This is a genomic window from Variovorax sp. N23, from assembly GCF_025486315.1.
Lineage (GTDB): Bacteria > Pseudomonadota > Gammaproteobacteria > Burkholderiales > Burkholderiaceae_C > Variovorax.
Map to the genome: position 1 here is coordinate 226,154 of NZ_JAOOPY010000007.1, position 55,666 is coordinate 281,819.

Genomic DNA, 55,666 nt, shown 5'->3' on the forward strand with positions numbered 1-55,666 from the left:
CCATCTGGTCGGTGAAGCCGCCCGGCGTGTAGGGCACGACGATGCGGATCGGGCGGGTCGGCCAGGCGTTCTGCGCCAGACTCGGCAGGGCGAGCGATGCGGCGGCGGCCGCGGTGGACAGATGAAAGCGGCGGCGGGTCAGCGTTGAAGAAGGCACGAACGATGTCTCCGTTTGGGGAGCATTCATTCTGGAAGCCGGGCGCCCGCCCATGGCTCGGGGTTTGCCCCGCCTGGGGCCGATCCCGATCGACCCGATCAGGGCGACGGCGCGATCGCCTCGGCGTATTCGTACAGCAGGCCCAGCAACTCCTCGCCGCGCTCGTCGGCCGTCTCGGCCGCGGTGTCGATCTCGGCGAAGAACTGGTCGACGTTGCGGGCACCGCCCTCGCCTTCCAGCAGGCGCGCCGCGCGGTGCGCCTCCCAGCGCTCGGCCTCGTCGGGCGTGAGCGTGTCGCCGAAGTTGCGGGCGCGGTAGCGGAAGAGGATCTCTTCCAGCCGCGGGTCGTCGAAACCGGTGCGCGACAACGCCAGTTCGGCCGGCGACAGGCCGCGCAACTGGTTCAGCCGCCGCCGGTCGGCATTGCCGACGAAGCCGCCGTAGAGGTCTTCGTCGACATCGGGCGCCGCCTCCTTCGGGCGCTCGTACACCTGCGACCAGATCGCGCTCATGTCCGGCAGGCCCTGGGCGATGGCCGCGTGGCGCATGGCAGTGTCGAGGTCGACGTTCCAGCGCGCGGCCATCGCGGGGGCCAGCGTCTTGAGGTTGCCCACCACCATCGGCGACTTGTTCAGGTGGATGCCCTTGATCGGCAGCCGCACCACGCCCTCGGGCAGATCGGCCGTGCGCGTGAAGAGGCGCTGACGCAGCGTGGGCACGTCGATGTCGCGCAGCTCGCTCGGGTCGTGCGCCAGGTCCCAGGCCAGCAGCTCGTTCTTGTTGGTCGGGTGGCTGGCCAGCGGCCACATCACGGCGAGGCAGCCGCGCTCGGCCGGGAACATGCCCGACACATGGAGGAAGGGCCTGGCCGTCTCGCGCGTGGCCGGCAGGCCGAGTTCGCTCGCGACGCGGTCCTTGCGGTGCAGGCCGAAGGCGAAGTCGAACAGCCGCGGCTGCGCGTCGCGGATGAGCCGGGCCAGCGCGATGGTGGCGCGCACGTCCGACAGCGCATCGTGCGCGGCTTCGTGCAGCAGCCCGTTGGCACGCGCCAGGTCGCCGAGCTTGAAGCTGGGCTTGCCGTCTTCCTTCGTCGGCCACTGGATGCCGTCCGGGCGCAGCGCATAGGTCAACCGCACCACGTCGAGCAGGTCCCACCGGCCGCAGTCGTTCTGCCACTCGCGCGCGTACGGGTCGATCAGGTTGCGCCAGAACAGGAAGCGCGTCACCTCGTCGTCGAAGCGGATCGTGTTGTAGCCGACGCCGATGGTGCCGGGCTGCGCGAAGGCGCGCTCGACCTCGGCGGCGAACTGGTGTTCCGGCACGCCGCGTTCCAGCGCGAGCTGCGGCGTGATGCCGGTGATCAGGCAAGCCTCGGGGCTCGGCAGGTAGTCGTTTGCCGGCTGGCAGTAGAGCATCAGCGGCTCGCCCACCTCGTTGAGATCGGCGTCGGTGCGGATGGCGGCGAACTGCGACGGCCGGTCGCGGCGCGGCACGGCGCCGAAGGTTTCGTAGTCGTGCCAGAGGAAGGTGTGGGCGGACATGGTCGCGTCAGAGCAAGGGTGAGGAAAGCCGGGCCAGTGCGTCGCCCAGGCGGCGTGGAAAACTCTGCGGCCGGTTCAGGCGCACGGCGGCGGCGCTGTGCAGGTCGTCTTCAAACTGGGCGGCCAGCGGGCGCGCCAGCGCCGGGCCGTACACCACCGCCATCACCTCGAAGTTGAGGCGGAAGCTGCGGTTGTCGAAGTTGGCGGTGCCGATCATCGCGCAGTGGTCGTCGACCACCAGGGTCTTGGAATGCAGCATGCGCGCCTTGTATTCCCAGACCTTCACGCCGGCGCCGATGAGCTCGTCATAGTACGAGCGCGCGGCGGCGCTCACGATCGCCGAGTCGCTGCGCCGCGGCACCAGCAGCCGCACATCGACACCGCGCAGCGCCGCGCTGGTGAGCGCCATCAGCGCCGGCTCGCCGGGCACGAAATACGGGGTGGTCAGCCAGGCGCGTTCGTTGGCCGAATGGATCGCCTCCACATGCATGCGGTGGATCGCTTCGAGCGGGCTGTCGGGGCCGCTGGTGACGATCTGTGCCGCGATCTCACCGGCGTCCATGCGCGGCAGCATGTCGTCGAGCGACTCGTCGACCATGCGCCGGGCGCTCTCGCCGGTGGCGTAGCTCCAGTCCTCGAGGAAGGTGGTCTGCAGCCAGCGCACCGCGCTGCCTTCGAGCCGCAGGTGCACGTCGTGGTAGGCGTCGGGCCGGGTGCGGCGGTCTTCCTCGTCGGTGATGTTCACGCCGCCGGTGAAGCCGATGCGCCCGTCGACGACGACGATCTTGCGGTGGCTGCGATAGTTGGTCACCGGCCGCAGACGACGGCCGATCTTGGTGTCGTGGAACAGCGCGACGTGGATGCCGGCCGCATGCATCGGCGCCATGAATCGGCGGCCGATGCGCTTGGAGCCGAGCGCGTCGAGCAGCAGGCGCACCGCGACGCCCTGCCGCGCGCGCTCGATCAGCAGGTCGCGCAGGGCGGTGCCGATCCGGTCGGGCTCGAAGATGTAGTACTCGAGGTGCACATGGTGCCGCGCGCTTTGAACTGCATCGAAGATGGCGTCGAAGGTGCGCGCACCGCCGGACAGCAGCTCGATGCCGGTCGCGCTCGACACCGGAATGCCACAGGCCGCCGTGCCCAGCGCCGCCAGATGGCGCAGGGCCGGCGGCGCGTTCTCCCCGGCCTCGTGCAGCAACGCAAGATCGGCCGGCGCCTGCGCAATGGCGCGGTTGCGCAGGCGCTTGAGCCGCAGCTTCTTCAGGCGCTGCGGCCCCAGGAAGTAGTAGACGAGAAAACCGGCGAAGGGCAGCAGCGCGAGCGACAGGATCCAGCTCATCGTCGACACCGGCGCGCGCTTCTGCATCACGATCCAGACCGACAGCACGGCGATGTAGCCGCTCCAGGCCAGGGACAGGCCCGTTTTCCATTCTTGGCTGATTTCGGGAAGGATCAAGAGACAGGTGCCGCGATGAGTGGGGATGGCGCTGGCCCAAAGAAAAAGGCCGGCAGCACGATGCTACCGGCCTTTGAAGGCGGCACGGCCACGTGGGTCACATGGCCGTGCGAAAGTCGGTCAGCCTGCGGCAGCCTCCTCGGCTTCCGGCTTGGCCTTGCCTTCCTTCTTCGGCAGTGGCTGGATGTCGAGCTGCACTTCGTCCTTGTCGTCGAGGTCGACGGTGAGGCGGCCGCCGTCCTGCAGACGACCGAAGAGCAGTTCGTCGGCCAGTGCACGACGGATCGTGTCCTGAATCAGGCGCTGCATCGGCCGCGCACCCATCAACGGGTCGAAGCCCTTCTTCGCCAGGTGCTTGCGCAGAGCGTCGGTGAAGGTCACGTCGACCTTCTTCTCGGCCAGCTGCGTTTCCAGCTGCAGCAGGAACTTGTCGACCACCCGCAGGATGATCGATTCGTCCAGCGCCTTGAAGCTGACGGTCGCGTCCAGGCGGTTGCGGAACTCCGGCGTGAACAGGCGCTTGATGTCGGCCATCTCGTCACCCGATTCGCGCGGGTTGGTGAAGCCGATGGTCGCCTTGTTCATGGTCTCGGCACCCGCGTTCGTCGTCATGATGATGATGACGTTGCGGAAGTCGGCCTTGCGCCCGTTGTTGTCCGTCAGCGTGCCATGGTCCATGACCTGCAGCAGTACGTTGAAGATGTCCGGGTGCGCCTTCTCGATCTCGTCGAGCAGCAGCACGCAATGCGGCTTCTTCGTGACGGCCTCGGTCAGCAGGCCGCCCTGGTCGAAACCGACGTAGCCCGGAGGCGCGCCGATCAGGCGGCTCACGGCGTGGCGTTCCATGTACTCCGACATGTCGAAGCGGATCAGTTCGATGCCCATGATATAGGCGAGCTGCTTGGCCGCTTCGGTCTTGCCGACGCCGGTGGGGCCGCTGAACAGGAAGGAGCCGATCGGCTTGTCGCCCTTGCCCAGCCCCGAACGCGCCATCTTGACCGCCGAGGCGAGCACTTCGAGCGCTTTGTCCTGGCCGAAAACGACGCTCTTCAGGTCACGTTCCAGCGTCTGCAGCTTGCCGCGGTCGTCGTTCGACACGTTGGCCGGGGGAATACGCGCGATCTTCGCGACGATTTCCTCGACCTCGGCCTTGGTGATCGTCTTCTTGCGCTTGCTCGGCGCCAGGATGCGCTGGGCCGCACCGGCTTCATCGATCACGTCGATCGCCTTGTCGGGCAGGTGACGGTCGTTGATGTACTTGGCGCTCAGCTCGGCCGCAGCCTGCAAAGCCGCCACAGCGTACTTCACGCCATGGTGTTCCTCGAAGCGCGACTTCAGGCCCTTCAGGATGTCGACGGTTTCCTGCACCGTCGGCTCGACCACGTCGACCTTCTGGAAGCGACGCGACAGGGCCGCATCCTTCTCGAAGATGCCGCGGTATTCGGTGAAGGTGGTCGCGCCGATGCACTTGAGCTGGCCGCTCGAGAGCGCCGGCTTCAGCAGGTTCGATGCGTCCAGCGTGCCGCCCGAGGCTGCACCGGCGCCGATCAGCGTGTGGATCTCGTCGATGAAGAGCACGGCGTTGGGCCGGTCCTTCAGCGACTTGAGAACGCCCTTGAGGCGCTGCTCGAAGTCACCGCGGTACTTGGTGCCGGCCAGCAGTGCGCCCATGTCGAGCGAGTACACCTGGGCTTCCGCCAGGATCTCGGGCACATCGCCCTGCGTGATGCGCCAGGCCAGACCCTCGGCGATGGCGGTCTTGCCCACGCCGGCCTCGCCGACGAGCAGCGGGTTGTTCTTGCGCCGGCGGCAGAGGATCTGGATCACGCGCTCGACCTCGTACTCGCGGCCGATCAGCGGGTCGATCTTCCCGTCCTTGGCCATCTGGTTGAGATTCTGGGTGAACTGCTCCAGCGGCGACGCCTTTTCGTTCTTCTCGCCACCGCCCTCCTCGCCCTCGTTCGAGGACGATTCGGCGCTGCCTTTGGCGGCTTCCGGCGGATCGCTTTTCTTGATGCCGTGCGCGATGAAGTTCACCACGTCCAGCCGGGTCACGCCCTGCTGGTGGAGGTAGTACACCGCGTGCGAATCCTTCTCGCCGAAGATGGCGACCAGCACGTTGGCGCCGGTCACTTCCTTCTTGCCGTTGCCGGTGGACTGCACGTGCATGATGGCGCGCTGGATCACGCGCTGGAACCCGAGGGTCGGCTGGGTGTCGACATCGTCGGTCCCGGCCACCTGGGGGGTGTTGTCCTTGATGAAATTCGTCAACGACGCGCGAAGGTCATCGACGTTGGCCGAGCATGCGCGCAGAACCTCTGCGGCACTCGGGTTGTCCAGCAAAGCGAGCAGCAGGTGCTCCACCGTGATGAACTCGTGGCGCTGCTGCCTGGCCTCGACGAAGGCCATGTGCAAGCTGACTTCCAGTTCCTGGGCAATCATGTGATTTCCTTCTGCCTTGCTGTAAATAACTTCTCAGATGGGTCGGCGCGCGATTTATTCAACCGGTTCGCTGACGCATTGCAATGGGTGGCCGGCCTGGTGGGCCGCCTCCATCACCTGATTGACCTTGGTGGCGGCCATGTCGCGGGAATACACCCCGCAGATGCCACGGCCGTCGAGATGGATCTTCAACATGATCTGGGTCGCCGTTTCGCGATCCTTGTTGAAGAACTCCTGAATGACGACGATCACGAACTCCATCGGGGTGTAGTCGTCGTTGAGCATCACCACCTGAAACATCTGCGGGGGTGCGGTTTTCTGCGGGCGGCGCTCCAGGACGACCGAATCGCCATCGCCCCCCGCGGGCTTGTGGGCCGGCGGTGTGGCGGGTTTCGAGGGGTTTCGGGTTGCCATGAAATTCATTCTATCGAGCGAGCAAGCGCCATGCCGGCGCCAGATGATCTGGCGTCATGTTACGAAGAAAACAAGGGTTCCGAGAAGACGCTTTAGCCAAGTTTTACACGCAAGAAAAAGCCCCGGCACCTGGGAAGGGGCCGGGGCGTTGTGTTTTCGCAAACGGACGTGGGGTCCGTCCGCGATCCCTGCTCAGGGACCGACCGATGCGAGCGCCGCGTTCAGCGTGGCACTCGGCCGCATGACGGCCTCGCACTTCTTGGCGTCGACCAGGTAGTAGCCGCCGATGTCCGCCGGCTGGCCCTGTACGGCCGCGAGTTCCTCGACGATCTTCTTCTCGCCGCGGCCGAGGGCCTCGGCCAGCGGAGCGAACTTCGACTGGAGCGCCTTGTCGTCCGTCTGCGCGGCCAGTTCCTGCGCCCAGTACATCGCCAGATAGAACTGGCTGCCGCGGTTGTCCAGCTGGCCGGTCTTGGGCGACGGATTCTTGTTGTTGTCCAGCAGCTTGCCGGTGGCGGTGTCCAGCGTGCGCGCCAGGATCTTGGCCGGGGCATTGTTCGTCTTGAGGCCCAGGTCCTCCAGCGACACCGCCAGGGCCAGGAACTCGCCCAGCGAATCCCAGCGCAGGTGGTTTTCTTCCACCAGTTGCTTGACGTGCTTGGGCGCAGAGCCGCCCGCGCCCGTCTCGTACATGCCGCCGCCGGCCATCAGCGGCACGACCGACAGCATCTTGGCGCTGGTTCCCAGTTCCATGATGGGGAACAGGTCGGTCAGGTAGTCGCGCAGGATGTTGCCGGTGACCGAGATGGTGTCCAGGCCACGGATGACGCGCTCCAGCGTGTAACGCATGGCGCGCACCTGCGACATGATCTGGATGTCCAGGCCCTGGGTGTCGTAGTCCTTGAGGTAGGTCTGCACCTTCTTGATCAGTTCCGCTTCGTGCGGGCGGTACGGGTCGAGCCAGAACAGCGCCGGCATGCCGGAGTTGCGGGCACGGGTGACCGCCAGCTTGACCCAGTCGCGGATCGGCGCGTCCTTGACCTGGCACATGCGCCAGATGTCGCCGGCTTCCACGTCCTGCGACAGCAGCACCTCGCCGGTGGCGATGTCGACGATGTTCGCCACGCCGTCTTCGTTGATCTCGAAGGTCTTGTCGTGCGAGCCGTATTCCTCGGCCTGCTGCGCCATCAGGCCCACGTTCGGCACCGTGCCCATGGTCACGGGATCGAAGTTGCCGTTGGTCTTGCAGAAGTTGATGATCTCCTGGTAGATCCGGGCGAAGGTGCTTTCCGGGATGACCGCCTTGGTGTCCTTCGGCTTGCCGTCGGCGCCCCACATCTTGCCGCCGATGCGGATCATGGCCGGCATCGAGGCGTCGACGATCACGTCGTTGGGGGCATGCAGGTTCGTGATGCCCCTGGCCGAATCGACCATCGCCAGCTCGGGACGGTGCTCGTGGCAGGCATGCAGGTCACGGATGATCTCTTCCTTCTTGGTCGAAGGCAGCGACTCGATCTTCGTGTAGAGGTCGACCATGCCGTTGTTGACGTTCACGCCCAGTTCGTCGAACAGCTTGCCGTGCTTCTCGAAGGCCTCCTTGTAGAACACGCGCACGGCGTGGCCGAAGACGATGGGGTGCGACACCTTCATCATCGTGGCCTTCACGTGCAGCGAGAACATGACGCCCGTCTTGCGGGCGTCTTCCATCTGCTCTTCGTAGAAGGCCAGCAGGGCCTTCTTGCTCATGAACATGCTGTCGATGATCTCGCCAGCCAGCAGCGACACCTTCGGCTTGAGCACGGTGGTCTTGCCGCTCTTGCCGACCAGTTCCATCCTGACGTCGCGCGCCTTGTCCAGCGTCATCGACTTTTCGCCGTGATAGAAGTCGCCGTGCTTCATGTGCGCCACGTGCGTGCGCGAAGCCATGCTCCACTCGCCCATGCTGTGCGGGTTCTTGCGGGCGTATTCCTTGACGGCCTTGGGGGCGCGGCGGTCCGAATTGCCTTCGCGCAGCACCGGGTTCACGGCACTGCCCAGGCACTTCGAGTAGCGGGCGCGGATCGCCTTCTCCTCGTCGGTCTTGGGATCTTCCGGATAGTCGGGAATCTTGTAGCCGCGGGACTGCAGTTCCTTGATGGCGCTGATCAGCTGGTGCACCGACGCGCTGATGTTCGGCAGCTTGATGATGTTGGTGTCGGGCAGCAGCGTGAGCTTGCCGAGCTCGGCCAGGTTGTCGGGCACGCGCTGCTCGTCGGTCAGCGCCTCCGGAAACTGCGCCAGGATGCGGGCGGCCACCGAAATGTCGCTGGTCGTCACGTCGATGCCGGCCGGTGCCGTGAAGGTACGAATGATCGGCAGGAAGGCCTGCGTCGCCAGGAAAGGCGCTTCGTCGGTCAACGTGTAGATGATGGTTGGTTTGCTCATGCGGCCTGCATCCTTGATGTCATAGAGTCTGTGTGTCACCGGCGCCCGCCGGATCGTCGATTATTGTCGCCGCTCGCCGGCCCTTGCGCTGCAGGCGGGGCGACGCTCACATGTTCTCGATCATCACCCGCCCGAAACCCGAGCAGCTGACCTGCGTCGCGCCGTCCATCAGGCGCGCGAAATCGTAGGTGACCTTCTTGCTGAGGATCGATCGGCGAAGCGACCGGATGATCAGGTCTGCGGCCTCCTTCCAGCCGATGTGGCGCAGCATCATCTCGGCCGAGAGGATCTCCGACAGCGGATTGACGTAGTCCTTGCCGGCGTACTTCGGCGCCGTCCCGTGCGTGGCCTCGAACATCGCCACCGTGTCGCTCAGGTTGGCACCGGGCGCGATGCCGATGCCACCCACCTGTGCGGCCAGTGCGTCGGAGAGATAGTCGCCGTTCAGGTTGAGCGTGGCGACCACCGAGTATTCCGCGGGGCGCAACAGGATCTGCTGCATGAAGGCGTCGGCCACGCGGTCCTTGACCGTGATGGACTTGCCCGTGTGGGGGTTCTTGACCCGCATCCAGGGGCCGCCGTCGATCAACTCCCCGCCGAACTCCTTCGCCGCGAGGCCATAGCCCCAGTCACGGAAGGCGCCTTCTGTGAACTTCATGATGTTGCCCTTGTGCACGATCGTCACGGAGGGCTTGTCGTGGTCGATCGCATACTGGATCGCCTTGCGCATGAGGCGTTCCGTCCCCTCGCGCGACACCGGCTTGATGCCGATGCCGGACGTTTCGGGGAACCGGATCTTCTGGACGCCGAAGTCGTTCTGCAGGACGGCGATGAGCTTCTTGGCCTGCTCGCTGCCGGCAGCGAACTCGATGCCGGCATAGATATCCTCCGAGTTCTCTCGGAAGAGCACCATGTTCGTCTTGTGCGGCTCCTTCAGCGGGCTCGGAACACCGTCGAAATACTGGATCGGCCGGAGGCAGACGTACAGGTCGAGCGCCTGACGCAACGCCACGTTGAGCGAGCGGATGCCGCCCCCCACCGGCGTGGTCAGCGGGCCCTTGATCGAGACGACGTGGTCGCGCACCGCCTGCACGGTTTCGTCCGGCAGCCATACGTCGGGGCCGTAGAGCCGGGTCGACTTCTCGCCGGCGAAAACTTCCATCCAGTGGATTTTTCGGCTGCAGCCGTAGCTTTTGGCCACGGCTGCATCGACCACCCGCAGCATGACCGGCGTGATGTCGACGCCGATGCCGTCGCCCTCTATGAAGGGAATGATCGGCTGATCCGGCACACGGAGAGAATTGTCGGCGCTGACGGTGATCTTCTGGCCGGCGGATGGAACCTGAATGTGCTGGTAGCTCGACATGGGGCGGAGTTGCTCCGAGGTGACATTTGATGGTCGAAGCGACTTCAACCGCTGTTATTAGCCTTAGAATTTTAGACGCAAGCAATCATGTCGAAAGCCGTGTCAACCGCGGTCGATGCGGCTTCGTTGTTTGCTGACCTTCTGCTGGGCGGAAGGCGTAATCACTCAACTCCTCGAGGAATTTCTAAATGAACAAAGCTCTCGCAGTCCTGATCGCTGGTCTTTTTGCTGCAGGCGCCTACGCCCAGACCCCCACGGCTGAGAAAGCGCCTGTGACCAACACGACGCCCCAGGCACGCGCCGAAGCCAAGGTGGCGAACAAGCCTGCCGGTCAAGTGAAGGCAGGCGCCGGCGGCGATATCAACAAGGTGCCTGAAGGCGGTGCCATCGGCACCGACAAGGCCGCTGTCGCCGGCGAAAAGCGCGCTGAAACGCGTGATACCCGCCGTCGCAACAAGGACGGCTCGGTCAAGCGCAAGTCGACCCAGGGCGGCACGCCCAACTAATTGGGGCTGCACACAAAAAAAGCGTTCTTCGGAACGCTTTTTTTTGGCCTGCATCAAAGCTTTTTCCCAGCCGACAGCGTATCTCTCTCGAATTGGGTAGGCTTTCATCCCTCTTTTTCATTTTTGAATTCCTTCGCATCATGTTTTCGCGTGTCATTGCCCTGCTTTCCCTGTGCCTGCTGCCTTTTGCTGCGCTTTCCCAGGAAGCCCAGACGGATCTGCCCCGCGTCAAGTTGTCGGCGGGCATGTACCAGATCGACGCGCAGGTCGCGCAGACGCCCCTGCAGCAGCAGGTCGGCCTCATGTACCGCAAGGAGATGCCACAGGCCGAGGGGATGCTGTTCGTCTTCGAGCAGCCATCGACCCAGTGCTTCTGGATGAAGAACACGCTGCTGCCTCTGTCGGCCGCATTCGTCGCCGACGACGGCCGCATCGTCAACATCGTCGACATGCAGCCGCTCACGCTCGAATCGCACTGCTCGGCTGAGCCGGTGCGCTTCGTCCTGGAAATGAACCAGGGCTGGTTCGCCCGAAAGAACATCAAGAAGAACGCCAGGCTGGGCGGCGCCCCTTTCCAGCTCGGACGCTGAGCGGCCGGTGCACGGCATCAGGACGAAAGAAAGCCGGCACGAAGCCGGCTTTCTCTTGAGGGCGGAACCCGGACTTAAGCGAAGTTCTTCTGCGCGAAGCCCCAGTTGACCAGCTTGGCCAGGAAGGTCTCGACGAACTTCGGGCGCAGGTTGCGGTAGTCGATGTAGTACGCGTGCTCCCAGACGTCGACCGTGAGCAGCGCCTTGTCGGCGGTCGTGAGCGGCGTGCCGGCAGCGCCGGTGTTCACGATGTCGACGGTGCCATCGGCCTTCTTCACGAGCCAGGTCCAGCCGGAGCCGAAGTTGCCGACGGCCGACTTCACGAAGGCTTCCTTGAAGGCATCGTAGCTGCCCCACTTGGCATCGATCGCCTTGGCCAGTTCACCGGTCGGTGCACCGCCGCCCTGCGGCTTCATGCAGTTCCAGAAGAAGGTGTGGTTCCAGATCTGTGCGGAGTTGTTGTAGATGCCGCCACTGGACTTCTTGATGATGTCCTCGAGCGTCATGTTCTCGAACTCGGTGCCCTTCTGCAGGTTGTTCAGGTTCACGACGTAAGCATTGTGGTGCTTGCCGTAGTGGTACTCGAGCGTTTCCTTCGAGTACTCGGGCGCGAGGGCGTCGAGGGCGTAGGGGAGAGGAGGAAGGACGTGTTCCATGTTCTTGGCTCGTGGGTTGGTTGTGGAATGGAGGGATTCTAGAAAGTATTCAGATGCCCTGCGTCGGCGGTGGCGCCGTGTTGACGGCGGTGACGTTCAGATCGAGGCTGCCATCGGCCAGACGTGCCGTCAATGCATCCCCGGCCGTGATGTCCGAGCTGCTTGTCACGGCACGGCCCCGTGCGTCGAGCAGCCAGGCATAGCCGCGCTGAAGCACCTGGGCGGGGTCGAGAAGACGCAGTCGATCGCTCAACCGGTCGAGGTGTTCCCGATGCCGCCGCACCCCGCCCTGCCACAGCGCGGGCCAGCCTTGCTGCGTCATCCGTGCGTGCTGCGCGAGCCGCTGGTGTTGCGCCGCGACGGCATAGCGCAGGCGCTGCGCCTCCCGGCCCAGACGCAACTGCTGACGCAGCACCGCGGACGAGGGGCGACCGAGTCGCCCGGCTGCCAGATCCAGCCTTTGACCGAGCAGGTCGAGCCGCCCACCGACGGCGTCCTGCAGTCTGCCCTCGATCAAATCCAACGCCCCGAGCCAGACATCGCGCGGCGCGGACACGAGCTCCGCCGCCGCGGTCGGGGTCGGCGCGCGCAGGTCCGCGCAGAAGTCGGCGATGGTGAAGTCGGTCTCATGGCCGACCCCGCAGACCACAGGCACAGGACTTCGCGCGATGGTTCGCGCCAGGGTTTCGTCGTTGAAGGCCCAGAGGTCCTCGATCGAACCGCCGCCGCGCACCAGCAGGATCACGTCGACCGGTTGCGGTGACGTCCAGAGCGATTGCAAGGCCCGCACCAGTTCGGCCGGCGCGCCCGCGCCCTGCACCGCCGCCGGGGCCAGCACCACGGGAATGTGCGGCACCCGGCGGCGCAGGGCGGTCACCACGTCGTGCAGCGCCGCGGCACCCAGCGACGTGACCACGCCGACGGCACGCGGCATGGCGGGCAAGGACCGCTTTCGCGCGGGGTCGAACAGCCCCTCGGCCTCGAGCTTGGCCTTGCGCTGCAGGAACTGCTCGAACAGCGCCCCCTGCCCTGCACGCGCCAGGCTTTCGACCACCAGCTGCAGGTCACCACGCGGTTCGTAGACGGCCAGCCGGCCGCGCACCTCGACCTGATCGCCATCGCGCGGCGTGAAGTCCACCAGGCTGGCAGCGCGTCGGAACATGGCGCAGCGCAGTTGCCCGGATGCGTCCTTGAGCGCGAAGTAGCAGTGGCCGCTGGCCGCACGCGAGAAACCCGAGATCTCTCCCTGCACGGTGACCGGGTTGAAGCGCGCGTCCAACGCATCGGCCACTGCGTGACACAGCGCGCCGACCGCCCACACGCGCGGTATCGCGCCGCGCGACGCCTCGGCATCGATCACGACGCAGCGCTCTCGGCGGCAGGCACTCTTCCACAGTGCATCGCATGCACGGTGCCCTGCCCCACACGCGACTCAGCGAGGCGCAGCTTGTGGTGCAAGTTGTTGATTTCAATCGGGAAACTGCTGCTCAAAATTCGATCGTCCTAATGCAAGGCCCTGTTCATGCGGGTGCGCGGCAGTTGCCAACGCAGTTAATCACAAAGTTATCCACAGAAACTGTGCGCCATCGCCGACGGGGATGACGCTCGTTTTCTTTTGTTGCCGCGGGTGATAATCGCCGCGCATTTGCAATCCATGGGCCGGAGGATTTCTTGTTTTCCATCATAGTTGCTGCGGGCTGGCCGATCTGGCCGCTGCTCGCCTGTTCGGTGCTGGCCTTGGCTCTGGTGATCGAACGTTTCGCCAGCCTGAAGACGGCGCGTGTCCTGCCGCCCAAGTTGCTCGATGAAGCCATCACGGTCTCGCGCAACGCGGTACCGGGCCCCGACGTCGTGACCAAGCTCGAAAAGAATTCCGCGCTGGGTGAAGTGCTCGCCTCCGGGTTTCGGGCGCTCAACGCCGACCCGCGCTGCAGCGAGGAAGACGTGCGCGCCGCCATGGAAGCCTCCGGTCGCACGGTGGCCCACCGACTGGAGCGCTGGCTCCCCGCGCTCGCCACCATCGCGTCGGCTGCGCCGCTGCTCGGCCTGCTGGGCACCGTGATCGGCATGATCGAGATCTTCGGCTCGCAATCGCCGGCCGGCGGCGCGGTGGGTTCGGGCAACCCGGCGCAACTGGCGCACGGGATCTCGATCGCGCTCTACAACACCGCCTTCGGCCTGATCGTCGCCATCCCCACGCTGATCTTCTGGCGCTACTTTCGCACGCGGGTCGACGAGTACCTGCTGAACCTCGAACTCGCCGGTGAGCGCTTCGCGCGGCATCTCAACGCACTGCGCAAGTGAGCCCGTGATGAAGCCCGGCCGCATGCACTTCCGCCACGGCTCGCGCGACGAGCCGGAGATCAACCTGATCCCGTTCATCGACGTGTTGCTGGTCGTGCTGATCTTCCTGATGCTGTCGACCACCTACAGCAAGTTCACCGAGATGCAATTGCGCCTGCCCGTGGCCGATGCCGAGCCGCAGCGCGACTACCCGAAGGAAGTGATCGTCGCCGTGTCGGCCGACGGTCGCTACTCGATCAACCGGAATGTGCTGCCCGACCGCAGCGTCGAGACGGTCGCCGCCGCGCTGACGGCGGCGGGCGGCACCAAGGACAGCGTGGTCATCATCAGCGCTGACGCCAGTGCTGCGCACCAGGCCGTGATCACCGTGATGGAGGCCGCACGCCGGGCCGGCATGGTGCAGATCACCTTCGCCACGCAGTCCGCCGCGCAGGCGGGGCGCTGACTTGCCGCTGCAGCGCGCCTGGCTGGAGCGAGGCGCGGTCGCGCGACTGCTGTGGCCGCTGTCACGACTTTTCGGCCTGCTCGCGGCGCTGCGCCGCGCGTTGTACCGGGTGGGCTGGCTGCGCACCGAGCGCGCCAGCGTGCCGGTCGTGGTGGTGGGCAACGTGGTCGCCGGCGGTGCGGGCAAGACGCCGGTCGTGATGGCCATCGTCGAACATCTGCGCGCCCGCGGCGTGCGGGCCGGGGTGATCTCGCGCGGCCATGGCCGCCGCACTACCGACTGTCGCGAGGTGCGCGACGACAGCGATCCGCGCGACGTCGGCGACGAACCGGCGCTGGTACGCCGCTCGACCCGGGCACCGGTGTTCGTCGCCACGCGGCGCATCGATGCCGCGCGCGCGCTGACGGCGGCCTACCCGGACGTCCGCCTGATCGTCAGCGACGACGGCCTGCAGCATCTGGCGCTGGCGCGCGACGTCGAGATCTGCGTCTTCGACGACCGCGGCATCGGCAATGGCTGGCTGCTGCCGGCCGGGCCGCTGCGCGAGGCGTGGCCGCGGGCCTGCGACCTAGTGCTGCACACGGGGTCCCGGCCGGCCTTCGCCGGCTTCACGGCGCGACGTTCGCTCGCCGACTCGGCCATGTCCGCGCAAGGCGCCACCGTGCCGCTCGCAGAATTGGTCGGTCGGCCGTTGATCGCCGTGGCCGGCATCGCCAGGCCCGAATCCTTCTTCCAGATGCTGCGCGACAAGGGCTTGACGCCCACTCGCTGCATCGCCCTGCCCGATCACCACGACTTCGACGATTGGGCGCCGATCGCCGCAGGCGACGGCACCGTGCTGTGCACCGAGAAAGACGCGCTCAAGCTCTGGCGCCGACAGCCGGACGCGCTCGCGGTGCCGCTGCGCTTCGAGCCGGTGCCGGCCTTTCTGGCGGCGCTCGATGCAAAGCTATCATCGCTCGATGGACACCAAGCTTCTTGAACTGCTCGTCTGCCCCGTGACCAAGGGCCCGCTGACCTGGGACGCCGAGAAAAAGGAACTGGTCTCGCGCAGCGCACGGCTGGCCTACCCGGTGCGCGACGGCATTCCCGTGCTGCTCGAGAACGAAGCGCGCACCCTGTCGGACGACGAACTCGGCCTTTAATGCCCTTCATCGTCCTGATTCCGGCGCGGCTGGCGTCCACGCGCCTGCCCGACAAACCACTCGCCGATATCGCCGGTGTGCCCATGGTCGTGCGGGTGGCGCAGCGCGCGCAGGCATCCGGCGCCTCGCGCATCGTCGTCGCAGCGGACGATGCACGCATCGTCGAGGCCTGTGCCGCACACGGCATCGACGCCCTGCTGACCCGCACCGACCACCCGAGCGGCAGCGATCGCCTGGCCGAGGCCTGCACGCGACTCGCGCTGCCGGACGATGCGGTCGTCGTGAACGTGCAGGGCGACGAGCCCCTCATCGACCCGGCGCTGATCGATGCGGTGGCGGCTGAACTCGCGGCGCAACCGGATGCGGTCATGAGCACCGCCGCGCACGCGATCGACACGTCCACCGACTTCGGCAATCCGAACGTGGTGAAGGTGGTGCTCGACGCACGCGGCTTCGCGCTGTACTTCAGCCGCGCGCCGATTCCCTGGTGGCGCGACGCACGCGCGTCGACCGACGGGCCCGCGCTGCCGACGGCGCCGGCACCACTGCGGCACATCGGCATCTACGGCTATCGCGCAGGCTTCATCCGGAAGTTTCCGACGCTGGCGCCGGCCCCCATCGAGGCCACCGAAGCGCTCGAACAGTTGCGGGCGCTGTGGCACGGCTTTCGCATCGCGGTGCACGTCAGCGACCACCGTCCAGGGCCGGGCATCGACACGCCGGACGACCTGGCACGCGTGCGTGCGCTGTTCGCCGGTCGCTGAGGTGTCTTTCGCGGGCATTTCGCACGGGTGCGCATGCTATCCTCGACGCAACTCCGCCCTGCCCCTTGCCCTCGTGGCCGGCTTGGCGTGACAGAAATCTAAGAACCGTCCGAGGACACCATGAGACTGATTTTGTTGGGCGCCCCCGGGGCAGGCAAAGGCACGCAAGCCGCTTTCATCTGCAAGAAGTACAACATCCCGCAAATCTCGACGGGCGACATGCTGCGTGCCGCCGTCAAGGCCGGCACGCCGCTGGGCCTGCAGGCCCAGGCCGTGATGGCCTCGGGTGCGCTGGTGAGCGATGACCTGATCATCAACCTCGTCAAGGAACGCATCGCGCTGCCCGACTGCGCGAGCGGCTTCCTGTTCGACGGCTTTCCGCGCACCATTCCGCAGGCCGACGCCATGCGCGCGGCGGGCGTGAAGCTCGACTACGTGCTCGAGATCGACGTGCCGTTCGCCGACATCATCGAGCGCATGAGCGGCCGTCGCTCGCACCCTGCATCGGGCCGGATCTACCACGTCAAGTTCAACCCGCCGAAGGTGGAAGGCAAGGACGATGCGACCGGCGAAGATCTGGTACAGCGCGAAGACGACAAGGAAGAGACCGTGCGCAAGCGGCTCGACGTCTACAGCCAGCAGACCCGTCCGCTGGTGGACTACTACGCCGCCTGGGCCAAGGCCGAGCCGGCCGTCGCCCCCAAGTACCGCGCCATCAGCGGCGTCGGCACGGTCGACGAGATCACGCAGCGCGCACTCGCCGCTCTGAGCAGCTGAAACGCCCGTCAGGCCGGGCTCGAGCGCAGCCCGCTCGGCCTGCGTCGTCAGCGCACGCGCGCCACCAGCAATTCCAGGATCAGCGCGACGCGCGCCTTCACCGGCGTGAGCGCACCAGCGTCGCGAATCGCCGCGTGTGAGGCGCCCACGATGCGCCCCTGTGCGCAACGCGTGGCGCGCAGCACCGCGATGCCCGCCGCCTGCGCGCGCAGGGCCGCGACTTCGATCGTGTGGTGCACCGTGCCGTTGCCCGTCGCCGCCAGCACGAGGCCGTCGACCGCATGCGCAGCATGGGACTGCCGCGCGTGCACCAGCGCATCGATCAGCAGCCCCTGCGCGCCCGCGTGGCTGGTCAGGATCTCGACCCGCGGCCACACAAAGGGTTCGGTCGCGATGACGGCGTCGAGGCGGGCCGGCGCAGCGTCCGCCGGCTCCGGCCAGGCACGGAGCGCGCGAAGGGCGCCCTCTTCCACATAGCCCAGCGGCCCGGCGTCGCCCGAATCGAATGCGTCCAGACGGTAGGTGTGCACCTTCTGCACGTCGAGCGACCGATGGACCGTGCCGGCGCACACCACCGTCACGCCGCTCGCACCGGGCCAGGCCGCGAGGCCGATCGCGTCACGCAGGTTCTGCGGGCCGTCGGGCACCAGCGCGCTCGCCGGTCGCATCGCGCAGGTGAGCACCACCGGCTTGGTCGGGCTCAGCACGGACTGCAGGAAGAACGCGGTCTCCTCCAGCGTGTCGGTGCCGTGCGTGATCACGATGCCGCACACATCCTCGCGCGCCAGCGCCTCGGCGCAGCGGGTGGCGAGCGCCTGCCAGACCTCGAAGTCCATGTCCTTGCTGTCGAGCTGCGCGACCTGCTCGGCCCACACCGGCAGGCCGGGCGGCAGATCGAGCCCCCGCAGCAGGACGTCGACGCCCACCTCGCCCGCTGTGTAGCCGACGTTGTCGGAGGCGGACGCCGCCCGTCCGGCGATCGTGCCGCCCGTGCCCAGAACGAGCACGCCCGGTGTGCCCGGGACGCTTTTGTTCACCATGTCTTGCAAAGTCCGGAAAACTGTTTAAAAATACAGGTACTGGATATGCAACCAGCACCAAGGAGTTCACATGCAGTTCGCCGTCAAGCTTACCGCCCGTCAGCAGCAGATTCTGGACCTGATCCGCAGCACCATCGCGCAGACCGGTGCGCCGCCGACGCGCGCCGAAATCGCCGCCGAACTGGGCTTCAAGTCGGCCAATGCGGCCGAGGAACACCTGCAGGCGCTGGCACGCAAAGGCGCGATCGAACTGCTCAGCGGCACCTCCCGCGGCATCCGGCTGAAGGGGGACGCGCTGCGTTCGCTCAACGAGTCGCGCGACAACCAGTTTTCGCTGTCGCTGCCGGGCATGGCCCAGCTGGCGTTGCCGCTGGTGGGTCGCGTGGCGGCGGGTTCGCCGATCCTCGCGCAGGAGCATGTGGACCAGACCTACTACGTCGAGAACACGCTGTTCCAGCATCAGCCCGACTACCTGCTCAAGGTGCGCGGCATGTCGATGCGCGATGCCGGCATCATGGACGGCGACCTGCTCGCCGTGCAGTCCACCAAGGAAGCGCGCAACGGCCAGATCGTGGTCGCGCGCCTGGGCGACGAAGTGACCGTCAAGCGCCTCAAGCGCAACAAGCAGGTGATCGAGCTGCACGCTGAGAACCCTGACTACCCCACCATCGTGGTTCAGCCCGGCGAACCCTTCGAGATCGAAGGCCTGGCCGTCGGGTTGATCCGCAACACCATGCTGATGTAGTGCATCGCAAGGGCTGCAACAGGTGGCGGGCGTATGGCAATCAGGCCATCACCCTGTCGCAGTCCCATCCAGCAATCCTGCCTGTGTTCAACCTCTGACCTTGGAGTTCGCATGGGAATCGTTCTGCTCACTTTCGTCGATCTGCTCACCCCGCTGCAGTCGCTCGCCCACCGCTGGATGCCAGAGCGCCGCGCGCGCCGCGGCACCAGTTTCGACGCCCACGCCGACCTGCGCTATGTGGCCGTGCGGCCGGCCTGCACGCAGCGCGCGGGCACGACCACCGCCGGTCACGTGCACGCACCTGCGGCAGCGCGGCCGCTGCGTGTGGTCCGCACGGTCGACGCGCAGCAGCCAGGTCACCGGGCCGGCCGCGTCGTGATCTCCGGCCGAATGGCCGATGTGTGCGCCGAACTCGACCGCCTCGCGGCACTCGAGGCCGCCGACACCGTGCGCGGCGCGCGTCCACTGCACTGAAATGAAACCCACCCCGGGCGCGCCTGCGGCGCCCGGCGCTCGCAGCCAGAGCACCATGGAAAACTGACACGCGCCCGGGCGCATCGAGCGCCCACGCGTGCAGACGGCACTGCGCAGCGGCCTTGACCTCGGGCGTGACACGCATCCCGCCGAGCCCCCGCGAGCTTTCGTGTGACGCGAGGCACAATGGCACGCCATGAACATTGTGATTCTCGACGACTACCAGGATGCGGTGCGCAAGTTGCAATGCGCCGCCAAACTCGATGCCTACGCGGCGAAGGTCTATACCAACACCGTCAAGGGCATCGGCCAGTTGTCGGTGCGTTTGAAAGACGCCGACGTGATCGTCCTGATTCGCGAACGCACCCAGATTTCCCGCCAGCTGATCGAGAAGCTGCCCAAGCTCAAGCTCATTTCCCAGACCGGCCGGGTCGGCAACCACATCGACATTACGGCCTGCAGCGAGCAAGGCGTCGCGGTGGCCGAGGGCAGCGGCTCGCCGCTCGCACCGGCCGAGCTGACGTGGGCATTGATCATGGCGGCGATGCGGCGACTCCCGCAGTACATCAGCAACCTCAAGCACGGCGCCTGGCAGCAGTCCGGCCTCAAGTCGGCCTCGATGCCGCCGAACTTCGGGCTGGGCTCGGTGCTCAAGGGCAAGACGCTGTGCATCTGGGGCTACGGCCGCATCGGACAGCTGGTTGCACGCTACGGCCAGGCTTTCGGCATGCAGGTGGTGATCTGGGGCCGCGAACAGAGCCGCGACCTCGCCCGCTCGGAAGGCTTCCAGGTCGCGCCGAGCCGCGAGGCCTTCTTCGCTGCCGCGGATGTGCTCACGGTCCACCTGCGCATGAACGACGACACACGCGGCATCGTCAGGCTGGAAGACCTGTCGCGGATGAAGCCGACCGCGCTGTTCGTGAACACCTCGCGCGCCGAACTGGTCGAACCCGACGCGCTTCTGGCGGCCCTCAACCGCGGCCGGCCCGGGATCGCCGCGATCGATGTGTTCGAGAGCGAGCCGCCCTTGCAAGGGCATGCGCTGCTGCGGCTGGAGAATTGCATCTGCACGCCGCACATCGGCTACGTCGAGCAGGACAGCTACGAGATGTACTTCGGCCAGGCCTTCGACAACGTGGTGAGCTTCATCAAGGGCAACCCCACCAACATCGTGAACCCCGGCGCCCTGCAGGTTCGCCGCTGAGGGTGTTGCCGCCGCTCAGCGCCGGCGACGCGGCCGAGGCGCGATCTCGGCCTCGATGACCGGATCGAACAGTTCCAGATCGAGCCGCAATTCGGGCAGCGGCATGTCGTCGGTGGTCGGCGGCGAGGGCGGTCGCTTCTCCAACTCGAGTTCACTGGGCAGGGTTTCGAGCGTTTCGAGCGAAGTGCTGTCGAAAGGCATCGCCTCATCCTGATCGGTGCGTTCCTGCCGCTCGTTCACCGACATCGGACGCGTCCACTGTCCCTCTTCGTGCCATGAGGGCGGCGTCGACGCCGTCGGTCGCGCGCCGGCCGTACCAGGGTGCGCGGCGATGACCGTGTCGTGCGACAGCGTCTCGTCGATGGCGCCATACAGCGACGGCAGCGGCGCGTCGGGCGCGTTGTGATCACCACCGGCCAGGCCCACTTGTTCGGTCGCGCGGTCCAGCTCGGCCGGCCTGGTCGGCTCAAGCTTCGCTTCGTGCGTGTCGAGGAAGGACAGCGGCGTGACCGGCGTCGGCGGCGCGCTGTCCGGGTCGATCACTTCTTTCGCGACCGAGTACAGCAGCAGCAGTTCGCGGTACGCAGCGAGGTCGAAGCTCTCGTCGCCGCGCGTGCCGGGCTTGCGGAACACCAGCTCCTCGATGAGGCCCAGCGTGCCGGGTCGCGGCCATTGGGCTTCGATACGGGCCAGGGTCGAGCGGTAGTGTTCGAGGCCCCGGCCGACTTCGGAGAAATGTTCGAAGTCCGGCACCGAGGCGTTGAACGCCCGCTCGAATTCCTGACCGACCCGTGCATAGTCGTCGCGCCGGTCGAGCGAGTGGTAGATGCGCAGCAGGTCGAGGTAGGCGAGCGCACTGGTCTCCGGGTTGTCGGCGATGTGCTCGCTGAGCACCGCGATCGCCTGGTCGTGCTGGCCGAGCGAGACGAAGAAGTCGGACTGCTGCTGCACGTCGAACAGCTCCTCGGTGTTCACGTGGCGTGCGGGGGCGCTGTCGTCTTCGGGCAGCGGTGGCAGCGTGTCAGGCGCCTCGTCCTCGGTGTCGGCCGCGAGCAGCGCGGTGCCGAACGGGCCGGTCTTGGGCGTCGCGGAAACCTCGGCCAGCGCGCCCGCCGAGCCGACGGCGGAGGTATCGCCGCCAGGCGGCAGGGATGCGCCGTCGTCCTTGGCCATCGTGTCGCCCCACCAGGCCGGGCCGGTCGTCCGACGCGCCACGCGCCAGAGCATGAAGAGACCGATCAATGCCAGCAGCAGGAGCAGGCAGAGCGCGTACACCAGCGGATTGCGGTAGCGGCTGTCGCGCGCCTCGGCCACTTCGCTGCGCATCTCCAGCAGCAGGCGCTGGCTCTGGGCGCTCTGCTCGCGCAGGGCGGCCAGCGTGGCCTCGAGTGCCTTCATGCGTTCGTTGGCCCGCTGGAGCTCTTCGGCATTGGCCGCTGCGCTGGCGGCTGCGAGCGCGGCGGACACGGCCGGATCCGGGGCCCCCGGCGCGGCGGCACCGGATGCCGCCAGCGCTGGATTGCGCGCCGCCGACGCGTCGAGCGGATCGAGTTGCAGGCGCGCGCCGCCACTCGCGGACGGCGAACCCGTCGGCGGCACAGCCGGCGCCGAGGCGCCAGCGGCCGGAGGCACCGCCTGTGCCCGTGCCGAAGGGGCGGCGGCGCTGCGGCGCGCCGGTGGTGTGGCGCGAGCCGCCGGAGCGCGCGCTTCGCCACGCTCCGCCGAAGCAGCAGGACGGGGACGGGGTGTGACCGCGCGCCGCGAGGGCGTGGTCGGCGACGCCGCAGCGGCAGCGGATCCGCTGCCCTCGCCTGTGGCGCGCTGTGGGCGGCGGTTGCTGCGGGCGGCTGGCGCGTCGGTGCTCCCCGACGACGATGCACCCGGCACAGCGGGCAGCACGGGCGCTGCGGCGAACTCGACCGGCATGTCGGCCAGCAGCACGAACTGGCGGCTGGACGTGGCCTGGCAGCCCGCCCGTACGGTGACCTGCACGACCGGCTCCTCGACCGGCATCGTCGAACGAATGTGGATGCGCGTCTGGCCCGGCCGGGCGCCCGGTTCGAGCGATACAGTCACGCGTCGGTCGTCCACCCGTGTGCCGCCCTGGACCATCTCGGCCTCGGCGCAGAGTGAATCGCCGCCCTCGCCTTCGGTCTGCGTCAGCGGCACCACGAGATCGAGCGGTCGGCCGATCCAGACAGCGCCCTGGGGCTGCCCAAGCGTCAGTGCGAGAGAGGGAACGGCGAACCCGAGTAAAAACAGGGGCGCTACGCGACGGAGGAGTTGCAAGATGGACCCGAAAGGCAACCTAAAGTAAACACATTCTGACACGATTGTCTTTTAGCTTTTTACATACCTGAGCATTTAACAAATGACTGTGAATTTTTCAAAGGTGGCCGTGGTCGGTGCAGGGGCCATGGGCCGCGGCATCGCTCAAATCGCCGCACAGGCGGGCAGCGACGTGCTGCTGTTCGACAGCTTCGACGGCGCCGCCGTCCGAGGGCGCGACGCGGTCGTCGCGCAATGGCAGAAGCTGCATGAGAAAGGGAAGTTCGATGCGGTGCAGTTGCAGACCCTGGTCGAACGGCTGTCCGCCGTCGGGTCGCTGGCCGACCTGACGAACTGCGATCTGGTGGTGGAAGCCGTGGTGGAGGACATTCAGGTCAAGCGTACGCTGTTCCGCGAGCTGGAGGGCCTTGTCGACAGCGCGGCGACGCTCGCCACCAACACCTCGTCGCTGTCCGTCACGGCGATCGCGGCCGGCATGGCGCACCCTGAACGCCTGGCGGGCTTCCATTTCTTCAACCCCGTGCCGCTCATGAAGGTGGTCGAGGTCGTCGCCGGCTTCAAGACCGCCCCCGCCGTGTGCGAGCGGCTGGCCGGCTACGCGCGCCAGATGGGCCACAGCGCGGTGCAGGCACAGGACACGCCCGGCTTCATCGTCAACCATGCGGGCCGCGGCTTCGGCACCGAGGCGCTGCGCATCGTCGGCGAAGGCGTGGCCGATTTCGCGACCATCGACCGCATCCTGAAGGACCAGGCGGGCTTTCGCCTCGGCCCCTTCGAGCTGATGGACCTCACTGCGCTGGACGTGTCGCACCCGGTGATGGAATCGATCTACCGGCAGTACTACGAGGAGCCACGCTACCGGCCGAGCGTGATCACGGCGCAGCGGCTCGCGGCCGGCGCACTGGGCCGCAAGACCGGCGAAGGCTTCTACCGCTATGTCGACGGCGTGGCGCAGGTCGAGGCCGAGCCCGCCGCCCCGGTCGTCGCCGACCCCATCGCGGTGTGGGTGTCGCCGCGCGCCGCGCGCCGGGCCGAACTGCTCAAGCTGATCCACACGCTCGGTGGCCGGCTCGAGACCGGCGCCGCGCCCTCGCCCGCCGCGCTGATCGTGGTGGCCCCGCTGGGCTTCGACGTGACCACCGTGGCGGCCGTCGAGCGCCTCGACGCCACGCGCACCGTCGGCATCGACATGATGGTCGACGACGCTGCGACCAAGCGCCGCGTGCTGGCCACCAACCCCGCCACGCGGCGCGACATGCGCGATGCCGCGCATGCGCTCTTCGCGCGCGACGGCAAGGCCGTCAGCGTGATCCGAGACAGCGGCGGCTTCGTCACGCAGCGCGTCGTCGGCACCATCGTCAACATCGCGGCCGACATGTGCCAGCAGCGCGTCTGCTCGCCGGCCGACCTGGAGACCGCCGTGCGCCTCGGCCTGGGCTACCCTCAGGGCCCGCTCGCGATGGGCGACCTGTACGGGCCGACCAACATGCTCGAGGTGCTGTTCAACCTCCAGACCGTGTACGGCGACCCGCGCTATCGCCCGAGCCCGTGGCTGCGCCGCCGCGGCGCGCTCGGCCTGAGCCTGATGCACGAAGAAGAATGAGAACGAGACGACCATGACCGCCGAACTCCGAAGCACGACCGAGGGCAGCACGATGGTGCTGACCATCGCCAACCCGTCCCTGCGCAACGCGCTCGATCCGGCCATCTACGCCGCCGGCATCGAAGCGCTCAACGGCGCGGAGAACAGCAGCGAGATCCGCAGCGTCGTGATCGTGGGCGAAGGCGCATGGTTTTGCGCCGGCGGCTCGCTGCAACGGCTGCAGGCCAACCGCCAGCAGTCGCCGTCGGTGCAGGCCGAATCGATCGAAGGCCTGCACAACTGGATCGACGCGATCCGCACCTTTCCGAAGCCGGTGATCGCCGCGGTCGAAGGCGCGGCCGCCGGCGCGGGCTTCTCGCTCGCGCTGGCCTGCGACCTGGTGGTGGCGGCACGCGACGCGGTCTTCGCCGCGTCGTACAGCAACGTCGCGCTGTCGCCCGACGGCGGCATGAGCTGGCACCTGGCGCAGTCGCTGCCACGGCAACTGGCCACCGAATGGCTGATGGGCGGCGAGCGCATCGCCGCAGCGCGTCTTCACGCACTCGGCCTGGTCAACGCACTGGCCGACAGCGGCCAGGCACTCACCACCGCGCTGCAGCTGGCCGAGCGCCTCGGCGCCCGCGCACCCAATGCGCTCGCGAGCATCAAGGAACTGCTCAACGAGGCACGCGGTGCCACGCTGTCCGCGCAGTTGTCGCAGGAGCGCGACCACTTCGTGCGCAACCTGCATCACGCCAACGCAGGCATCGGCATCGCGGCCTTCCTCGCCAAGGAAACGCCGCGCTACGAGTGACGCGGCAACGCGTCGCTCCCGAGACACCTCTGCAGCCCTTCAGTCGCCGACAGGACAGCCCCATGGACGAGCCCATTCTTACCATCGACGAACGCGAAGCGATCAACAGCGGTCGCTGGTTCTCATCCCTTTCACCCTCACTGCGGCACGACATCCTCCGATGCGCATTCGTCAGACGTCACAAGGACGGCGACCTGCTGGCCGCCCGCGGCGATCCACCCGAAGGATGGATCGCGTGCGCCAAGGGCGCGGTGCGCGTGAGTTCGACGACCGTTGCGGGCAAGCAGGTGACGCTGACCTACGTGGAGCCCGGCATCTGGTTCGGCGACGTGGCAATGTTCGACGGGGACCGTCGCACGCACGATGCCTATGCCCATGGCGACACCACCACGCTCAACGTGGCGCGTGCGGACTTCCAGAAGATCCTCGCCACGCATGTGGAGCTGTACGAAGCGCTGATGCGCCTGCAGGCGCGTCGCATCCGCCAGCTGTTCGGACTGGTGGAAGACCTCAACACCCTGCCCTTGCGCGCCCGGCTCGCCAAGCAGCTGACGCACCTGGTGCGCAGCTACGGGGTGCCCAGCCTGGCCGATGGCAGCCAGATGCGCATCGGGCTGCATCTGGCGCAGGAAGAACTCGCGCAGTTGCTGGGTGCCTCGCGCCAGCGCGTCAACCAGGAACTCAAGGCGATGGAGCGCGAGAACGTGCTGCGCATCGAGCCGGGTGGCCTGGTCGTGCTCGACCGGGCCGGACTCATGCAGATTGCGGAAGCCGACCTCTAACCTTTCATCGCCGGCCATGACCCAGGACTTCAGCAGCTTCATCGGGACGCGTGCTGTCGCGCCGCAACACAGCGTCGACATCGACGCGCTCGCCGCATGGCTCGATGCGCATCTCGACGGCTTCCGGGGTCCGCTGACGGTGGAGATGTTCAAGGGCGGGCAGTCCAACCCGACCTACAAGCTGATCACGCCGAGCCAGAGCTACGTGATGCGCGCCAAGCCGGGGCCGGTGGCCAAGCTGCTGCCTTCGGCGCATGCCGTGGAGCGCGAGTTCAAGGTGATGCGCGGACTGGCCGGCACCGACGTGCCGGTGCCGCGCATGCTGTGCCTGTGCGAAGACGAGTCCGTCATCGGTCGCGCCTTCTACGTGATGGAATTCATGCAGGGCCGCGTGTTGTGGGACCAGTCCCTGCCCGGCATGGACAAGGCCGAGCGCGCTGCGATCTACGACGAGCTCAACCGCGTCATCGCCGCCCTGCACACGGTGAATTTCGCCGAGCGCGGGCTGGCCGATTACGGCAAGCCGGGCAACTATTTCGAGCGCCAGATCGGCCGTTGGAGCAAGCAATACGTCGCCTCGGTCACGCAAGCCATTCCCGAGATGGATCGGCTGATGGCGTGGTTGCCCGCCCACATTCCTCCGACCGCACGCGATGACTCGCTGACCTCGATCGTGCATGGCGACTACCGGCTCGACAACGTGATGTTCCACCCCACCGAGCCCCGCGCCATCGCCGTGCTCGACTGGGAGCTGTCGACGCTCGGGCATCCGCTGGCCGACTTCAGCTACCACTGCATGGCCTGGCACATCCCGCCGGGCGCCTTTCGCGGGCTGGGCGGCGTCGACGTCGCGAGCCTCGGCATCCCGACCGAGGCCGCGTACATCCGCCGCTACTGCGAACGCACCGGCATCACCACGCCCGAGGCGCTGGCGCCCGACTGGAATTTCTACCTCGCCTACAACCTGTTCCGCATCGCTGCCATCCTGCAGGGCATCGCGAAACGGGTCGAAGCCGGCACCGCGTCGAGCGAACAGGCGGTGGCCTCGGGCCGCGGCGCGCGGCCCATGGCGCAGATGGCCTGGGCCTTCGCACAGAAGGCCTGAGAGGCTGAGCCAGCGCCCCCGCACCGCCACACGATCGACCCCTCACCCCAGGAGACACCATGGACTTCGAATACTCGGCCAAGACAAAGGCATTGCAGGCGCGCGTCAGCGCCTTCATGGACGAACACATCTATCCGAACGAAGCGGCCTGCACCGCCGAACTGGCGGCCAACACCGCCGCAGGCAAGCGCTGGACCCCGCTGCAAACCATCGAGAAGCTGAAGACGAAGGCCAAGGCCGACGGCCTGTGGAACCTGTTCCTGCCGGTCGACAGCGCCGAGCACTCGGGCTACCAGGGCGCGGGCCTCACCAACCAGGAATACGCGCCGCTGGCCGAGATCATGGGCCGTGTGCCATGGGCCAGCGAGGTCTTCAACTGCTCGGCGCCCGACACCGGCAACATGGAGACCATCGCCCGCTACGGTTCCGACACGATCAAGGCACGCTGGCTCAAGCCGCTGCTCGAAGGCGAGATCCGCTCGGCCTTCGCGATGACCGAGCCGGACGTGGCCTCGAGCGATGCGACCAACATCGAGACGCGTATCGAGCGCCAGGGCGACGACTACGTGATCAACGGCCGCAAGTGGTGGATCTCCGGTGCCGCCGACCCGCGCTGCGGGGTCTTCATCACCATGGGCAAGAGCAACCCCGACGCGCCGCGCCATTCGCAGCAGAGCATGGTGATCGTGCCGGCCGACGCCAAGGGCATCCGCATCGTGCGCCCGCTCAACGTGATGGGCTACGACGACGCACCGCACGGCCATGTCGAGATGTTCTTCGAGAACGTGCGGGTGCCGGTCGACAACATGCTGCTGGGTGAAGGCCGCGGCTTCGAGATCGCCCAGGGCCGCCTCGGCCCGGGACGCATCCACCACTGCATGCGCCTGATCGGCCTGGCCGAGCGCGCGCTCGAGCTGATGTGCCGACGCGCCTCCTCGCGCATCGCCTTCGGCAAGACCGTGGCTTCGCAGACCGTCACGCAGGAGCGCATCGCCGAGGCGCGCTGCAAGATCGACATGGCCCGCCTGCTCACGCTCAAGGCCGCGTGGCTGATGGACGTGGCCGGCAACAAGGTTGCCAAGAACGAGATCGCGATGATCAAGGTGGTGGCCCCGAGCATGGCCTGCCAGGTGATCGACTGGGCGATGCAGGTGCATGGCGGCGGCGGTATGTGCGACGACTTTCCCCTGGCCTTCGCCTATGCGCATGCGCGCACGCTGCGCTTCGCGGACGGCCCGGACGAGGTGCATCGCAACGCCATCGCCAAGTGGGAGCTCGGCCGCTACGCGGTCGACAAGAAGGACATCGATCCGCCCGTCACGCGCTTCTGAGCCTCCCGCCTTGCCACGTCGAAGCCGCCCCGGCGCCCCGCGCCTCGGCGGCTTTTTGGCTGGCGTTACAGCTTCTTCTGCAGAAAGACCGCCGCACCGAAGGCCGGGTCGAGCTGGTAGCCGGCGAAGCCTTCGCGCTCGTAGGCGCGCAGCGCAGGGGCGTTGCCCTGCAGCACCTCGAGGGTGAGCTTGCAGGCACCGCGTGCGATGGCCTCCTGCTCGACGCGTGCCAGCATGCGCTGTGTGATGCGCTGGCCGCGATGGCTCGGCAGCACGACCACGTCGTGCACGTTGACCAGAGGTCGGCATGCGAAGGTGGAGAAGCCTTCGATGCAGTTCACGAGTCCGACCGGCCGCGTGCCGTCGAACGCGATCACGCTGAACGCCTGCGGTCGGGCCGCGAGGGCGGCCGGCAGTCCGGCCAGCACCGCGTCCGTCAACGGCGTGCCGCCACCGGCCGGGTCTCGGGCATACGCGTCGAGCAAGTCGACCAGGGCGCATGCATGCGCCGGGTTGCCGTAGTCGGCCATCACGATATCGATCACACGGGCTCCAAAGGTCTGGCCTCGCCGGGCGGCAGGTCGATGCGGATCGTATCGCCCGCCCGCACCACGCCACTCTGCAGCACGATCGCCATCACGCCCGCCTTGCGCACCCATCGCCCTTGTGCATCGCGCGCCAGCGTCGCCGCCTTCAGGCCGGCCTGGAAGCGGTCGAGCTGGCTGCAGGGGTTGCGCAGGCCGGTGAGTTCGACGATGGCGTCGGCGCCCAGGTGCAGCCGCGTGCCGGTCGGCAGTCCGAGCAGGTCGACGCCGTGCGTCGTGATGTTCTCGCCCAGCTCACCGGGCCAGACCGCGAAGCCGGCGGTCATCAATTCGTCGAACAGCTCGGCGTGGAGCAGATGCACCTGCCGCAGGTTGGGTGCATGGGGGTCGCGGGCGACGCGGGACCGGTGCTTGACCGTGGCGCCGGCATGCGCATCGCCTTCGACGCCGAGTCCGGCGATCAGACGAATCGACGGTTCGGTGAATTTGGAGAAGCTGTGCAGCTTGCTGGCATGCACCGCTCGCACCGACGGCGTCGAAGTCATCGCTGCAAGGTGGCCGCCAACCGGCGCGCACACGCTTCGGCCTGCGCCGCATCGCGCGCCTCGACCATCACGCGCACCAGCGGCTCGGTGCCGCTGGCGCGGATCAGCACGCGGCCAGCATCGCCCAGCTCGGCTTCGGCGCGCTGCGTCTCTGTCTTCAGCGCGGCGTTGGACTGCCAGTCCTGGCCGTCCTGCAGCCGCACATTGATGAGGGTCTGTGGAAAGAGCGTGACGTCGGCCAGCAGTTCGCCGACCGTCCTGCCGCTGCGCTGGCAGGCCTGCAGGACCTGCAGGGCGCTCACGATGCCGTCGCCGGTCGTGTGGCGGTCGAGCGCCAGCAGATGGCCGGAGCCTTCGCCGCCGAGCAGCCAGCCGCGCTTTTCCAGCTCTTCGAGCACGTAGCGGTCGCCGACCTTGGCGCGGACGAACGCGATGCCGTGTCCGCGCAGCGCCACCTCGACCGCCTTGTTGGTCATCAGCGTGCCGACCACGCCCTGCGGCTTTTCGCCGCGCGCGATACGCTCGCGCACCATCAGGTAGAGCAGTTCGTCGCCGTTGAAGAGCCGGCCGGTCGCATCGACGAGCTGGAGGCGGTCGGCGTCGCCGTCGAGCGCGATGCCGTAGTCGGCACCCTGCGCCTTCACCGCGTCGATCAGCGCCTGCGGATGCGTCGCGCCGACACCCTGGTTGATGTTGAGGCCGTCCGGCGCGCAGCCGATGCTGCTCACCTCGGCGCCCAGTTCGTGGAACACATTGGGTGCCACCTGGTAGGCCGCACCGTGCGCCGCATCGATCACCAGCTTGAGCCCGCGCAGGCTCAGGTCGTGGGCGAAGGTGCTCTTGCAGAACTCGATGTAGCGGCCGGCCGCATCGCTCAGGCGACGCGCTTTGCCCAGTTGCGCGGAGTCGGCCCACACGGGCGCTTCTTCCAGCGCCGCCTCGACCGCATGCTCCCATTCGTCGCTGAGCTTGGTGCCCTGGGCGCTGAAGAACTTGATGCCGTTGTCGGGGTAGGCATTGTGGCTGGCACTGATGACGACACCGAGGCTCGCGCGCTGCGCGCGCGTCAGATAGGCCACACCGGGAGTCGGCAAGGGCCCGAGCAGCACGACGTCGACGCCTGCGGAATTGAAGCCCGACTCGAGCGCCGATTCCAGCATGTAGCCGGAGATGCGCGTGTCCTTGCCGATGAGCACCGTCGGGCGCTTCTCGGTCCTCTTGAGCACGCGGCCCACGGCATGGGCCAGGCGCAGCACGAAGTCCGGCGTGATGGGCGGTTGGCCCACCGTGCCGCGGATGCCGTCGGTGCCGAAATACTGTCGTGTCATGTCGTTGTTTCTTCTTGCAGAGAGTCTTGTTGTCCCGAAGCGCACATCGCCCGCCAGACGGCCAGCGCAGCGACGGTGTCGCGCACATCATGCACGCGCACCACGGCCGCGCCGCGCTCCACGGCCAGCAGCGCCGCGGCCACGCTCGGCACCATCCGCTCACCGGCCGCCTCGATGCCGGTGGCCGCACCGAGCGAGGACTTGCGCGACCAGCCGGCCAGCACGGGGTAGCCCGCTGCGACCAGCTCGCGCTGGCGCGCCAGCAGGGCGAAATTCTGCGCCACGGTCTTGCCGAAGCCGATGCCGGGGTCCAGCACGATGCGCGAGGGCGCGACCTGCCGATCGCGCAAGGCCTGCGCCCGCACCGTCAGGAATTCGGTGACGACCGGCACCACGTCACCGGCCATCGGCGCCGCCTGCATCGTCTGCGGATCGCGGTGCATGTGCATCAGGCAGACGCCGCAGCTCGGATGCTGCGCCACCACCGCGAGCGCGCCCGGCTGGCGCAGCGCCCAGATGTCGTTGACGATGTCGGCACCGAAGTCCAGCACGACGCGCATGACCTCGGGCTTGTAGGTGTCGATGGACAGCGGCACGCCGAAGCGCACCGCTTCGCGCACCACGGGAATCACGCGGGCGAGCTCGTCGTCCAGCGAGACGGCCGGGCTGCCGGGCCGCGTGGACTCGCCGCCGATGTCGAGGATGTCCGCCCCTTGCCGCACCAGTTCTTCGCAATGGCGCAGCGCCGCCTGCGCCGATGCATGGGTGCCCCCGTCCGAGAAGGAGTCGGGCGTCACGTTGACGATACCCATCACCTGCGGCCGTGACAGATCGATCAGGAACCGGCTGGTACGCCAGGTCATCGTCATGGCGCCGCTCCAAGAAAAAACGGGGCCAAAGGCCCCGTCGGTCTGCACGCTTGCATCGGTGCTCAGGCGGCGGTGGGCGCCGGGTCGGGCGTGACCGCCGGCGTGCCACCGCTACCGCCGTTGTTGTTCGACGGCGGGATGCGCGGCGTCCAGTCCTTCGGCGGACGGGGTTCGCGGCCAGCCATGATGTCGTCGAGCTGCTCGGAGTCGATGGTTTCCCATTCGAGCAACGCCTTGGCCATCGCGTGCATCTTGTCGCTGTTCTCTTCGATCAGGCGGCGCGCCAGGTTGTACTGCTCGTCGATGATGCGGCGCACTTCGCTGTCGACCTTTTCCATGGTCTGCTCGCTCATGTTCGTGGTCTTGGTGACCGAGCGGCCCAGGAACACTTCGCCTTCGTTCTCGGCGTAGACCATCGGGCCCAGCGCGTCCGTCATGCCATAGCGCGTGACCATGTCGCGGGCGATGGACGTGGCACGCTCGAAATCGTTGCTGGCGCCGGTGGTCATCTGGTTCATGAACACTTCTTCGGCGATGCGGCCACCGAACAGCATGCTGATCTGGTTGAGCATGTACTCGCGGTCGTAGCTGTAGCGGTCCTGTGCGGGCAGGCTCATCGTCACGCCCAGCGCACGGCCGCGCGGGATAATGGTGACCTTGTGCACCGGGTCGCACTTGGGCAGCAGCTTGCCGATGAGCGCATGGCCGGACTCGTGGTAGGCCGTGTTGCGGCGCTCTTCCTCGGGCATGACCATGCTCTTGCGCTCGGGGCCCATGAAGATCTTGTCCTTGGCCTTCTCGAAGTCCTGCATCTCGACCACGCGCGCACTGCGGCGGGCAGCCATCAGGGCGGCTTCGTTGCAGAGGTTGGCCAGGTCGGCACCGGACATGCCCGGCGTGCCGCGGGCGATGATGCTCGGGTTGACGTCCTGGCCGAGCGGCACCTTGCGCATGTGCACGTTCAGGATCTGCTCGCGGCCACGGATGTCGGGCAGCGTGACATACACCTGGCGGTCGAAACGGCCGGGGCGCAGCAGGGCGGCATCCAGGATGTCCGGGCGGTTCGTGGCCGCCACGACGATCACGCCGAGGTTGGTCTCGAAGCCGTCCATCTCGACCAGCATCTGGTTGAGGGTCTGCTCTCGTTCATCATTGCCGCCACCGAGGCCGGCGCCGCGCTGACGGCCGACCGCATCGATTTCGTCGATGAAGATGATGCAGGGAGCGTTCTTCTTGGCGTTCTCGAACATGTCGCGCACGCGGGCCGCGCCCACGCCGACGAACATCTCGACGAAGTCGGAACCGGAGATCGAGAAGAACGGCACCTTGGCTTCGCCGGCGATCGACTTGGCCAGCAGGGTCTTGCCGGTACCGGGTGGGCCGACGAGCAGCAGGCCGCGCGGAATACGTCCGCCGAGCTTCTGGAACTTGGCCGGGTCCTTCAGGAAGTCGACGACCTCCTTCACCTCTTCCTTGGCCTCGTCGCATCCGGCGACGTCGGCGAAGGTGACGGTGTTGTTGTTCTCGTCGAGCATGCGGGCCTTGCTTTTGCCGAAGCTGAATGCCCCGCCCTTGCCGCCGCCCTGCATCTGTCGCATGAAGTAGACCCAGACGCCGATCAGCAGCAGCATCGGCCCCCAGCTGACCAGCAGCGTCATGAGGAGCGAGCCCTCTTCGCGCGGCTTGACGTCGAACTTGACGTTGTTGGCGATCAGGTCGCCGACCAGACCACGGTCGAGATAGGTGGCGGTGGTGCGGATGCGGCGATCGTCGTTGGTGATCGCGACGATCTCGCTGCCGCCCTGGCCTTCCTGGATGGTGGCGCTCTTGATGCGGTTACCGCGGACTTCCTCGAGGAAGTCGGAGTAGCCGATGTTGCCGGCGCCAGCGGCACCGCGCGTGTCGAACTGCTTGAACACAGTGAACAACACCATCGCGATGACGAGCCAGACGGCAACCTTGGAAAACCACTGATTGTTCAAACGAAGCTCCAGTCAAAAGCGCGTGACAGGGAAATGAAATTTCGCCCAGGTCACGCAATTGATGACCATTTTAGGCTTTTCAAGCTGCGAAACTGCCTGATTTCCCTCAAGCATCCACAGCCAAGGCACGGGTTTCACCGCGCTTTGCGTATCAATTCGTGTCGCCGCCTCGAAGGCCGATGCCGACCATGAAGGTTTCGGACGATTTGTCGCGCGACGCCTTGGGCTTCATCGGCTTCACGACCCGGAAGTTCTTCTTGAACAACTGGGTCAGTTCCGCATAGCCGCTGCCGTGGAAAAGCTTGGCGACCAGCGCGCCCTCGGGCTTCAGATGCGCCTGCGCGAAGTCGATCGCCAACTCCACCAGGTGCGCCACACGCGCCGCATCCGCCGAAGCGATGCCCGACAGATTGGGCGCCATGTCCGACACCACCACATCCGCCTTGCGGCCGGCCAGCGCCTCTTCCAGACGGGCCAGCGCCGCGTCCTCCCGGAAGTCGCCCTGCAGGAAGATCACGCCCTCGATCGGCTCCATGGGCAGGAGGTCCAGCGCGATGATGGTGCCATCGAGCGCGCCCGCCGCGGCGCCGTCGGGGGACAGCCGCCGGCGGGCGTACTGGCTCCAGGCGCCGGGGGTGGAGCCAAGGTCCACCACCAGGTGGCCTGGCCGGATGAGCCCGAGCGTCTCGTCGATCTCCTTGAGCTTGTACGCGGCGCGCGCCCGGTAGCCTTCCCGGGTCGCCAGCTTGACCCAGGGGTCGTTGATATGGTCGTGCAGCCAGGCCTTGTTGACCTTCTTGCCGGTTGTTTTGGTGCTCATCGGCGGGGTCGCAATGGGTTCGCTGGTCGGGGGTTCGCGATAATACGGCCATGACAGCCATTCAACTTACCCCTGCGCAGCGCAAGGTGCACCGCGCCGAAGCCCATCACCTCGATCCGATCGTCATGGTCGGTGGCGACGGGCTCACCCCGGCTGTCAAGAAGGAGGCCGACGCGGCGCTCAAGGCCCATGGCCTGATCAAGATCCGCGTCTTCTCCGACGACCGCGTGGCCCGCGAGGCCATGCTGACGACCCTGGCCGACGAGCTCGGCGCCGCGCCGATCCAGCACATCGGCAAGCTGCTGGTGCTCTGGCGTCCGAAGGCCGAGAAGGTGAAGGACGTCGACGAGGACCGCATGCCCGGCCCGCGCGACGTGAAGATCGTCAAGTACAGCAAGCGCTTCGGTCAGCGTCCTGAAATCAAGACGCTGCGCGTGCTGGGCAACCAGCGCCTCACGCCCGGCGGCACCATCAAGCGCGCCAAGCCGAAGCGGCCGCTGTCGGCCAAGAAGCGCAACCAGGCGGACTGATGCCGACCCGCCAGGCCGCAGGGCGGCAGCGCCATGTCCTCTGCATGAAATGGGGCACGAAGTACGGCCCGGACTACGTCAATCGTCTCTACGCCATGGTGCGCCGGCACCTGAGCGGCGACTTCAACTTCGTCTGCCTGACCGACGATGCGAAGGGCATCCGCAGCGAGGTGCAGTGCCTGCCCATTCCGCCGCTCGACCTGGAACTGCCGGCCGGCCGGCCGGATCGCGCCTGGAAGAAACTGACGACCTTCGAGCAGGACCTGCATGGCCTGCGCGGCACCGCCCTCTTCCTCGACCTCGACGTGGTGGTGGTGGGCAGCCTCGATGTCTTCTTCGAGCAGCCGGGTGAATTCCTGATCATTCACGACTACGCCCGGCCGTGGCGCATGGAGCGCATCACCGGCAATTCGTCGGTCTATCGCTTCGAGTTGGGCGCGCATGCCGACGTGCTGGCGTACTTCCGCGCCAACATGGATGCGGTGCAGGCGGCCTTCCGCAACGAGCAGGCCTATCTGTCCGATTTCCTGCACGCCCAAGGCAAGCTGCAATACTGGCCCGACGCCTGGTGCCCGAGCTTCAAGTACCACGGCATCCCGACCTGGCCGACGAACTACTGGCAGGAGCCCTTCGTGCCGGCGGGCGCGCGTGTGATGGTGTTCCACGGCGAATGCAATCCGCCCGACGCGCTGGCCGGTCGCCGCAACCGGGCCTTCCGGTTCATCCGCCCGGCGCGCTGGATCGCGAAGTACTGGACGGCCTGATCAGGCCATGCCGGTCAGGATCGGACGCCGTCGCGGCGCCCCATGCGCCAGAGCAGCACGCCGGTGCAGGCCCACTGCGCCAGGTACATGCCGCTGCCGACGGCGTGCCAGAACTTGAGGTTGTCGCGCGCCAGGATGCGCGGCGCCGCGACGTACTGCTGCAGCAGCGCCAGCAGCAGCGCGGCCAGGACCAGGCCGATGGCCGTGCGCGTCGCGGCATCGAAGCCGCTGTCGGCCTTCTGTCGGAAATGGATCAGCAGGATCAGCCCGCAGACGATCGCGATCCAGCTCTGTGCGGCGAACAGCTGGCCCGCAAAATTGCCGGCGACGGCCGGGTTGCCGAGCCGGGCGAAGAGCATCGGCACCACCAGGAAACCAATGGTGCTCAGGCTGCCCCACCAGAAGGCGGCCAACAGCAGCGCGACGCGGTCTTTCACGCGCCGCTCACAGGTACTTGACCGCGACGATCTCGTAGTTCTTCACGCCGCCCGGCGCCTGCACCGCGGCGGTGTCGCCCTCTTCCTTGCCGATGAGCGCGCGCGCGATCGGGCTGGAAATGTTGATGAGGCCCTGTTTCAGGTCGGCCTCGTCCTCGCCGACGATCTGGTAGGTCACGGCTTCGCCGCTGCTTTCCTCTTCGAGCGCGACGGTCGCTCCGAAGACCACCTTGCCACCCGCGTCCAGTTCGGTCGGGTCAATGACCTGCGCCGCCGACAGCTTCCCTTCGATCTCCTGGATCCGGCCTTCGATGAAGCCCTGGCGGTCCTTGGCGACCTCGTACTCGGCGTTCTCGCTCAGGTCGCCCTGGGCACGCGCCTCGGAGATCGCATTGATCACCCACGGGCGATCGACCGTCTTGAGGCGATGGAGTTCTTCGCGCAGCTTCTCTGCGCCGCGCTTGGTCACGGGAATGGTGTTCATGTTCTGTTGCTCCAGAAAACGAAACCGCCGAACGCTGCCGTTCGGCGGTGCATGTGGGAGAGAGGGATCAGACGAGTGACCGTCCGGTCAACCGGCTCAGGATGGCGAGCGGGCTCGAGTCAGGATTGTATTGCCTGGCCGCGGGCAGATGAAGAGTCTGCTCCAGCATGTACTGGCCCGACATCACGGCGTGAGAAGTCTGGTCGGAGAAGCACACCCACACCGAGCCGGCCGGAAACGGCACGGTCTGCTGCGGGCCGTTCTGCTGGTAGTCGAGGTCCGCCTTCATGGCATCGTGCAGTTGCAGCATCAGGTGGTCGTATTCGCTGCGCAGCGACTTGGTCACACGCAGGGACCGCAAGGCCTTCGCCTGCCAGCGGGAATACGGCTTGACCCGCGGCAGGAAGCGCTTGGCGACCGTCTCGAAGGGCTCGCCCACGCGCCAGACACGCGGTACGCCATCGGGGTTGGCGTTGGTGAACACCCGCAGGATGCGCTCGCCGTAGTTCGGCCGCGACGGAAAGGCATCGACGTGCATGCGCTTGTCGTCGGCACGCCAGGACTGCACGCGCGTCTCCACCTGCGCCGGCCGATAGCTCGTCGGCGCCAGGCGCAGGGCCGGCGTGTAGTGCGGCAGCAGGCCGTGGATGAGCTGCGTGGCCTGGGCGCGGAAGCGCCCCACCATCGCCGCCGTGGTGCGTTGCACGGCCTCGTCACCGGCCACGCCCTTGAGCGTGCCCGCCGCATCGAGGCTGATGTTGCGCACCTTCGGTGCCAGCAGGCTCGGCGTCAGCAGGCGCCGCTCCTCGGGCCGAAGCTCGAAGCCGAGCGTCGGGAAGTACAGCACCTTGCCGGCTTCGAGGGCGGCGATCCAGTCATCGTTCGGCGTGGCCGCAGCCCAGTCGGCCAGGTCGAGTTCGACGAGCTGCGTTTCCACGGCCGACCTCAGCCCTGCGCCAGCTGCGCGTGCATCTCCTGGACGGAGATGACGCTGAGCTCGTCCATGTGGCGCATGCCTTCGACGGCAGCCTCCGCACCGAAGATGGTCGTGATGGTGGTCACGCGCGCGGCCAGCGACGAGGTGCGGATCAGCCGCGAATCGGTGATCGCGTTGCGGCGCTCCTCGACCGTGTTGATGACCATCGCGATCTCGTTGTTCTTGATCATGTCCACGATGTGCGGCCGGCCTTCGGTCACCTTGTTCACGGTGGCGCAGGCAATGCCCGCGGCGGCGATGGCGGCCGAGGTGCCCTTGGTGGCGATCAGCTCGAAGCCCAGCTTGGCTAAGCCGCGCGCGACTTCGACGGCACGCGCCTTGTCGTTGTTCTTCACCGAGATGAAGACCTTGCCCGACTTCGGCAGGATGGTACCGGCGCCCAGTTGCGATTTCACGAAGGCTTCGCCGAAGGTCTTGCCCACGCCCATCACCTCGCCGGTCGACTTCATCTCGGGGCCGAGGATGGTGTCCACGCCCGGGAACTTGACGAAGGGGAACACGGCCTCCTTCACGCTGAAGTACGGCGGCGTGACTTCCTTCGTCATGCCCTGCGACTTGAGCGACTGGCCGGCCATGCAGCGCGCCGCGACCTTGGCCAGCTGGATGCCGGTCGCCTTGCTCACGTAGGGCACGGTGCGGGACGCACGCGGGTTCACTTCGAGCACGTAGATGACGTCCTGGCCGTCCTTCTGCTGGATCGCGAACTGCACGTTCATCAGGCCGACCACGTTCAGCGCTTCGGCCATGGCCGCGCTCTGGCGCTTGAGTTCGGCGATGGTGTCCTGGCTGAGGCTGTAGGGTGGCAGCGAGCAGGCCGAGTCGCCCGAATGCACGCCGGCCTGTTCGATGTGTTCCATCACCCCGCCGATCAGCGTGCCGCCTTCGGCGTCGCGGATGCAGTCGACGTCGCATTCGACCGCGTCGTTCAGGAAGCGGTCGAGCAGCACCGGCGAGTCGTTGCTCACCTTGACGGCCTCGCGCATGTAGCGTTCGAGGTCGCGCTGCTCGTGCACGATTTCCATCGCGCGGCCGCCGAGCACGTAGCTCGGGCGCACGACCAGCGGGTAGCCCAGCGCGGCAGCCTTTTCGAGGGCTTCGGGCTCGGCGCGAGCCGTCGCGTTCGGCGGCTGGCGCAGGCCGAGCTTGTGCAGCAACTGTTGGAAGCGCTCGCGGTCTTCGGCCGCGTCGATCATGTCCGGCGAGGTGCCGATGATCGGCACGCCGTTGGCTTCGAGGTCGAGCGCGAGCTTGAGCGGCGTCTGGCCGCCGTACTGCACGATCACGCCGAGCGGCTTTTCCTTGTCGACGATCTCCAGCACGTCCTCGAGCGTCAGCGGCTCGAAGTACAGGCGGTCGCTGGTGTCGTAGTCGGTCGACACGGTTTCCGGATTGCAGTTGACCATGATGGTCTCGTAGCCGTCCTCGCGCATGGCGAGCGCGGCATGCACGCAGCAGTAGTCGAACTCGATGCCCTGGCCGATGCGGTTCGGGCCGCCGCCGAGCACCATGATCTTCTTCCTGTCCGTCGGATCGGCTTCGCACTCGTCTTCATACGTCGAGTACATGTAGGCCGTGTTGGTCGCGAACTCGGCGGCGCAGGTGTCCACGCGCTTGTAGACCGGGCGCACGCCCAGGGCGCGGCGCTTCTCGCGGATCGCGGTGTCGGTGGTCTTGAGCTGGCGCGCCAGGCGGCGGTCGGAGAAGCCCTTCTTCTTCAACGCGAGCAGCGTGTCCTTGTCGATCTCGTCGAGCGACTTGGTCTCCAGTTCGAGTTCGATCTTCACGATCTCCTCGATCTGCACCAGGAACCACGGGTCGATCTTGGTCAGCGCGAACACTTCGTCGACGGAGAGGCCCATGGCGAAGGCATCGCCGACGTACCAGATGCGCTCGGGGCCGGGCTCGCCCAGTTCCTTCTCGAGCACTTCACGGTCCTGCGTCTTCTCGTTCAGGCCGTCGACGCCGACCTCAAGGCCGCGCAGCGCCTTCTGGAACGACTCCTGGAAGGTGCGGCCCATGGCCATCACCTCGCCCACCGACTTCATCTGTGTCGTCAGGCGCGAGTCGGCCTGCGGGAACTTCTCGAAGGCGAAGCGCGGGATCTTGGTGACCACGTAGTCGATCGAGGGCTCGAAGGACGCCGGCGTGGCACCGCCCGTGATGTCGTTGCGCAGCTCGTCGAGCGTGTAGCCCACGGCCAGCTTGGCCGCGACCTTGGCGATCGGGAAACCGGTGGCCTTCGACGCCAGCGCCGAGGAGCGCGACACGCGCGGGTTCATCTCGATGACGACCATGCGGCCGTCCTTCGGGTTGATCGAGAACTGCACGTTCGAGCCGCCGGTATCGACGCCGATCTCGCGCAGCACGGCCAGCGAGGCGTTGCGCAGAATCTGGTATTCCTTGTCGGACAGCGTCTGCGCCGGCGCGACCGTGATCGAGTCGCCGGTGTGCACGCCCATCGGGTCCAGGTTCTCGATCGAGCAGACGATGATGCAGTTGTCCGCCGTGTCGCGGACCACTTCCATCTCATACTCCTTCCAGCCGAGCAGCGATTCCTCGATCAGCAGCTCGTTGGTCGGCGAGGCTTCCAGGCCGCGCTTGCAGATGGTCTCGAACTCTTCCGGGTTGTAGGCGATACCGCCGCCGGTGCCGCCGAGCGTGAAGCTCGGGCGGATCACGGTCGGGAAGCCGACGGTCTTCTGCACCGCCCAGGCCTCGTCCATCGAGTGGGCGATGCCCGAACGCGCCGAGCCCAGGCCGATCTTGGTCATCGCGTCCTTGAACTTCAGGCGGTCCTCGGCCTTGTCGATGGCCTCGGGCTTGGCGCCGATCAGCTCGACCTTGTACTTGTCGAGCACGCCATGGCGCCACAGGTCGAGCGCGCAGTTCAGCGCGGTCTGGCCGCCCATGGTCGGCAGGATCGCGTCGGGCCGTTCCTTGGCGATGATCTTCTCGACCGTCTGCCAGGTGATCGGCTCGATGTAGGTGACGTCGGCCGTGGCCGGGTCGGTCATGATCGTCGCGGGGTTGCTGTTGATCAGGATGACCTTGTAGCCCTCCTCGCGCAGCGCCTTGCAGGCCTGGACGCCCGAGTAGTCGAACTCGCAGGCCTGGCCGATGATGATCGGGCCGGCGCCGATGATGAGGATGCTCTTGAGATCTGTGCGCTTAGGCATTCTTGTTTCCTGCTTTGTGCGTTTCCATCAATGCCGTGAAGCGATCGAACAGGTAGCCGATGTCGTGCGGGCCGGGCGAGGCTTCCGGGTGTCCCTGGAAGCAGAAGGCCGGCTTGTCGGTGCGGGCCAGGCCCTGCAGCGTGTTGTCGAACAGGCTGATGTGCGTGGGGCGCAGCGTGGCGGGCAGCGACTTCTCGTCCACCGCGAAGCCATGGTTCTGGCTGGTGATGCTCACGCGGCCGTTGTCGAGGTCCTTCACCGGATGGTTCGCGCCGTGATGGCCGAACTTCATCTTGAAGGTCTTCGCACCCGAGGCCAGCGCCATGATCTGGTGGCCCAGGCAGATGCCGAAGGTCGGGATGCCGGTGTCGATCAGTTCCCTGACGGCGCTGATCGCGTAGTCGCAAGGCTCCGGGTCGCCGGGGCCGTTCGCCAGAAAGACGCCGTCGGGCTTGAGCTTGAGCACGTCGGCCGCGGGCGTCTGTGCCGGCACCACCGTGATGCGCGCGCCGCGCTGCGCGATCATGCGCAGGATGTTCTTCTTGACGCCGTAATCGAAGGCCACGACATGGAACTTCGGCGTGATCTGCACGCCGTAGCCCGACCCGAGCTTCCACTCGGTCTGGTTCCATTCGTAGGTCTGCTGCACCGACACGACCTTGGCGAGATCGAGCCCGGCCATGCTCGGCGCGGCCTTGGCGGCGGCAATCGCCCTGTCGATCAGGGCCTGCGACACGGTCTCGCCCGCCGCCAGACCCAGGATGCAGCCGTTCTGCGCGCCGTTCGTGCGCAGGTGGCGGGTCAGCTTGCGGGTGTCGATGTTGGCGATGGCGACCGTGTTGCCACGCACCAGGTACTCGCTGAGTGTCGCGGTCTGGCGGAAATTCGACGCCAGGAGGGGCAGATCCTTGATGATCAGCCCGGCAGCATGGATCTTGTCGGCCTCGACGTCTTCCTCGTTGACGCCGTAGTTGCCGATGTGCGGATACGTGAGGGTCACGATCTGCTGGCAGTAGCTCGGGTCGGTGAGGATTTCCTGGTAGCCGGTCATGGCGGTGTTGAACACCACTTCGCCGGCGGTGGAGCCGGTGGCTCCGATCGAGTTGCCGAGAAAGACCGTGCCGTCTGCGAGCGCCAGGATGGCGGGAGGGAAGGCTCCCTGAAGAGACAAAAGCACTGGGTTCTCCGGATGGATGACGCCCAAAGCGAAACCAAGTCACCCCATCGTGATGGGAAGGTTGCGGCTTTCGTCGAAAGTGAGGCTTGCGTGCGCTGTGGGCGGGGTGTGAGCGGGAAAGCCCCCGATTATAGCCGGCGTGCCTTCACCCTTCGGCGCCCGCGGCGCTGGCGTGCAGGCAGATGGCCGCCGCTGCCGCCACGTTCAGCGACTCCTCGCCACCAGGCTGGGTGATGCGGATGCGGTGCGTCGCGCGCGCCTCCAGCGCGGGCGAGACGCCCTGCCCTTCGTGGCCCATCAACCAGGCGCAAGGGTGCGGCAGCACCGCCTTGTGGAGCCAATCGCCATGGTGCGAGCTGGTGGCGACCAGCGGCACCTGCAGCCCGTCGAGCACCTCGGCGTCCACGCCCTCGATCAGCCGCAGGCCGAAGTGCGCCCCCATGCCGGCGCGCAACACCTTCGGCGCCCAGAGCGCAGCCGTGCCCTTGAGCGCGACCACCTGCGTGAAGCCGAAGGCGGCGGCGCTGCGCAGCACCGAACCCACGTTGCCGGCGTCCTGCAGCCGGTCGAGCACCACGGTCGGCGCATCGGGCTGCAGGTCGGGACGCATCGGCAGGTGCAGCACGAAGCCCATCGGCGCTGGCGATTCCAGGCCGCTCACGGCCGCCAGCAGCGCATCGGCGACCACGACGGTCTTGTCGGCTGCGCCGGCCCACTCGACCTTGGCCTGCGGCCAGAACGACTCCGTAAAAACGGCCAGTGCGGGGCGAACGCCACGCACCAGCGCCGCCCGGCAGAGGTGATCGCCCTCGAGCCAGACACGGCCCAGCTTGCGGTAGGCGCCGGGTTCCTGCGCCAGCTTGCGCAGTTCCTTGAGCAGCGGGTTGTCGCGCGAGCTGATGTGGCTCCGTTCCGGCAGACTCATGGACCGCTCCGCGCATTCACGATCAACGAGACGCCGTCGCCGTACCGCGCCGCGATCACCGGCAGGTCGACCGGGGCCGGCGCCGCGGCGGCTGCCGCAGCACGCCCGAGCGCGGCAGCCACCGGGGCGAAGGAGCGCCTGTGATGCACGCAGGCGCCGTGGCGCCGCAGCGCCTCGAGATGCTCCGGCGTGCCGTAGCCCTTGTGCCCTGCAAAGCCGTAGTGTGGAAATTCGGCATGCAGGTCCTGGCACAGCCGGTCACGGTGCACCTTGGCCAGGATCGACGCCGCGGAGATGGCCTTGACCAGCGCATCGCCCTTGACGATGGCCTCGGCCAGCACATCGAGCGTGGGCAGCCGGTTGCCGTCGACCAGCACCTTGGCCGGCTTCAGCCGCAGCCCCTCGACCGCGCGCCGCATGGCCAGCATGGTCGCCTGCAGGATGTTGTGCGTGTCGATCTCTTCCACCGTAGCGTGCGCCACCGAGCAGCACAGCGCCCGGGCGAGGATCTGGTCGTGGAGCCGCTCGCGCTGCAGCGCCGTCAGGGTCTTGGAGTCGGCCAGGCCACGGATCGGCCGACGGTCGTCGAGGATGACCGCCGCCGCCACCACCGGGCCAGCGAGCGGGCCGCGGCCGGCCTCGTCCACGCCGGCCAGCAGGCCGGGCGCGTCCCAGAGCAGCGCGGCCTGCTCAGCCTTCAAGAACTTGCTCGATCGCATCGGCACACAGGGTCGGGGTGTCGCGCAGCAGTTCGGCGTGCAGTGCGGCAAAACGATGTTGCAGGGCCTCCACTTTGGCCGGCTCTGCCAGCCATTGCAAGGTGGCGGCTGCCAGCGCCTGCGGCGTCGCCGCTTCCTGCAGCAGTTCCGGCACCACGAAGTCGTTGCACAGGATGTTCGGCAGACCCACCCACGGCTGGAGTTGCTGCCGGTGCATGAGGTGCCACGACACGCGGTTCATGTTGTAGGCGATGACCATCGGCCGCTTGAACAGCGCCGCCTCCAGCGTGGCCGTGCCGCTGGCGATCAGCGTCGCGTCGCAGGCCGCCAGCGCGGTGTGCGAGCGGCCGTCGAGCAACTGGACCTTGCCCGCCATGCCGCTGGCCTTCAGCGCTTCCTCGATCTCGGCACGCAGGCCCGGGATGACCGGCACGACGAAACGGATGTCCGGCTGCAGCCGCTGCATCAGCGCCGCCGCCTGGAAGAAGCGGGAAGCGAGGTAGCGCACTTCGGAGCGCCGGCTGCCGGGCAGCAGCGCCACCACGCGGGCCTGCGGGTCGAGATCCAGCGCCGCGCGCGCGGCCAGCCGGTCCGGCTGCATCGGGATCACGTTGGCGAGCGGATGCCCCACATAGCTGGCCGACACCCCCTGCTCCGCCAGCAGCGCCGGCTCGAAGGGGAAGATGCACAGCACATGGTCGGCCGCGGCGCGGATCTTCTCGATGCGGTCGGCGCGCCAGGCCCAGATCGACGGGCAGATGAAATGCACCGTCTTCATGCCGCGGCCGCGCAGGCCCGCTTCCAGGTCGAGGTTGAAATCGGGCGCGTCGATGCCGATGAAGAGATCGGCCCAGTCGCGCAGCAGCCGCGACTTGAGCTGACGCCGGATGCCGGCGATCTCGGCGTAGTGCCGCAGCACCTCGATGTAGCCGCGCACCGCCAGCTTCTCCTGCGGCCACCAGCTCTCGAAGCCGCGCGCCAGCATCTGGGGGCCGCCGATGCCCGTTGCCTGCATGCCCGGCCAGCGCGCACGCAGCCCGTCGAGCAGGAGGCCCGCCAGCAGATCGCCCGAAGGCTCGCCGGCGACCATCGCGAACCGCCGCGTTGCTGCGTCCGTCATGCGAGGCCGTTCAGCGCGCAATGCCACTGGCGGAGGTGGCGAGGAAGGTGTCCATCAGCGTCGCATCCGCGGCGGCTTCCGGGTCCTGGGTGCCCAGCGCTGCGATGGCGGCACGCGCCTCCTCCACCGTCTTTCCCTGGCGGTAGATCAGCTTGTGCATCTCCCGAATGGCGGCGATGCGGCCGGCCGAGAAATCGCGCCGCCGCAGGCCCACCAGGTTGACGCCGCGCACGGCCAACGGATTGCCATCGACCACCATGAAGGGCGGGATGTCTTTCCCGACGTGGCTGGCGAAACCGATCATCGCGTGCGCGCCGATGCGCATGCGCTGCAGCACGCCGGTGAGACCGCCGACCGTGACCCAGTCGCCCACCTCCACATGCCCGGCCAGGGTGGCGTTGTTCGCCATCGTGACCTGGTTGCCGACCTGGCAATCGTGTGCGATGTGCACATAGGCCATGATCCAGTTGTCGTTGCCGACGCGGGTCACGCCACCGTCCTGGACGGTGCCGAGGTTGAAGGTGCAGAACTCGCGGATCGTGTTGCGGTCGCCGATCACCAGTTCGGTGGGCTCGCCCGCGTATTTCTTGTCCTGCGGCGCGGCCCCCAGCGACGCGAACTGGAAGACCCGGTTGTCGCGGCCGATGGTCGTGCGGCCCTCCACGACGCAATGCGCGCCGATGGTGGTGCCGGCGCCGATCCGCACGGATGGACCGATGACCGCATACGGCCCGATCACCACGGACCCATCGAGCTGCGCGTTCGGGTCGACGATCGCCGTCGGGTGAACCTGCGTCATGCCCCGCGGCACCTCAGCTGATCTGACGCATCGCGCACATCAGCGACGCCTCGCACGCGAGTTCGTTGCCGACCCGTGCACGGCCCTTGAACTTGGAGATGCCGGCCTTCATGCGTTCGATCTCGACTTCCAGCGTCAGTTGGTCACCGGGCTCGACCGGTCGCTTGAAGCGGGCACCATCGATCGCGGCGAAGTAGTACACGGTGTTGTCGTCCGGCACGATATCGAGCGACTTGAAGGACAGCAGCGCCGCTGCCTGCGCCATGGCTTCGAGCATCAGCACACCCGGCATCACCGGACGGTGCGGAAAGTGGCCGTTGAAGAAAGGCTCGTTCATCGTCACGTTCTTCAGTGCGGTGATGCGCTTGCCCTTCTCCATATCGAGCACGCGATCCACCAGAAGAAAGGGGTAGCGGTGCGGGAGCAGTTTGAGAATCTGGTGGATATCGAGCGTCGTCGTCATAATTTTTCTATCCTGCGTCGTCTTTTTTTTCCAGCGCCTTGAGCCGATCGCGCAGACCGTGCAGTTGCTTCAGCGTGGCGGCATTTTTTTCCCAGGCGGCATTGTCGTCGATGGGAAACACACCCGTGTATTGCCCGGGCTTGAGAATCGACCGCGTCACCACCGTGGCCGCCGAGATGTGGACGCCGTCGGCCAGCGTCAGGTGACCGAGCACGATCGCGCCCCCGCCCACCGTGCAGTGCGCGCCGATCACGGCACTCCCCGCCACGCCGACGCAACCCGCCATGGCCGTGTGCTTGCCGATGCGCACGTTGTGGCCGATCTGGATCAGGTTGTCGAGCTTCACGCCATCGTCGATGACCGTGTCCTCGAGCGCGCCCCGGTCGATGCAGGTGTTGGCGCCGATCTCGACGTCGTCGCCGATGCGCACCGCGCCGAGTTGCTCGATCTTGACCCAGGCGCCTTCGTGCGGCGCCAGCCCGAAGCCGTCAGCGCCGATCACCACGCCCGGATGCACCAGGCAGCGCGCGCCGATGTGGCAGTCCTCGCCGACGGTCACGCGCGACTTCAACACGGTGTCGGCACCGATGCGGGCGCCGCGCTCGATCACGCACAGGGCACCGATCGATGCACTCGGATGCACCACGGCTTCGGGGTGGATCACCGCACTGGGGTGCACCTGCACCGGGTCCGGCCGCGCATGCGCCTTCTTCCAGAGCTGCGTCAGACGCGCGAAGTAGAGATAGGGATCGGGCGTGACGATGAACGCGCCGCGTTCGGCAGCGATATCGCGCATGGCCGGAGAGACGATCACGCACGCCGCACGGGAGGCCGCCAATTCCTTGCGGTACTTGGGATGACTCAGGAAGCTGAGTGCATCGCCGGTGGCCGTCTGCAGGGGCGCCAGCCGCGCGATGGAGGCGTCACGGTCGCCCGTGAACTCGCCTCCCAGGGCATCGACGATGGCTCCGAGCCGCAACGCCACGCGGATGCGGCTACTTGCCGCCGTTGGTTGCGGCAGGCGCGGCGGAAGATGCGTTCAGCGCCTTGATCACCTTCTCGGTGATGTCGTGCTTGGGGTTGATGTAGATCGCTTCCTGCAGGATGGCGTCGTACTTCTCGGCTTCGGCGACCTGCTTGACCACGCGGTTGGCGCGGTCGTAGACCTGCTGCAACTCTTCGTTCTTGCGTGCGTTCAGGTCTTCCTGGAATTCGCGGCGCTTGCGCTGGAATTCACGGTCCTGATCGACCAGTGCGCGTTGGCGCTGGGTGCGCTGGCTCTCGGGTAGCGTGGGCGCTTCGCGCTCGAACTTCTCCGACGCCGCCTTCAAGGCTTCGCCCTGGGCCGTCAAGTCGCGTTCACGCTTGAGGAACTCCGACTCCAGCTTGGCCTGCGCAGCCTTCGCCGGCTGCGCTTCGCGCAGCACGCGATCGGGGTTAACGAAGCCGATGCGGAAGGTCTCCTGAGCCTGCACTGCAAACGAGGCGGCCAGGGAAAGCAGCAGCGCGCCGACGACGCGGTACGAATGGTTCATCAGAAAGAGGTGCCGATCTGGAATTGGAAGCTCTGCATTCTATCCTTGTAGATGCCGGCTGCTGTGTCCTCTTCCTTCTGGGAGCGCACCGGTTTCGCATAGGCCACGCGCAGCGGCCCGAGCGGCGAAATCCAGCTGATGCCGACGCCGACGGAGGCGCGGATCTTCTTCTGCGCCGCCCATTGCGCGTCGGTCTGCGTGGTGCGGTCCGTGAAGACGTTGCCCGCGTCGAAGAAGCCGTAGAGCCGCAGCGTGCGGTCGTTGCCCGCACCTGGGAATGGCGTGCTCAGTTCGGCGTTGAAGATGGCCTTCTTGGTGCCGCCGAGAGCAGCTTCGGTGACCGTATCGCGCGGACCCAGCGAGTTCTGCTCGAACCCGCGGATCGAGCCCAGGCCGCCCGCGTAGAAGTTCTTGAAGATCGGATACACGTTGCCGCCGAGCGCCTTGCCGTAGCCGAGCTCGCCGTTGAGGGCCAGGGTGTACTGCTTGCTGAGCGGGAAGTACTGCTGGTACTGGTAGCTGCTCTTGATGTACTTCAAATCGCCACCTGCGCCCCACTCCACGTTGGCGCGCTGCAGACGGCCCTTGGTGGGCACGAGTGCGCTGTCGCGGTCGTCGCGCGCCCAGCCGATGGTCAGCGGGATGCCCCACTTGCTGTCGTCGGCGCAGCCCGTGATCGTCTGCGTGGTCGCGTCGAACCGGCAGTTGAAGTAGTCGCGGTAGGCCTGCGGCGTCGCCTGCGCCGCGTTCGATCCCGGCTGGAAGTTGAAGCGCTCGAGCCCGGCGCCGAAGAACACGGTATCGACTTCGCTGAACGGCACGCCGAATTTGACGCTTCCCCCTTCGCTCACCAGCTTGTAGTCACCGTCGACCGAGTAGTACGGGCGGGTCGTCTGATGGAACAGGCTGAAGGTGCGGGAGATGCCGTCCGACGTGAAGTACGGGTCGGTCGCGGTCAGCGAGATCGTGCGGTAGTACTTGCTGGTATTGACCTGCACGCCCAGGAAATTCCCGGACCCGAACACGTTCTCCTGCGAGATGCCGAAGGTGAGAGACACCTTCTCCGAACTGGAGAAGCCGGCACCCAGCTGCAGCGAACCCGTGGGCTTTTCGGCGACGGTGACGGTCAGGTCGACCTGGTCGGGCGAGCCCGCCACCTCCTGGGTCTCGACGTTCACGTCCGTGAAGAAGCCCAGGCGGTCGACGCGGTCGCGCGACAGCTTGATCTTGTCGCCGTCGTACCAGGAGGCCTCGTACTGGCGGAACTCGCGGCGGATCACTTCGTCGCGGGTCTTGTTGTTGCCGCCGACGCTGACGCGGCGCACGTACACGCGGCGCGCCGGCTCGGCCTGCAGCACGAGTTGCACGCGGTTGTTGACACGGTCGATCTCGGGCTGCGCCTCGACGCGTGCGAACGCGTAGCCGAAGGTGCCGAAGTAGTCCGTGAAGGCCTTGGTCGTTTCGGTCAGCTGCTCGCCGTTGTACGGCTCGCCGGGCTTGATCGTCACCAGCGACTTGAATTCTTCCTCGCGGCCGAGGTAGTTGCCTTGCAGCTTCACCCCCGACACGACAAACTTCTCGCCTTCGGTGATGTTGACGGTCACCGTCAGGTCCTGCCGGTCCGGCGAGATCGCGACCTGGGTCGAATCGATGCGGAACTCGAGGTAACCGCGCGTCAGGTAATACGAGCGCAGCGTCTCGAGGTCGGCGTTGAGCTTGGCGCGCGAGTACTGGTTCGACTTGGTGTACCAGCTCATCCAGCCGCCGCTGTCCTGGTCGAACAGACCGAGCAGCGTCGATTCGCTGAAGGCCTTGTTGCCCACCACGCGCACTTCGCGGATGCGGGCGGTTTCGCCTTCGGTCACGGTGAAGGTCAGGTTCACCCGGTTGCGCTCGATCGGCGTGACCGTGGTCACCACCTCCGCGTTGTAGAGGCTGCGGCTCACGTACTGGCGCTTGAGCTCCTGCTCGGCGCGGTCGGTCAGCGCCTTGTCGTAGGGCCGGCCGTCGGCCAGGCCCACTTCGCGCAGCGCCTTCAGGAGCGCGGCCTTGTCGAATTCCTTGGTGCCGACGAAATCGACGTCGGCCACCGTGGGACGCTCTTCGACGATCACCACCAGCACGTTGCCGTTGACGTCCAGGCGCACGTCCTTGAACAGCCCCAGTTCGAACAGCGCGCGGATCGCGGCCGAGCCGCGTTCGTCGTTGTACGTGTCGCCGACGCGCAGCGGCAGCGAGGCGAAGATCGTCCCCGGCTCGACGCGCTGCAGGCCTTCGACCCGGATGTCGCGAACGGTGAAAGGTTCGATGGCCCAGGCTGCCGTGGCAGCGAGCGTGCTGGCGATGAGCGCGGCCACGCTGCGCAGACGGAAGCGACTGTTTGAAGTGTTCATGAGTGAGTTGCTCCGGCGCACGAAGGGCCGGCGTGAGTTAACCAAAGAGCCCGAAGAGTCGGTTGACGTCGTTGAAGAGAGCGATGGACATCATCACCAGCAACAACGCCACCCCACCGCGCTGAAGCCGTTCCATCCACGCATCGGAGACGCTTCTGCCGGTCAGGCCCTCCCAAAGATAATACATCAGGTGTCCCCCATCGAGGACCGGCAGCGGCATCAGGTTCAGCACGCCCAGGCTCACGCTGATGAGGGCGAGGAACACCAGGTATTGGGTGAATCCGAGGCTGGCGGACTTTCCGGCGTAGTCGGCGATGGTGAGGGGGCCGCTCAGGTTCCTGAGCGAGGCTTCGCCGATCACCATCTTGCCCATCATGCGGACCGTGAGCGCCGAGACTTCCCAGGTGCGCACGACGCCGCGCCACAGGCCATCGATCGACCCCTGCCGCACCGTCAGCATGGCCGGCGGCGCGCCCACATAGGCGGCAATGCGCCCGACCATCGCGCCGTTGTCCTCGCGAACCTCGGGCGTCACGTCGACGGTCATCTCGCGGCCCGCGCGGACGATCTGCCACGACTGGGTGCGCGGCTGCGCCCCCTCGACCGACGCCCGGATGAGTTCGCGCAGTTGCTGGCCGTCGACCACGGCGGTCGGCCCCACGGCGCGCACCAGGTCGCCCCGGCGCAGCCCGGCGCGCTCTGCCGGCCCGCCGGCGACGAGTTCGCCGAGTTCCGGCCGCGTCAATGGCGAAATCACACCGATCTTGCGGAACAGCTGGGCGTCGGCATCCTTCGCTTGCAGGCGGCTGAGCGGCAGCACGAGCGTGCGCGCCGGACGACCGCCGTCGCCGGCGACCTCCAGCGTGAGGTCGCGGCCATCGAGTGCACCGCGGGTCATGCGCCAGCGCAGGTCCTCGAAAGATTCCACCGGTGCGAGCCCACCGTCGAAACCCGCCCGCGTGATGTGCTCGCCGCCGCGCAAACCGGCCTGCTCGGCCAGCGACGCCGCCACCGGCCGCCCCAGCACGGCGGCCGGCTCCTGCACGCCGATCCAGTTGACCACGGTGTAGAGCGCGACCGCCAGCAGCAGATTGGCCAGTGGCCCGGCAGCGACGATTGCGGCACGCGACCGCAGCGGCTGGGTGTTGAATGCGAGATGCCGCTCTTGCGGCGGCACCGGCGCTTCGCGCTCGTCGAGCATGCGGACGTAGCCCCCCAGGGGAAAGGCGCCGATGACGAATTCGGTGTCCTGGCCCGGCCGCTGGCGCCTGGGCTTCCAGCGGAACAGCGTGTGGCCGAAACCGACCGAGAAGCGCAGCACCTTGACCCCGCACGCCACCGCCACGCGGTAGTGGCCGTATTCGTGCACCGCGATCAGCACGCCCAGCGCGACGATGAAGGCAAGAACCGTGAGCATCGATGAGTCCCTGGGTAGAACGTGGAAGAGGACGGACCGGCGGCCTCGTCAGGCCGCGAAACGCATCGCCGCCGCATTGGCGGCCGAACGCGCCATCGCGTCGAGCGCCAGCAGGTCGGCTAACGATGCAGGCTTCGAGGAGGGCACCGCTTCCAAAGTTTCCATGTTGACCGCATGAATGCGGTCGAAACGCAGCCGCCGATCGAGAAAAGCCTCGACAGCGACCTCATTGGCGGCGTTCAGCACCGCGGTCGTGCCTGGCGGCGCCCTCAACGCGTGCCAGGCGAGCGCCAGCCCCGGGAAGAGCGCATCGTCGGGGGGGGCGAAGGTCAACGCCCCCATCGTGCGGAAGTCCAGACGCGCAGCGCCGCTCTCGATGCGGTGCGGCCAGGCCAGGCCGACCGCGATGGGCACACGCATGTCGGGAGTGCCGAGCTGCGCGATCACCGACGCGTCGGTGAACTGCACCATCGAGTGCACCACGCTCTGCGGATGGATCACCACCTCGATCTGCTCGGGCATCACGCCGAAGAGATGGCGTGCCTCGATCACCTCGAGCGCCTTGTTCATCATGGTCGCCGAATCGACCGAGATCTTTCGCCCCATCACCCAGTTGGGGTGCGCGCAGGCCTGCTCCGGCGTCACGTTCGCCAGCGTGTCCGCACGCCGCGTGCGGAACGGGCCGCCCGAGGCGGTCAGGATGATCTTGTCGATGCGCTGCGCCCAGGTGCTCGGGTCTTCGGGCAACGACTGGAAGATGGCCGAATGCTCGCTGTCGATGGGCAGCAGGGTCGCGCCACCGGCGCGCACCGTGTCCATGAACAGCTCGCCGCCCACCACGAGGGCTTCCTTGTTCGCCAGCAGCAGGCGCTTGCCGGCGCGCGCCGCCGCCAGGCAGGGGCCGAGGCCAGCCGCGCCGACGATCGCCGCCATGACGCTGTCGACGTCCTCGTGCGAGGCGATGGTTTCCAGCGCCCCCTCCCCTTGCAGCACGCGCGTCGGCAGAGCGTTGTCTCGCAACAGCGCGGCAAGCCGGTCGGCGTGCGGTGCGCTCGCCATCACCGCGAAGCGCGGGGTGAAGCGGGCGCACTGGGCGAGCATCTCGTCGACCTTCGTCGCGGCAGAGAGCGCGAACACCTCGAAGCGCTCCGGATGGCGGGCAATGACATCGAGGGTGCTGACACCGACCGAGCCGGTCGAGCCGAGCACCGTGACGCGTTGTCGTGCCATCGCGTTCACAGCGACGCCAGCATCATGGCGATCGGCAGCGTGGACAACAGCGCGTCCACCCGATCGAGCACGCCACCGTGGCCCGGAAGCAGGTTGCTGCTGTCCTTGACGCCGGCGCTTCGCTTCACGAGCGACTCGACCAGGTCGCCGACGACGCTCATCGCCGCGAGGAACAGCACACCGATCAGCAGCAACCACCAGCCGCGCCCGGCCAGCCGTGTGTAGAGGCTGGCGACCGTGGCCTGCGCCGACGCATCGGCCCACACCCAGGCCAGCGCCAGCACCAGCACGCCCACCATGCCACCCCACACGCCTTCCCAGCTCTTGCCGGGGCTGATCGAAGGCGCGAGCTTGCTGCGCGTGAACTTGAGCCCGAAACGCCGGCCTGCGAAATACGCGAAGACATCGGCCACCCAGACCAGCACCAACAGCGACAGCAGGAAATTGATGCCCCAGATGCGCGCCTGCACGGCGGCCATCCAGGCAACCCACAGGGCCAGCAGCCCGGCAACCAGACGCACGGCGCGCGGGATGCGCGGCCAGCCCGGCACCGCGACGCGCAACAGCAGCGCGCCGCCCAGCACCCAGGCGGCACTGGCGGCCAGCCAGATGCCCATCAGGCGCTGCTCGAGCAGCCCGAGCCACCACGACAGCGCACACAGCACCACCATCTCGACGCCCAGGAAAACGGACATGCGGGGGCCGTAGCCATTGAGCCGGCCCCATTCCCAGGCAGCAGCGCCGATCATCACCAGCATCACGCAGGCAAAGGGCACCGGGGAGGGATAGAAGAGCGCCGGCAGCAGGATGGCCAGCAGCACCACCGCGGTGATGATTCGTTGCTTGAGCATCAGGCGATCTGCCGGTCGGTCGGGGACGCGTTCAATTGCGCCGAGGTCTTGCCGAAACGCCGCTCGCGTTTCTGGAAGGCGGCGATGGCCTCGTCAAGGGCCTTCTCGTCGAACTCGGGCCACAGCTTGTCGCTGAAGAAGAGCTCCGCGTAAGCGCTCTGCCACAGCAGAAAATTCGACAGCCGCTGTTCACCGCCTGTGCGGATGAGCAGGTCGGGGTCGGGCACATGGGCCAGCGCCATGGCGCGATCGAGGTTGGCTTCGGTCAGCGCTTCGCCGCGCCGCGCGAGTTCTGCGGCCGCCCGCGCGATATCCCATCGACCGCCGTAGTTGAAGCACACGTTGAGCACCAGCCGATGGTTCTGCGCCGTGGCCGCCTCGGCCTGCAGCAAGCTGCCCACCATCTTGTCGGACAAACCGCCGCGTTCGCCCACGAAGTGCAGCTGGACACCGTCTTCCTTGAGCTTCGGAACCTCGCGCGCCAGGGCACCGACCATCAGCTCCATGAGGCCGGTCACCTCTTCGACAGGGCGATTCCAGTTCTCGGAAGAAAAGGCGAAGACCGTGAGCACCCGGACTCCCCGATCGCCGCAGGCCTTGACGCAGCGCCGGAGCGACTCCACGCCCTGCTTGTGCCCTGCAACGCGCGGCAGAAAGCGCCGCGTCGCCCAGCGACCATTGCCATCCATCACGATGGCGATGTGGTGAGGCACCGCGGGCGATGCGCTCATCAGACCGCCATGATCTCGGCTTCCTTCGCCGCGATCAGCCGGTCGATCTCGGCGATATGCCGGTCGGTGACCTTCTGGATCTCGGCTTCGGCGCGCTTCTGGTCGTCTTCCGACGCCAGCTTGTCCTTGACGAGCTTCTTGACCGCTTCGTTCGCATCGCGGCGCAGGTTGCGCGTGGCGATCTTGGCGCTCTCGCCCTCGTTGCGGACCAGCTTGGTCATCTCCTTGCGGCGCTCCTCGCTCATGGCGGGCAGCGGCACACGGATGAGTTCGCCCATCGACGCCGGATTCAGGCCCAGGTCGCTCTCGCGGATGGCCTTCTCGATCTTGGCGCCCATGCCCTTTTCCCAGGGCTGGACGCTGATGGTGCGCGAATCGAGCACCGACACGTTCGCCACCTGGCTCAGCGGCACCGTCGAGCCGTAGTAGTCGACGTGGATCGAATCCAGCAGCGCCGGGTTGGCGCGGCCGGTCCGGATCTTGGTGAGGTTGTTCTGGAAGGCGGCGATCGACTGGTTCATCTTGGTGTCGGTCGCACTGCGGATGTCTGCAATGGTCATGTCAAGGTCTCCTCAAGCGTGCACCAAGGTGCCTTCGTCCTCGCCCATCACGACCCGCTTGAGCGCGCCGTGCTTGAAGATCGAGAACACCTTGATCGGCAGCTTCTGGTCACGGCACAGTGCGAACGCGGTCGCGTCCATGATGCCGAGATTTTGCGCGATGGCTTCGTCGAAGCTCAGCGTCGCATAGCGGGTCGCGGTCGGGTCCTTCTTCGGGTCGGCGGTGTAGACGCCGTCGACCTTGGTCGCCTTGAGCACCAACTCGGCGCCGATTTCGGCACCGCGCAGCGCGGCGGCCGTGTCGGTGGTAAAGAAGGGATTGCCCGTACCGGCGGCGAAGATCACGACCTTGCCCTCTTCGAGGTACTGCAAGGCCTTGGGGCGGACGTAGGGCTCGACCACCTGCTCGATGGCGATCGCGGACATCACGCGGGCGATCAGGCCCTGCTTGTCCATGGCGTCGGCCAGCGCGAGCGCGTTCATCACGGTCGCGAGCATCCCCATGTAGTCGGCGGTCGCACGGTCCATCCCGACCGAGCCGCCGGCCACGCCGCGGAAGATGTTGCCGCCGCCGATGACCACCGCCACCTCCACGCCCAGGTTCACGACCTCGGCCACCTCTTGCACCATCCGGACGATGGTCGCGCGGTTGATGCCGAAGGCGTCGTCGCCCATCAGCGCCTCACCCGACAGCTTCAACAAGATTCGCTTGTGGGCTGGGCGGGCATCGGGCATGGGCAATTCCTTGGAGTGGTGAGCGGGGCGAGTGTAAGACGGAGCGGTCGGAAAACGACGGCGCGGCGGGCGCGCCGTCGTGCAGGCAGGAAGACTCAGGCGGCCGCCTTGGCGGCGGCGACCTGGGCAGCCACTTCGGCCGCGAAGTCGTCGACCTTCTTCTCGATGCCTTCGCCCACGA

General features: G+C 67.0%; 55 protein-coding genes (2 of these 55 cut by a window edge). 18 read left to right on the forward strand and 37 right to left on the reverse strand.

Going from position 1 to position 55,666, the window contains the following annotated elements:
* From N8A90_RS13335 to icd, 7 genes are all read right to left on the reverse strand, one after another.
* On the reverse strand, window positions 1-157 hold the start of the coding sequence (locus N8A90_RS13335) for a tripartite tricarboxylate transporter substrate binding protein (protein WP_262075392.1). Its footprint begins 833 nt before the window's first position; 157 of the gene's 990 nt are visible here — the first part of the coding sequence; its start codon is at window positions 155-157; its stop codon lies off the left edge, out of view.
* Window positions 158-255: 98 nt separating this feature from the next.
* Complete coding sequence (gene sbcB / locus N8A90_RS13340) at window positions 256-1,698, reverse strand: exodeoxyribonuclease I (protein WP_262075393.1); 1,443 nt, start codon at window positions 1,696-1,698, stop codon at window positions 256-258.
* 7 nt (window positions 1,699-1,705) lie between these two features.
* Window positions 1,706-3,154, reverse strand: a complete 1,449-nt coding sequence (gene cls / locus N8A90_RS13345) for a cardiolipin synthase (RefSeq protein ID WP_262075394.1) — start codon at window positions 3,152-3,154, stop codon at window positions 1,706-1,708.
* Window positions 3,155-3,274: 120 nt separating this feature from the next.
* Window positions 3,275-5,596 carry an ATP-dependent Clp protease ATP-binding subunit ClpA gene (gene clpA / locus N8A90_RS13350; protein WP_262075395.1) on the reverse strand — a complete coding sequence of 774 codons (2,322 nt, stop codon included), beginning with the start codon at window positions 5,594-5,596 and terminating at the stop codon, window positions 3,275-3,277.
* A 54-nt stretch (window positions 5,597-5,650) separates the two neighbouring features.
* Complete coding sequence (gene clpS / locus N8A90_RS13355) at window positions 5,651-6,010, reverse strand: ATP-dependent Clp protease adapter ClpS (protein WP_262075396.1); 360 nt, start codon at window positions 6,008-6,010, stop codon at window positions 5,651-5,653.
* A 192-nt stretch (window positions 6,011-6,202) separates the two neighbouring features.
* Window positions 6,203-8,434, reverse strand: coding sequence for an NADP-dependent isocitrate dehydrogenase (locus tag N8A90_RS13360; RefSeq protein WP_262075397.1), 2,232 nt, complete (start codon window positions 8,432-8,434; stop codon window positions 6,203-6,205).
* Window positions 8,435-8,540: 106 nt separating this feature from the next.
* Window positions 8,541-9,800, reverse strand: a complete 1,260-nt coding sequence (icd, locus tag N8A90_RS13365; RefSeq protein ID WP_262075398.1) for an NADP-dependent isocitrate dehydrogenase — start codon at window positions 9,798-9,800, stop codon at window positions 8,541-8,543.
* Window positions 9,801-9,988: 188 nt separating this feature from the next.
* Between icd and N8A90_RS13370 the strand changes: the two genes are divergently transcribed.
* A complete protein-coding gene (locus N8A90_RS13370) occupies window positions 9,989-10,306 on the forward strand; it encodes a cell envelope biogenesis protein TolA (protein WP_262075399.1) in 318 nt (105 codons plus the stop codon).
* Window positions 10,307-10,446: 140 nt separating this feature from the next.
* Entirely contained in the window at window positions 10,447-10,896 is a 450-nt protein-coding gene (locus tag N8A90_RS13375; RefSeq protein ID WP_262075400.1) for a DUF192 domain-containing protein, read from the forward strand.
* Between the two features lie 74 nt (window positions 10,897-10,970).
* Here the strand turns inward: N8A90_RS13375 and N8A90_RS13380 are convergent, their stop codons facing one another.
* On the reverse strand, window positions 10,971-11,552 hold the full coding sequence (locus N8A90_RS13380) for a superoxide dismutase (protein ID WP_262075401.1): 582 nt from the start codon (window positions 11,550-11,552) through the stop codon (window positions 10,971-10,973).
* A gap of 49 nt (window positions 11,553-11,601) precedes the next feature.
* On the reverse strand, window positions 11,602-12,909 hold the full coding sequence (gene xseA, locus N8A90_RS13385) for an exodeoxyribonuclease VII large subunit (protein WP_410087680.1): 1,308 nt from the start codon (window positions 12,907-12,909) through the stop codon (window positions 11,602-11,604).
* Between the two features lie 314 nt (window positions 12,910-13,223).
* Between xseA and N8A90_RS13390 the strand changes: the two genes are divergently transcribed.
* The 6 genes from N8A90_RS13390 (at window position 13,224) to adk (ending at window position 16,987) form a co-directional block, all read left to right on the forward strand.
* Window positions 13,224-13,856 (forward strand): MotA/TolQ/ExbB proton channel family protein, encoded by a 633-nt coding sequence (locus N8A90_RS13390; RefSeq protein WP_262075403.1) that lies wholly within the window; start codon window positions 13,224-13,226, stop codon window positions 13,854-13,856.
* Between the two features lie 22 nt (window positions 13,857-13,878).
* Window positions 13,879-14,301: an ExbD/TolR family protein gene (locus N8A90_RS13395; protein ID WP_262075485.1), complete on the forward strand. Its 423-nt coding sequence runs from the start codon at window positions 13,879-13,881 to the stop codon at window positions 14,299-14,301.
* A 1-nt stretch (window position 14,302) separates the two neighbouring features.
* The gene (gene lpxK / locus N8A90_RS13400) at window positions 14,303-15,283 is read left to right on the forward strand and encodes a tetraacyldisaccharide 4'-kinase (RefSeq protein WP_262075404.1); all 981 of its coding nucleotides are present in this window, start codon (window positions 14,303-14,305) and stop codon (window positions 15,281-15,283) included.
* A complete protein-coding gene (locus tag N8A90_RS13405; protein ID WP_262075405.1) occupies window positions 15,264-15,446 on the forward strand; it encodes a Trm112 family protein in 183 nt (60 codons plus the stop codon). The genes lpxK and N8A90_RS13405 overlap by 20 nt, the downstream gene beginning before the upstream one ends.
* Window positions 15,446-16,210 carry a 3-deoxy-manno-octulosonate cytidylyltransferase gene (kdsB, locus tag N8A90_RS13410; protein WP_262075406.1) on the forward strand — a complete coding sequence of 255 codons (765 nt, stop codon included), beginning with the start codon at window positions 15,446-15,448 and terminating at the stop codon, window positions 16,208-16,210. Before N8A90_RS13405 ends, kdsB begins: the two co-directional genes overlap by 1 nt.
* Before the next feature lie 120 nt (window positions 16,211-16,330).
* Window positions 16,331-16,987 carry an adenylate kinase gene (adk, locus tag N8A90_RS13415; RefSeq protein ID WP_262075407.1) on the forward strand — a complete coding sequence of 219 codons (657 nt, stop codon included), beginning with the start codon at window positions 16,331-16,333 and terminating at the stop codon, window positions 16,985-16,987.
* Between the two features lie 47 nt (window positions 16,988-17,034).
* Here adk and N8A90_RS13420 read toward each other — a convergent pair whose 3' ends face one another.
* Window positions 17,035-18,027: an asparaginase gene (locus N8A90_RS13420; protein WP_262075408.1), complete on the reverse strand. Its 993-nt coding sequence runs from the start codon at window positions 18,025-18,027 to the stop codon at window positions 17,035-17,037.
* Between the two features lie 70 nt (window positions 18,028-18,097).
* Here N8A90_RS13420 and lexA point away from each other — a divergent pair, with 70 nt between their 5' ends.
* From lexA to N8A90_RS13435, 3 genes are all read left to right on the forward strand, one after another.
* Window positions 18,098-18,772: a transcriptional repressor LexA gene (gene lexA, locus N8A90_RS13425; RefSeq protein WP_262075409.1), complete on the forward strand. Its 675-nt coding sequence runs from the start codon at window positions 18,098-18,100 to the stop codon at window positions 18,770-18,772.
* A gap of 111 nt (window positions 18,773-18,883) precedes the next feature.
* Window positions 18,884-19,246 (forward strand): hypothetical protein, encoded by a 363-nt coding sequence (locus tag N8A90_RS13430; protein ID WP_262075410.1) that lies wholly within the window; start codon window positions 18,884-18,886, stop codon window positions 19,244-19,246.
* Window positions 19,247-19,442: 196 nt separating this feature from the next.
* Window positions 19,443-20,450, forward strand: a complete 1,008-nt coding sequence (locus tag N8A90_RS13435) for a D-2-hydroxyacid dehydrogenase family protein (RefSeq protein ID WP_262075411.1) — start codon at window positions 19,443-19,445, stop codon at window positions 20,448-20,450.
* Window positions 20,451-20,465: 15 nt separating this feature from the next.
* On the opposite strand, the gene N8A90_RS13440 is transcribed toward N8A90_RS13435, so the two are convergent.
* A complete protein-coding gene (locus N8A90_RS13440) occupies window positions 20,466-22,619 on the reverse strand; it encodes a hypothetical protein (RefSeq protein WP_262075413.1) in 2,154 nt (717 codons plus the stop codon).
* Between the two features lie 202 nt (window positions 22,620-22,821).
* Between N8A90_RS13440 and N8A90_RS13445 the strand changes: the two genes are divergently transcribed.
* From N8A90_RS13445 to N8A90_RS13465, 5 genes are all read left to right on the forward strand, one after another.
* Window positions 22,822-24,342, forward strand: a complete 1,521-nt coding sequence (locus tag N8A90_RS13445; protein WP_262075414.1) for a 3-hydroxyacyl-CoA dehydrogenase — start codon at window positions 22,822-22,824, stop codon at window positions 24,340-24,342.
* Window positions 24,343-24,355: 13 nt separating this feature from the next.
* Window positions 24,356-25,135: an oxepin-CoA hydrolase, alternative type gene (locus N8A90_RS13450; protein WP_262075416.1), complete on the forward strand. Its 780-nt coding sequence runs from the start codon at window positions 24,356-24,358 to the stop codon at window positions 25,133-25,135.
* A 62-nt stretch (window positions 25,136-25,197) separates the two neighbouring features.
* Window positions 25,198-25,917: a Crp/Fnr family transcriptional regulator gene (locus tag N8A90_RS13455; protein ID WP_262075417.1), complete on the forward strand. Its 720-nt coding sequence runs from the start codon at window positions 25,198-25,200 to the stop codon at window positions 25,915-25,917.
* A gap of 16 nt (window positions 25,918-25,933) precedes the next feature.
* Window positions 25,934-27,022, forward strand: a complete 1,089-nt coding sequence (locus N8A90_RS13460; RefSeq protein WP_262075418.1) for a phosphotransferase — start codon at window positions 25,934-25,936, stop codon at window positions 27,020-27,022.
* Between the two features lie 59 nt (window positions 27,023-27,081).
* Window positions 27,082-28,353: an acyl-CoA dehydrogenase family protein gene (locus N8A90_RS13465; protein WP_262075419.1), complete on the forward strand. Its 1,272-nt coding sequence runs from the start codon at window positions 27,082-27,084 to the stop codon at window positions 28,351-28,353.
* Between the two features lie 65 nt (window positions 28,354-28,418).
* Here the strand turns inward: N8A90_RS13465 and N8A90_RS13470 are convergent, their stop codons facing one another.
* The 6 genes from N8A90_RS13470 to N8A90_RS13495 form a co-directional block, all read right to left on the reverse strand.
* Entirely contained in the window at window positions 28,419-28,883 is a 465-nt protein-coding gene (locus N8A90_RS13470; protein WP_262075486.1) for a GNAT family N-acetyltransferase, read from the reverse strand.
* Between the two features lie 11 nt (window positions 28,884-28,894).
* A complete protein-coding gene (locus N8A90_RS13475; RefSeq protein WP_262075420.1) occupies window positions 28,895-29,443 on the reverse strand; it encodes an MOSC domain-containing protein in 549 nt (182 codons plus the stop codon).
* Window positions 29,440-30,771, reverse strand: a complete 1,332-nt coding sequence (glmM, locus tag N8A90_RS13480) for a phosphoglucosamine mutase (RefSeq protein WP_262075421.1) — start codon at window positions 30,769-30,771, stop codon at window positions 29,440-29,442. Before glmM ends, N8A90_RS13475 begins: the two co-directional genes overlap by 4 nt.
* A complete protein-coding gene (gene folP / locus N8A90_RS13485) occupies window positions 30,768-31,634 on the reverse strand; it encodes a dihydropteroate synthase (protein WP_262075487.1) in 867 nt (288 codons plus the stop codon). Before folP ends, glmM begins: the two co-directional genes overlap by 4 nt.
* Before the next feature lie 68 nt (window positions 31,635-31,702).
* Entirely contained in the window at window positions 31,703-33,622 is a 1,920-nt protein-coding gene (gene ftsH / locus N8A90_RS13490) for an ATP-dependent zinc metalloprotease FtsH (protein ID WP_262075422.1), read from the reverse strand.
* Between the two features lie 151 nt (window positions 33,623-33,773).
* The gene (locus N8A90_RS13495) at window positions 33,774-34,442 is read right to left on the reverse strand and encodes an RlmE family RNA methyltransferase (RefSeq protein ID WP_262075423.1); all 669 of its coding nucleotides are present in this window, start codon (window positions 34,440-34,442) and stop codon (window positions 33,774-33,776) included.
* Between the two features lie 50 nt (window positions 34,443-34,492).
* On the opposite strand from N8A90_RS13495, the gene N8A90_RS13500 reads away from it, so the two are divergent.
* Both N8A90_RS13500 and N8A90_RS13505 read left to right on the forward strand, forming a co-directional pair.
* A complete protein-coding gene (locus N8A90_RS13500) occupies window positions 34,493-34,972 on the forward strand; it encodes a YhbY family RNA-binding protein (protein WP_262075424.1) in 480 nt (159 codons plus the stop codon).
* Window positions 34,972-35,736 (forward strand): glycosyltransferase, encoded by a 765-nt coding sequence (locus tag N8A90_RS13505; RefSeq protein WP_262075425.1) that lies wholly within the window; start codon window positions 34,972-34,974, stop codon window positions 35,734-35,736. The genes N8A90_RS13500 and N8A90_RS13505 overlap by 1 nt, the downstream gene beginning before the upstream one ends.
* Window positions 35,737-35,750: 14 nt before the next feature.
* Here the strand turns inward: N8A90_RS13505 and N8A90_RS13510 are convergent, their stop codons facing one another.
* The 20 genes from N8A90_RS13510 to tsf all read right to left on the reverse strand — a co-directional run.
* Window positions 35,751-36,173, reverse strand: a complete 423-nt coding sequence (locus N8A90_RS13510; protein WP_262075426.1) for a DUF4149 domain-containing protein — start codon at window positions 36,171-36,173, stop codon at window positions 35,751-35,753.
* Window positions 36,174-36,180: 7 nt separating this feature from the next.
* On the reverse strand, window positions 36,181-36,657 hold the full coding sequence (gene greA / locus N8A90_RS13515; protein ID WP_262075427.1) for a transcription elongation factor GreA: 477 nt from the start codon (window positions 36,655-36,657) through the stop codon (window positions 36,181-36,183).
* A gap of 67 nt (window positions 36,658-36,724) precedes the next feature.
* Window positions 36,725-37,594, reverse strand: coding sequence for a Kdo hydroxylase family protein (locus tag N8A90_RS13520; RefSeq protein WP_262075428.1), 870 nt, complete (start codon window positions 37,592-37,594; stop codon window positions 36,725-36,727).
* Window positions 37,595-37,602: 8 nt separating this feature from the next.
* The gene (gene carB, locus N8A90_RS13525; protein WP_262075429.1) at window positions 37,603-40,830 is read right to left on the reverse strand and encodes a carbamoyl-phosphate synthase large subunit; all 3,228 of its coding nucleotides are present in this window, start codon (window positions 40,828-40,830) and stop codon (window positions 37,603-37,605) included.
* Window positions 40,823-42,007, reverse strand: coding sequence for a glutamine-hydrolyzing carbamoyl-phosphate synthase small subunit (carA, locus tag N8A90_RS13530; protein WP_262075430.1), 1,185 nt, complete (start codon window positions 42,005-42,007; stop codon window positions 40,823-40,825). Before carA ends, carB begins: the two co-directional genes overlap by 8 nt.
* Before the next feature lie 145 nt (window positions 42,008-42,152).
* On the reverse strand, window positions 42,153-42,932 hold the full coding sequence (locus tag N8A90_RS13535; RefSeq protein ID WP_262075431.1) for a TrmH family RNA methyltransferase: 780 nt from the start codon (window positions 42,930-42,932) through the stop codon (window positions 42,153-42,155).
* Window positions 42,929-43,651 carry a ribonuclease HII gene (gene rnhB, locus N8A90_RS13540; RefSeq protein ID WP_262075432.1) on the reverse strand — a complete coding sequence of 241 codons (723 nt, stop codon included), beginning with the start codon at window positions 43,649-43,651 and terminating at the stop codon, window positions 42,929-42,931. Before rnhB ends, N8A90_RS13535 begins: the two co-directional genes overlap by 4 nt.
* The gene (gene lpxB / locus N8A90_RS13545; protein WP_262075433.1) at window positions 43,623-44,771 is read right to left on the reverse strand and encodes a lipid-A-disaccharide synthase; all 1,149 of its coding nucleotides are present in this window, start codon (window positions 44,769-44,771) and stop codon (window positions 43,623-43,625) included. Before lpxB ends, rnhB begins: the two co-directional genes overlap by 29 nt.
* A 10-nt stretch (window positions 44,772-44,781) precedes the next feature.
* A complete protein-coding gene (gene lpxA / locus N8A90_RS13550) occupies window positions 44,782-45,570 on the reverse strand; it encodes an acyl-ACP--UDP-N-acetylglucosamine O-acyltransferase (protein ID WP_262075434.1) in 789 nt (262 codons plus the stop codon).
* A 13-nt stretch (window positions 45,571-45,583) separates the two neighbouring features.
* A complete protein-coding gene (fabZ, locus tag N8A90_RS13555) occupies window positions 45,584-46,033 on the reverse strand; it encodes a 3-hydroxyacyl-ACP dehydratase FabZ (RefSeq protein ID WP_262075435.1) in 450 nt (149 codons plus the stop codon).
* Between the two features lie 7 nt (window positions 46,034-46,040).
* On the reverse strand, window positions 46,041-47,018 hold the full coding sequence (gene lpxD, locus N8A90_RS13560) for a UDP-3-O-(3-hydroxymyristoyl)glucosamine N-acyltransferase (RefSeq protein WP_262075436.1): 978 nt from the start codon (window positions 47,016-47,018) through the stop codon (window positions 46,041-46,043).
* 10 nt (window positions 47,019-47,028) lie between these two features.
* Window positions 47,029-47,568, reverse strand: coding sequence for an OmpH family outer membrane protein (locus N8A90_RS13565; RefSeq protein WP_262075437.1), 540 nt, complete (start codon window positions 47,566-47,568; stop codon window positions 47,029-47,031).
* Entirely contained in the window at window positions 47,568-49,961 is a 2,394-nt protein-coding gene (gene bamA, locus N8A90_RS13570; RefSeq protein ID WP_262075438.1) for an outer membrane protein assembly factor BamA, read from the reverse strand. The genes N8A90_RS13565 and bamA overlap by 1 nt, the downstream gene beginning before the upstream one ends.
* Window positions 49,962-49,998: 37 nt before the next feature.
* Window positions 49,999-51,378, reverse strand: a complete 1,380-nt coding sequence (gene rseP, locus N8A90_RS13575) for an RIP metalloprotease RseP (protein WP_262075439.1) — start codon at window positions 51,376-51,378, stop codon at window positions 49,999-50,001.
* 48 nt (window positions 51,379-51,426) lie between these two features.
* Window positions 51,427-52,608 (reverse strand): 1-deoxy-D-xylulose-5-phosphate reductoisomerase, encoded by a 1,182-nt coding sequence (gene ispC, locus N8A90_RS13580; RefSeq protein WP_262075440.1) that lies wholly within the window; start codon window positions 52,606-52,608, stop codon window positions 51,427-51,429.
* A 5-nt stretch (window positions 52,609-52,613) separates the two neighbouring features.
* Window positions 52,614-53,459 (reverse strand): phosphatidate cytidylyltransferase, encoded by an 846-nt coding sequence (locus N8A90_RS13585; RefSeq protein WP_262075441.1) that lies wholly within the window; start codon window positions 53,457-53,459, stop codon window positions 52,614-52,616.
* Complete coding sequence (gene uppS, locus N8A90_RS13590; protein WP_262075442.1) at window positions 53,459-54,190, reverse strand: polyprenyl diphosphate synthase; 732 nt, start codon at window positions 54,188-54,190, stop codon at window positions 53,459-53,461. The genes N8A90_RS13585 and uppS overlap by 1 nt, the downstream gene beginning before the upstream one ends.
* On the reverse strand, window positions 54,190-54,750 hold the full coding sequence (gene frr, locus N8A90_RS13595; RefSeq protein WP_262075443.1) for a ribosome recycling factor: 561 nt from the start codon (window positions 54,748-54,750) through the stop codon (window positions 54,190-54,192). Before frr ends, uppS begins: the two co-directional genes overlap by 1 nt.
* 12 nt (window positions 54,751-54,762) lie before the next feature.
* Window positions 54,763-55,485 (reverse strand): UMP kinase, encoded by a 723-nt coding sequence (gene pyrH, locus N8A90_RS13600; protein WP_262075444.1) that lies wholly within the window; start codon window positions 55,483-55,485, stop codon window positions 54,763-54,765.
* Window positions 55,486-55,580: 95 nt separating this feature from the next.
* Window positions 55,581-55,666, reverse strand: the 3' end of a protein-coding gene (gene tsf / locus N8A90_RS13605; protein WP_262075445.1) for a translation elongation factor Ts. The gene runs 838 nt beyond the window's last position; the window shows 86 of its 924 coding nt (coding positions 839-924); its start codon lies beyond the right edge, outside the window — the gene reads right to left on this strand; the stop codon is at window positions 55,581-55,583.

Excerpts from the sequence above, each read along its gene's own strand:
- sbcB (WP_262075393.1), bottom strand. The coding sequence starts at position 1,698 with ATGTCCGCCCACACCTTCCTCTGGCACGACTACGAAACCTTCGGCGCC.
- clpA (WP_262075395.1), bottom strand. The coding sequence starts at position 5,596 with ATGATTGCCCAGGAACTGGAAGTCAGCTTGCACATGGCCTTCGTCGAG.
- clpS (WP_262075396.1), bottom strand. The coding sequence starts at position 6,010 with ATGGCAACCCGAAACCCCTCGAAACCCGCCACACCGCCGGCCCACAAG.
- N8A90_RS13360 (WP_262075397.1), bottom strand. The coding sequence starts at position 8,434 with ATGAGCAAACCAACCATCATCTACACGTTGACCGACGAAGCGCCTTTC.
- icd (WP_262075398.1), bottom strand. The coding sequence starts at position 9,800 with ATGTCGAGCTACCAGCACATTCAGGTTCCATCCGCCGGCCAGAAGATC.
- N8A90_RS13370 (WP_262075399.1), top strand. The coding sequence starts at position 9,989 with ATGAACAAAGCTCTCGCAGTCCTGATCGCTGGTCTTTTTGCTGCAGGC.
- N8A90_RS13375 (WP_262075400.1), top strand. The coding sequence starts at position 10,447 with ATGTTTTCGCGTGTCATTGCCCTGCTTTCCCTGTGCCTGCTGCCTTTT.
- N8A90_RS13380 (WP_262075401.1), bottom strand. The coding sequence starts at position 11,552 with ATGGAACACGTCCTTCCTCCTCTCCCCTACGCCCTCGACGCCCTCGCG.
- N8A90_RS13395 (WP_262075485.1), top strand. The coding sequence starts at position 13,879 with ATGCACTTCCGCCACGGCTCGCGCGACGAGCCGGAGATCAACCTGATC.
- N8A90_RS13405 (WP_262075405.1), top strand. The coding sequence starts at position 15,264 with ATGGACACCAAGCTTCTTGAACTGCTCGTCTGCCCCGTGACCAAGGGC.
- kdsB (WP_262075406.1), top strand. The coding sequence starts at position 15,446 with ATGCCCTTCATCGTCCTGATTCCGGCGCGGCTGGCGTCCACGCGCCTG.
- adk (WP_262075407.1), top strand. The coding sequence starts at position 16,331 with ATGAGACTGATTTTGTTGGGCGCCCCCGGGGCAGGCAAAGGCACGCAA.
- N8A90_RS13420 (WP_262075408.1), bottom strand. The coding sequence starts at position 18,027 with ATGGTGAACAAAAGCGTCCCGGGCACACCGGGCGTGCTCGTTCTGGGC.
- lexA (WP_262075409.1), top strand. The coding sequence starts at position 18,098 with ATGCAGTTCGCCGTCAAGCTTACCGCCCGTCAGCAGCAGATTCTGGAC.
- N8A90_RS13430 (WP_262075410.1), top strand. The coding sequence starts at position 18,884 with ATGGGAATCGTTCTGCTCACTTTCGTCGATCTGCTCACCCCGCTGCAG.
- N8A90_RS13435 (WP_262075411.1), top strand. The coding sequence starts at position 19,443 with ATGAACATTGTGATTCTCGACGACTACCAGGATGCGGTGCGCAAGTTG.
- N8A90_RS13445 (WP_262075414.1), top strand. The coding sequence starts at position 22,822 with ATGACTGTGAATTTTTCAAAGGTGGCCGTGGTCGGTGCAGGGGCCATG.
- N8A90_RS13450 (WP_262075416.1), top strand. The coding sequence starts at position 24,356 with ATGACCGCCGAACTCCGAAGCACGACCGAGGGCAGCACGATGGTGCTG.
- N8A90_RS13455 (WP_262075417.1), top strand. The coding sequence starts at position 25,198 with ATGGACGAGCCCATTCTTACCATCGACGAACGCGAAGCGATCAACAGC.
- N8A90_RS13460 (WP_262075418.1), top strand. The coding sequence starts at position 25,934 with ATGACCCAGGACTTCAGCAGCTTCATCGGGACGCGTGCTGTCGCGCCG.
- N8A90_RS13465 (WP_262075419.1), top strand. The coding sequence starts at position 27,082 with ATGGACTTCGAATACTCGGCCAAGACAAAGGCATTGCAGGCGCGCGTC.
- N8A90_RS13470 (WP_262075486.1), bottom strand. The coding sequence starts at position 28,883 with ATGGCCGACTACGGCAACCCGGCGCATGCATGCGCCCTGGTCGACTTG.
- N8A90_RS13475 (WP_262075420.1), bottom strand. The coding sequence starts at position 29,443 with ATGACTTCGACGCCGTCGGTGCGAGCGGTGCATGCCAGCAAGCTGCAC.
- glmM (WP_262075421.1), bottom strand. The coding sequence starts at position 30,771 with ATGACACGACAGTATTTCGGCACCGACGGCATCCGCGGCACGGTGGGC.
- folP (WP_262075487.1), bottom strand. The coding sequence starts at position 31,634 with ATGACCTGGCGTACCAGCCGGTTCCTGATCGATCTGTCACGGCCGCAG.
- N8A90_RS13495 (WP_262075423.1), bottom strand. The coding sequence starts at position 34,442 with ATGAGCACCAAAACAACCGGCAAGAAGGTCAACAAGGCCTGGCTGCAC.
- N8A90_RS13500 (WP_262075424.1), top strand. The coding sequence starts at position 34,493 with ATGACAGCCATTCAACTTACCCCTGCGCAGCGCAAGGTGCACCGCGCC.
- N8A90_RS13505 (WP_262075425.1), top strand. The coding sequence starts at position 34,972 with ATGCCGACCCGCCAGGCCGCAGGGCGGCAGCGCCATGTCCTCTGCATG.
- greA (WP_262075427.1), bottom strand. The coding sequence starts at position 36,657 with ATGAACACCATTCCCGTGACCAAGCGCGGCGCAGAGAAGCTGCGCGAA.
- carB (WP_262075429.1), bottom strand. The coding sequence starts at position 40,830 with ATGCCTAAGCGCACAGATCTCAAGAGCATCCTCATCATCGGCGCCGGC.
- N8A90_RS13535 (WP_262075431.1), bottom strand. The coding sequence starts at position 42,932 with ATGAGTCTGCCGGAACGGAGCCACATCAGCTCGCGCGACAACCCGCTG.
- rnhB (WP_262075432.1), bottom strand. The coding sequence starts at position 43,651 with ATGCGATCGAGCAAGTTCTTGAAGGCTGAGCAGGCCGCGCTGCTCTGG.
- lpxB (WP_262075433.1), bottom strand. The coding sequence starts at position 44,771 with ATGACGGACGCAGCAACGCGGCGGTTCGCGATGGTCGCCGGCGAGCCT.
- lpxA (WP_262075434.1), bottom strand. The coding sequence starts at position 45,570 with ATGACGCAGGTTCACCCGACGGCGATCGTCGACCCGAACGCGCAGCTC.
- fabZ (WP_262075435.1), bottom strand. The coding sequence starts at position 46,033 with ATGACGACGACGCTCGATATCCACCAGATTCTCAAACTGCTCCCGCAC.
- N8A90_RS13565 (WP_262075437.1), bottom strand. The coding sequence starts at position 47,568 with ATGAACCATTCGTACCGCGTCGTCGGCGCGCTGCTGCTTTCCCTGGCC.
- bamA (WP_262075438.1), bottom strand. The coding sequence starts at position 49,961 with ATGAACACTTCAAACAGTCGCTTCCGTCTGCGCAGCGTGGCCGCGCTC.
- rseP (WP_262075439.1), bottom strand. The coding sequence starts at position 51,378 with ATGCTCACGGTTCTTGCCTTCATCGTCGCGCTGGGCGTGCTGATCGCG.
- ispC (WP_262075440.1), bottom strand. The coding sequence starts at position 52,608 with ATGGCACGACAACGCGTCACGGTGCTCGGCTCGACCGGCTCGGTCGGT.
- N8A90_RS13585 (WP_262075441.1), bottom strand. The coding sequence starts at position 53,459 with ATGCTCAAGCAACGAATCATCACCGCGGTGGTGCTGCTGGCCATCCTG.
- uppS (WP_262075442.1), bottom strand. The coding sequence starts at position 54,190 with ATGAGCGCATCGCCCGCGGTGCCTCACCACATCGCCATCGTGATGGAT.
- frr (WP_262075443.1), bottom strand. The coding sequence starts at position 54,750 with ATGACCATTGCAGACATCCGCAGTGCGACCGACACCAAGATGAACCAG.
- pyrH (WP_262075444.1), bottom strand. The coding sequence starts at position 55,485 with ATGCCCGATGCCCGCCCAGCCCACAAGCGAATCTTGTTGAAGCTGTCG.